At 59.1% G+C, this 41163-nt stretch carries 31 protein-coding genes; 14 read left to right on the forward strand and 17 right to left on the reverse strand.

The window, feature by feature from the left end; translation table 11 throughout:
* Positions 1-313 precede the first annotated feature (313 nt).
* The 7 genes from ACIOU6_RS11445 to ACIOU6_RS11475 all read left to right on the forward strand — a co-directional run bounded on the left by ACIOU6_RS11445 (position 314) and on the right by ACIOU6_RS11475 (position 5583).
* Positions 314-736 (forward strand): hypothetical protein, encoded by a 423-nt coding sequence (locus ACIOU6_RS11445; protein WP_401136272.1) that lies wholly within the window; start codon positions 314-316, stop codon positions 734-736.
* Positions 737-909: 173 nt separating this feature from the next.
* Positions 910-1542: a TetR family transcriptional regulator gene (locus tag ACIOU6_RS11450; RefSeq protein ID WP_221734401.1), complete on the forward strand. Its 633-nt coding sequence runs from the start codon at positions 910-912 to the stop codon at positions 1540-1542.
* 300 nt (positions 1543-1842) lie between these two features.
* The gene (gene ureE / locus ACIOU6_RS11455; protein ID WP_221734402.1) at positions 1843-2343 is read left to right on the forward strand and encodes an urease accessory protein UreE; all 501 of its coding nucleotides are present in this window, start codon (positions 1843-1845) and stop codon (positions 2341-2343) included.
* Complete coding sequence (locus ACIOU6_RS11460) at positions 2340-3014, forward strand: urease accessory protein UreF (protein WP_221734403.1); 675 nt, start codon at positions 2340-2342, stop codon at positions 3012-3014. Before ureE ends, ACIOU6_RS11460 begins: the two co-directional genes overlap by 4 nt.
* Before the next feature lie 39 nt (positions 3015-3053).
* Positions 3054-3668, forward strand: a complete 615-nt coding sequence (ureG, locus tag ACIOU6_RS11465) for an urease accessory protein UreG (protein ID WP_071174254.1) — start codon at positions 3054-3056, stop codon at positions 3666-3668.
* 27 nt (positions 3669-3695) lie between these two features.
* The gene (locus tag ACIOU6_RS11470) at positions 3696-4268 is read left to right on the forward strand and encodes a HupE/UreJ family protein (protein WP_401136277.1); all 573 of its coding nucleotides are present in this window, start codon (positions 3696-3698) and stop codon (positions 4266-4268) included.
* A 181-nt stretch (positions 4269-4449) separates the two neighbouring features.
* The gene (locus ACIOU6_RS11475) at positions 4450-5583 is read left to right on the forward strand and encodes an AGE family epimerase/isomerase (RefSeq protein ID WP_221733060.1); all 1134 of its coding nucleotides are present in this window, start codon (positions 4450-4452) and stop codon (positions 5581-5583) included.
* Positions 5584-5678: 95 nt separating this feature from the next.
* On the opposite strand, the gene ACIOU6_RS11480 is transcribed toward ACIOU6_RS11475, so the two are convergent.
* From ACIOU6_RS11480 to ACIOU6_RS11520, 9 genes are all read right to left on the reverse strand, one after another.
* Positions 5679-6584 carry a cation diffusion facilitator family transporter gene (locus tag ACIOU6_RS11480; protein WP_221733061.1) on the reverse strand — a complete coding sequence of 302 codons (906 nt, stop codon included), beginning with the start codon at positions 6582-6584 and terminating at the stop codon, positions 5679-5681.
* Between the two features lie 174 nt (positions 6585-6758).
* Entirely contained in the window at positions 6759-7523 is a 765-nt protein-coding gene (locus tag ACIOU6_RS11485) for an SDR family oxidoreductase (protein WP_401136282.1), read from the reverse strand.
* Positions 7524-8361: 838 nt separating this feature from the next.
* A complete protein-coding gene (locus tag ACIOU6_RS11490; RefSeq protein ID WP_401136285.1) occupies positions 8362-9078 on the reverse strand; it encodes an ABC transporter ATP-binding protein in 717 nt (238 codons plus the stop codon).
* Positions 9075-9947, reverse strand: a complete 873-nt coding sequence (locus tag ACIOU6_RS11495) for an ABC transporter ATP-binding protein (RefSeq protein ID WP_401136288.1) — start codon at positions 9945-9947, stop codon at positions 9075-9077. Before ACIOU6_RS11495 ends, ACIOU6_RS11490 begins: the two co-directional genes overlap by 4 nt.
* Complete coding sequence (livM, locus tag ACIOU6_RS11500) at positions 9944-11245, reverse strand: high-affinity branched-chain amino acid ABC transporter permease LivM (protein ID WP_221733064.1); 1302 nt, start codon at positions 11243-11245, stop codon at positions 9944-9946. The genes ACIOU6_RS11495 and livM overlap by 4 nt, the downstream gene beginning before the upstream one ends.
* 3 nt (positions 11246-11248) lie before the next feature.
* Positions 11249-12163, reverse strand: coding sequence for a branched-chain amino acid ABC transporter permease LivH (locus ACIOU6_RS11505; protein WP_401136291.1), 915 nt, complete (start codon positions 12161-12163; stop codon positions 11249-11251).
* Between the two features lie 179 nt (positions 12164-12342).
* Positions 12343-13476: an ABC transporter substrate-binding protein gene (locus ACIOU6_RS11510; RefSeq protein ID WP_221733066.1), complete on the reverse strand. Its 1134-nt coding sequence runs from the start codon at positions 13474-13476 to the stop codon at positions 12343-12345.
* A gap of 368 nt (positions 13477-13844) precedes the next feature.
* Complete coding sequence (locus ACIOU6_RS11515; RefSeq protein ID WP_401136294.1) at positions 13845-15128, reverse strand: NAD(P)/FAD-dependent oxidoreductase; 1284 nt, start codon at positions 15126-15128, stop codon at positions 13845-13847.
* Positions 15129-15287: 159 nt separating this feature from the next.
* On the reverse strand, positions 15288-16778 hold the full coding sequence (locus tag ACIOU6_RS11520) for an aldehyde dehydrogenase family protein (RefSeq protein WP_221733068.1): 1491 nt from the start codon (positions 16776-16778) through the stop codon (positions 15288-15290).
* Between the two features lie 165 nt (positions 16779-16943).
* Here ACIOU6_RS11520 and ACIOU6_RS11525 point away from each other — a divergent pair, with 165 nt between their 5' ends.
* From ACIOU6_RS11525 to nadE, 3 genes are all read left to right on the forward strand, one after another.
* Positions 16944-17843 carry a LysR family transcriptional regulator gene (locus ACIOU6_RS11525; protein WP_401136297.1) on the forward strand — a complete coding sequence of 300 codons (900 nt, stop codon included), beginning with the start codon at positions 16944-16946 and terminating at the stop codon, positions 17841-17843.
* A 121-nt stretch (positions 17844-17964) separates the two neighbouring features.
* Positions 17965-19188 (forward strand): nicotinate phosphoribosyltransferase, encoded by a 1224-nt coding sequence (gene pncB, locus ACIOU6_RS11530; RefSeq protein WP_221733073.1) that lies wholly within the window; start codon positions 17965-17967, stop codon positions 19186-19188.
* 4 nt (positions 19189-19192) lie between these two features.
* The gene (nadE, locus tag ACIOU6_RS11535) at positions 19193-20020 is read left to right on the forward strand and encodes an ammonia-dependent NAD(+) synthetase (RefSeq protein ID WP_221733074.1); all 828 of its coding nucleotides are present in this window, start codon (positions 19193-19195) and stop codon (positions 20018-20020) included.
* A 110-nt stretch (positions 20021-20130) separates the two neighbouring features.
* Here nadE and ACIOU6_RS11540 read toward each other — a convergent pair whose 3' ends face one another.
* On the reverse strand, positions 20131-20424 hold the full coding sequence (locus tag ACIOU6_RS11540) for a hypothetical protein (protein ID WP_401136302.1): 294 nt from the start codon (positions 20422-20424) through the stop codon (positions 20131-20133).
* A gap of 183 nt (positions 20425-20607) precedes the next feature.
* Positions 20608-21054: an azurin gene (gene azu, locus ACIOU6_RS11545; RefSeq protein WP_401136305.1), complete on the reverse strand. Its 447-nt coding sequence runs from the start codon at positions 21052-21054 to the stop codon at positions 20608-20610.
* Positions 21055-21397: 343 nt separating this feature from the next.
* Here azu and ACIOU6_RS11550 point away from each other — a divergent pair, with 343 nt between their 5' ends.
* Complete coding sequence (locus ACIOU6_RS11550; RefSeq protein ID WP_401136308.1) at positions 21398-21985, forward strand: TIGR00730 family Rossman fold protein; 588 nt, start codon at positions 21398-21400, stop codon at positions 21983-21985.
* A gap of 68 nt (positions 21986-22053) precedes the next feature.
* The gene (locus ACIOU6_RS11555) at positions 22054-22233 is read left to right on the forward strand and encodes a hypothetical protein (protein WP_221733077.1); all 180 of its coding nucleotides are present in this window, start codon (positions 22054-22056) and stop codon (positions 22231-22233) included.
* Between the two features lie 128 nt (positions 22234-22361).
* On the opposite strand, the gene ACIOU6_RS11560 is transcribed toward ACIOU6_RS11555, so the two are convergent.
* The 4 genes from ACIOU6_RS11560 to ACIOU6_RS11575 all read right to left on the reverse strand — a co-directional run bounded on the left by ACIOU6_RS11560 (position 22362) and on the right by ACIOU6_RS11575 (position 31784).
* Complete coding sequence (locus ACIOU6_RS11560) at positions 22362-23255, reverse strand: transglutaminase family protein (RefSeq protein ID WP_221733078.1); 894 nt, start codon at positions 23253-23255, stop codon at positions 22362-22364.
* Positions 23255-25741 carry a circularly permuted type 2 ATP-grasp protein gene (locus ACIOU6_RS11565; protein ID WP_401136312.1) on the reverse strand — a complete coding sequence of 829 codons (2487 nt, stop codon included), beginning with the start codon at positions 25739-25741 and terminating at the stop codon, positions 23255-23257. The genes ACIOU6_RS11560 and ACIOU6_RS11565 overlap by 1 nt, the downstream gene beginning before the upstream one ends.
* Positions 25742-25829: 88 nt before the next feature.
* On the reverse strand, positions 25830-29105 hold the full coding sequence (locus ACIOU6_RS11570; protein WP_401136315.1) for a DUF2126 domain-containing protein: 3276 nt from the start codon (positions 29103-29105) through the stop codon (positions 25830-25832).
* Positions 29106-29471: 366 nt separating this feature from the next.
* Positions 29472-31784 carry a YgiQ family radical SAM protein gene (locus ACIOU6_RS11575; protein ID WP_221733081.1) on the reverse strand — a complete coding sequence of 771 codons (2313 nt, stop codon included), beginning with the start codon at positions 31782-31784 and terminating at the stop codon, positions 29472-29474.
* 303 nt (positions 31785-32087) lie between these two features.
* Here ACIOU6_RS11575 and ACIOU6_RS11580 point away from each other — a divergent pair, with 303 nt between their 5' ends.
* Together ACIOU6_RS11580 and ACIOU6_RS11585 are read left to right on the forward strand one after the other, a co-directional pair.
* Positions 32088-34697 (forward strand): hypothetical protein, encoded by a 2610-nt coding sequence (locus ACIOU6_RS11580; protein WP_401136318.1) that lies wholly within the window; start codon positions 32088-32090, stop codon positions 34695-34697.
* Between the two features lie 52 nt (positions 34698-34749).
* Positions 34750-39471: an NEL-type E3 ubiquitin ligase domain-containing protein gene (locus ACIOU6_RS11585; RefSeq protein WP_401136321.1), complete on the forward strand. Its 4722-nt coding sequence runs from the start codon at positions 34750-34752 to the stop codon at positions 39469-39471.
* A 43-nt stretch (positions 39472-39514) separates the two neighbouring features.
* Here ACIOU6_RS11585 and dnaB read toward each other — a convergent pair whose 3' ends face one another.
* Together dnaB and ACIOU6_RS11595 are read right to left on the reverse strand one after the other, a co-directional pair.
* Entirely contained in the window at positions 39515-40912 is a 1398-nt protein-coding gene (gene dnaB / locus ACIOU6_RS11590) for a replicative DNA helicase (RefSeq protein ID WP_034149637.1), read from the reverse strand.
* Positions 40913-41033: 121 nt separating this feature from the next.
* The coding region (locus ACIOU6_RS11595) for a 50S ribosomal L9 C-terminal domain-containing protein (protein WP_401136324.1) at positions 41034-41163 on the reverse strand (130 nt) is incomplete at its 5' end.

The raw sequence follows: 41163 nt of genomic DNA on the forward strand, positions 1-41163 counted from the left end.
CTCATGAATTCTGTGACTGGCAAAAGGCCCGCAGGTTTAATCGAAAGCCGCATCTGGGCGGAAAAAGCCACGCAAATCTGACCGATTGGTCGAACAACGTTACCGCCCCCCGCACTTTTGTGAGGCGCGAGTGGGTCGAAAATACCCACTAAGGTGCAAAACCGTCACCCTGAAAGGCCCGGTTTAGAGCCTCCCGCCAGAACAATCAATTCTGTTGATTATTACCATTGCGTTTATGAACTTTTATATCGACTTATCGAGAGTAGCATTGCCCTCGTACCCACTTTATCGCCCTCCCAAGGAGCAACCCATCATGAAACGCCAATTACTGCTCAGCCTTACCCTGTCGATGCTAGCCAGCACTGCTTTCGCCCTGCCCGCTGCCGAACAGGCTACTCCGCAAGTAAAAACCAGCTACTCCGTGTTCAGTCAGACCGTTGCTGCTGATGGTTCCGACCGCACGCCACAAGGCCAGACCCTGGCTGAAGATGGCTACGACAAAACTCCACAAGGCCAGGCGCTCGCCGAAAACGGTCGCAACCGCCTCGAACAAAAAGGCCTGGTTGAAGACGGTTACGACAAAACCCCACAAGGCCAGGCGCTCGCCGAAAACGGTCGCAACCGCCTCGAACAAAAAGGCTTGGTTGAAGACGGTTACGACAAAACCCCACAAGGCCAGGCGCTCGCCGAAGGTGGTGGTGACCGTGTGATCGAACGCAACGCCGCTTTAAGCTAAGCCCGTGGTGGCCTGGAAAAAAAGCCCAATTCCCCGATTGGGCTTTTGACTTTTCAGCCACAGCGTTCAAGAAGTCGCGATTTTCCTTCGTTGCATCCCCCCCTGCCGTTCGACGCCGATAAAGCCGATTTGCTAGAGTGCGGCGCTTGTCCTGCCAAAGAACACGCCCTGCGATGCTGCCCCGCGCCGAACAGAAACAACAGACCCGCAACGCCCTGATGGACGCTGCCCGCCACTTGATGGAAAGCGGCCGAGGATTCGGCAGCCTGAGCCTGCGCGAAGTGACGAAAACCGCCGGAATCGTGCCCACCGGTTTCTATCGGCATTTTGCCGATATGGACGAATTGGGCTTGGTGCTGGTGAGTGAAGTCGGCCAGACCTTCCGCGAGACCATCCGCTTGGTGCGCCACAACGAATTCGTCATGGGCGGCATTATCGATGCGTCGGTGCGCATCTTTCTTGATGTGGTCAGCGCCAACCATTCGCAATTTCTGTTTCTGGCCCGTGAGCAGTACGGCGGCTCGCAACCGGTGCGACAGGCGATTGGCCGCTTGCGCGAAAACATCAGCGCCGACCTGGCGGCTGACCTTGGGCTGATGCCCAAGCTTCAGCATCTGGACGCAGCCGGCCTGAGCGTGATCGCCGACCTGATCGTCAAATCCGTTTTCGCCACCCTGCCGGACATCATCGACCCGCCGGCCGAGGCCTTGCCGGAACATCTGACGCCGCAGGCCAAGATCACCCAGCAACTGCGCTTCATCTTTATCGGGCTCAAGCACTGGCAAGGGCTGGGCAGTACCGAATAACCCTCCTCCCTCCAAATAGTCATACATCTCCTGTGGGAGGGGGCTTGCTCCCGAATGCAGTGTACCCGTCGAAACATGCCTGCCTGACACACCGCTTTCGGGAGCAAGCCCCCTCCCACAATTGGATCAGCGTCTCGGCCTCCATTTGGTGCATGTAAAAATCCTCACGCACCAAAATATCTCAATTCCCCGCAACATCTTGAAACATCCACTACGCTCCGACAGGGATTTCCTACATCTCGTCCGATTGGCAAGCCCCTTGCTCTAGCCTGAGTATTGTCCACTGCTGGAAGCTTTCCGATGCTGGTGATTCATCGCAGAATCGACCCTCAACCCCTCTGGGCCGCCGAGTTGCTCCTGACCTTCGAAGCACGGAGCAAAAGCCGTTTGCGCTGTTTCAGTGCCGAGGGTGAAGACGTCGGGTTGTTTTTGGAGCGCGGTCAGGCACCGCTGTATGACGGCGAATGCCTACAGGCTGAAGACGGACGCATCGTTCGAGTTTGCGCCCGCCCCGAACAACTGCTGCACGTCACCTGCGCCAATGCCTTTGAACTGACCCGCGCCGCTTATCACTTGGGCAATCGCCACGTTGCCCTGCAAGTCGGCGATGGCTGGCTGCGTTTGCTCGACGATTACGTGCTCAAAGCGATGCTCGAGCAACTCGGCGCGCAGGTCGAAGCCATTGAAGCGCCGTTCCAGCCGGAGCACGGTGCCTACGGCGGCGGCCATCACCATTCGCGCCACGGCGACGAAGACTTCAACTACGCGCCCAAACTCCACCAGTTCGGCGTGCGCCTGTGAATCCGGCCTGGGCGCTGTTGCGCCTGGCCAGCCCGCAATTGCCGATTGGCGGCTACAGCTATTCCCAAGGCCTGGAAATGGCGGTGGATAACGGCCGGGTCAACAATCCGGACAGCGCTCGCCGCTGGATCAGTGATCAGTTGCTGCTCAACCTCGCCCGATTCGAAGCGCCGCTGCTGCTCGCCCATTGTCAGGCCGCGGCGGATGAAAACTGGGGCGAACTGCTGCAGATCTGCGAAACCCACCGCGCCAGCCGTGAGACCCGCGAACTGCATCTGGAGAGCCGGCAGATGGGTTACTCGTTGCAGCAACTGCTCAACGGCTTGCCGGAACTGGACGCACCCGCGCGCGACTTTCTTGAGCAGTGCGCCGAACCGCACTTGGCCCTCGGCTGGGCGCTGGCCGCCCGCGCCTGGGGCATCAGCCCGCAGGACGCGCTCGCCGCGTGGCTGTGGAGCTGGCTGGAAAACCAGCTCGCCGTCCTGATGAAAACCCTGCCGCTGGGCCAGCAAGCCGCCCAGCGCCTGACCAGCGAACTGCTGCCGCTGCTGCAACAGGCACAGCAGGACGCCACCCGAATCAACCCCGAACACATCGGCAGCACCGCGTTCGGTCTGTCCCTGGCGTGCATGGCCCATGAGCGCCAGTACAGCCGCCTGTTCCGTTCCTAGGGCCTGTTTTTTTAGGCCTTTTATTTTTGGAGAAGCCGCATGAACACACAACCTCTGCGCGTCGGTATCGGCGGCCCGGTCGGTTCCGGCAAAACCGCGTTGACCCTGGCCCTGTGTCTGGCGCTGCGCGAGCGCTACAACCTCGCCGTGGTCACCAATGACATCTATACCCGCGAAGACGCGGATTTTCTGGTGCGCAATGAAGCCCTGGCACCGGAGCGGATCATCGGCGTGGAAACCGGTGGCTGCCCGCACACGGCGATCCGCGAGGACGCCTCGATCAACCTCGAAGCGGTCGATCAACTGAACCGACGCTTTCCGGGGCTGGATCTGATTCTGGTGGAGTCCGGCGGCGACAACCTTTCGGCGACGTTCAGCCCGGAACTGTCCGACCTGACTATCTACGTAATCGACGTTTCGGCCGGCGACAAGCTGCCGCGCAAGGGCGGGCCGGGTATCTGCAAATCCGACCTGCTGGTGATCAACAAGATCGACCTCGCCCCACTGGTCGGCGCCTCGCTGGAAATGATGGACAGCGACACAAAACGCATGCGCAACGGCAAGCCGTTTGTGTTCAGCAACCAGAAAACCGGTCAGGGCCTGGAAGAGATCATCGCGTTCATCGAACGCCAGGGCCTGCTGACCGCAGCCTGATTCACTTATCAACAAGGAAGCTTATCCATGACACTCAAACGCATTCTTGGCGCCCTGGCGCTGCTGCTGACCCCGGCGCTGGCCTTTGCTCACCCGGGGCATGGCGATAGTGGCTTGATCGCTGGTATCAGCCATCCGATGGGCGGCCTCGATCATTTGCTGGCGATGATTGCCGTCGGTTTGTGGGCGGCTCAGCAGCAAGGCGCGGCGCGTTGGGCGCTGCCGTGCACCTTCGTCGGCACCATGCTGATCGGCGGCATGCTCGGCTTTGAAGGGCTGGAATTGCCGGCACTGGAAAGCGGGATAGCGGCGTCGGTGCTGGCGCTGGGCCTGGCGGTTGCGCTGGCGGTGCGTCCGCCATTGGTGATGGCGGTGGCGGCGACGGCGTTGTTTGCGCTGTTCCATGGTGTCGCGCATGGCCTGGAGTTGCCGGACATGTCGAGTCCTTGGGCGTATGCGGCCGGTTTCGTGGCGGCAACCGCTGCGCTGCATGCCGCCGGTTATGCGGTGGTTCGTTTTCTGCCTCAGGCTGCTGCGCCGCTGGTGCGCCTGGCGGGTGCTGCTTCGGCGGTGACGGGTGCGTGGTTGCTAGCGGGCTGATCTCTAACGCCTGATCGGCCCCTTCGCGAGCAAGCCCGCTCCCACAATGGATTGATGGTGCACACAAAACCTGTGGGGAGCGGGCTTGCTCGCGATGACGGCCGATCAGACACCGCATCGCTCCCCCCATGCTGTCTGCTACCATGTCGCGCAATCGCCCCAGCCGTGACGACGTCCGCCCATGCCCCTCGCTTCCCGCTCCAAGTCCCTGCCTGAATTGACCGCCCTGTTCAGCGACGTGCAACAGCATTTCGTCAACGTGATCGTGCCCCTCTGGCAAGGCCCGGGCTGGAACGCCGACATGGCGCTGCCTTACGAGGCGCTGGACGCCGCACATCAGCCGCTGCCACCGCAACGCTATCGGGCGATGGCCTGCGCGCGGCAGTTGTATCTGTTTTCCAGCCTGATCGGGGTTGTGGATAACGCCGAAGATCGCGCGGCGGCGCTGTTTCGCTCGCTGCAACGACACTTCCACGATGCCGAACATGGCGGCTGGTTCTATAGCATTGATCCGCAGGGCAAACCGCTGGATCAGCGCAAGGATCTCTACACCCACGCTTTCATCCTGTTCGCCTGCGCACATTACTGGGACAAGTCCCGTGAGCCGCTGGTGGAGTCGACGCTCAATGCCGCGCTGGAAATCGTCGGCCGCCGTTTTGCGACCGGTGACGGCTTGTACGAAGCGTGCCTTGAGCGCGACTGGATCACCCTGCAAACCGGCCCGCTGCAGAACCCGCTGATGCACTTGGCTGAAGCCTTTCTCGCGACATTGTCAGTGCGTGAGGACGCGGCAACGCAACAAGCGCTCGTTGAGTTATGCACAGCCATGCACAAGCGGTTCATCGATCCACAACATGGCGTGTTGATGGAGAAACCGCTCGGGGCTGTGGATAACTGGTATGAGCCGGGGCACCAGTTCGAGTGGTACTTCCTGCTGCAATCCTCGGCGCTGTTGCGCGGCTCGAAACTGCATTCGGCGCTGGACAAGGCTTTCGCGTTTACCGAGCAATTCGGTGTGCAGCAGCCGTGCGGCGCCGTGCGGGCGATGCTTGATCTGGAACTGGACGGACGCCCGAAAGATTCGACTCAACGGATCTGGGCGCAGGCGGAATATCTGCGGGCGCTGACCTTACGCCCCGACAGCGACGCTGTGGTGCTGCATCAATTGCAGGCATTGCAACAGCGCTTCCTGCATGCCGGTGGCTGGCATGAGTGCCGCGATGAACAGGGTGACGTCAGCCGCAAGGACATGCCTTCGACCACGCCGTACCACCTTGCGACTTGCTATCACGGCTTGGCCGAATATCTTCGCTGATTGATTTACCGCTATCGCTAGCAGGCTAGCTCCCACATTTGGAATGCATTCCCCTGCGGGAGCCAGCCTGCTAGCGACTAACCGTTACACGGCCTCTAGGCAATCCACTTCTTGTCCCCGGTAAAGCTGATGGTCAACCACCGCGCCGCCTCCGGCTCACCCAATTTCGCCGAAATTTCCTCGCGCAAAACATCCAACTGACCGACGCTGCTCAGCGCATAGTCCGCCGGCAAGACCACATGAATCTCGATAAATCGGGCCCGCCCGTGCTTCTGCACGTAGGACACGTAATCGTCGAAACCATGCTCGACCTTCGCCGCGTCCATCACCTGTCGCACCTGATCGTCCAGCGTGTCCGGCGCTATACCGAGCACATCGCGCAGCGCCGGGCCAAGAATCTTGAACGCCGGTGGCAGCATGGTCAGGGCCAATACGATCAGGATCAGCGGGTCGACAAACTTCGCCCACTCGCCATAGCCCTGCGCCTTGAGCAGCAGCGCCGCGAGAAAACTGATCAACAGGCCGACCGAGAGCATCGCGTCCACCAGCCAACTGATGTTGTCGAACTGGATCAGCGTGGATTTGAGCTTGCGATTGCGCCGGCGCACATAGAAGAAGTAGGCGAACTCAACCACGGTGAACACCGCAGCGTAGATGATCACCAGACCCAGTTCGATCTCGCGGCCGCCGTTGATGATGCCGAACACACCGTTGAGAAATGCGTAGATGGCGATCAACAGCAGGAAACTGCCTTCGATCAGCAGCACCATCGGCTCCAGATGCCAGAAACCGAACTGGAAGCGGTGATTGCTTTGCTTGGCGATCAACTTCGCCGTGATCAGCATCAGGACTTTGATGAAGGTGGCGATCAGCGAGAAAAAGCCATCGAACAGGATGGATTGGGAGCCGGAAACAAAACCTGTGACGATCCCGGCGATCGCCACGGCGAACATCAGGATGGTCGATTGTTTGAGCAGCGACTGCTCACCTCGGTTACTCACGTAGCCTCCTCGAAAAACCTTGAACACCGCGGGGTGCGGTGGGGTTGTTGGGAGAGGAGTTTACATTACTGCCATATTTTGGCCGTTTTGGCCTCTCCGCCAGCAGGCTGGCTCCCACATAGATTGCATTCCGATGTGGGAGCCAGCCTGCTGGCGATTAGCTTCAGCGCGGTCTTAGGCCTTGTTACGCTCGATGGCAAAACCCGCCCAGATCTGGCTCACCGGCATCAGCTCAAGGCTGTTGATATTGATGTGCGCCGGCGCATTCATGACCCAGAAAATCGTCTCGGCGATGTCCTGCGGCTGGATCGGCTCGGCACCGGCGTAGGTCGCGTTGTAACGCTCCTGGTCTCCGGCAAAACGCACCAACGAAAACTCGCTTTCACACAGCCCCGGCTCAATGTTGCTGACCCGCACGCCCGTGCCCTGCAAGTCGCAACGCAGGTTCAGCGAGAACTGCTTAACGAACGCCTTTGTCGCGCCGTACACATGGCTGCCTGGGTACGGGTAGTTGCCGGCGATAGAACCAAGGTTAACGATGCCTGCGCCACGACCATGAGCGATCAGGCGCGGCAGCAACAAACGCGTGGCGTACATCAGGCCTTTGACGTTGGTGTCGACCATCGTGTCCCAATCATCCAGATCGCATTTCGGCGCAGGGTCGACGCCCAGTGCCAGACCGGCGTTGTTGATCAGGCCGCGCAACTTGGCGAACGATGGGGGCAGGTTGGCAATCGCCTCCTCCATCGCCTTGCGATCACGCACATCAAGCACCAGGCCATGCACTTCGGTTTGCTTGGACAGTTCAGCGCACAGGGCATTGAGGCGTTCTTCACGACGGCCGGTCAGCACCAGTTTCCAGCCAGCCTCGGCAAAACGGCGGGCACAGGCTTCACCAAAACCGGACGTCGCGCCAGTGATAAACAGGGTGTTGGACATCGTGTTCTCCTTGCTTCGGCCGCCAAGGCAGCCCTTGAAATAGAAAATCAGGTGGCAGCATGCCCGGCCTCGCAATCACGAGCAACACTCGCGAACTGTACAAAAAACAACCAGCAGCGCCAACGCTATAGCGAACGTGGCTTGTAGCCATGTGCACGCACGTTATCCACAGGCCCTTCCACAGTTTCCGGGGGCAAGTGGAAACGCGTAAAGCCGCGCCACACAAGGCTTTGCGGGAGAAATAGAAAGTTTTTTGCTTGACCCTGAAGCGGCAGATGTGCGGGACATGGCATTTTGCACGACTGCCCAGTCATCGCAGTGATCGCGCGAGGCCAGTCATTACGCCGCTTAGCGGAGTCTTTCCAGAGTTTAATCACAGACTTATCCACAGCCCGGCCAGCCTTTAAACGATTGCAAAACCGGCCCCATAAAAAGGTTGACAACGGCGCCTCTTACTCTCGCAAAAAAGCCTGATCAAAAAACAGCCACACGCCTGAAAGCCACGGTTTCAAAGGCTTGCAGCCAGCTACTCCCACGTTATTCACAGCCAGCTCCACAGCAAACGGGGACAAGTCAAAGCTGTGGAAAAACAGTCAATTGCAGCGTCTATATGTCGCGCTTTGGCAGGTTGGGGAATTTGTTTTCCACAATTCTCGAACTTGCACCTCTCAACTGTGGGAGCGAGCTTGCTCGCGAAGGTGGCGGTACATCCAGATCATGAGGTGGCTGATACACCGCATTCGCGAGCAAGCTCGCTCCCACAAGGGGCTGTGGTGGTTTGAGGAATGAAAAAGCCCCGGGACTTGCGTCGCCGGGGCTTTGTGTATCTGGGGATAACTCAGTGCCCGCCCAGATAGGCGTTACGCACCTCCTCGTTCACCAGCAACTCCTTACCGGTACCCGTGAGGCGGATCTCGCCGTTGACCATCACATACGCCCGATCCGACAGCTTCAGCGCATGGTTGGCGTTCTGCTCGACGAGGAAAATGGTCATACCGGTTTTCGCCAGCTCGCGCAGAGTGGCGAAAATCTGCTTCACCACAATCGGCGCCAGGCCCAGGCTCGGCTCATCGAGCAGCAACAACTTTGGCCGGCTCATCAAGGCGCGGGCGATGGCGAGCATCTGCTGTTCACCGCCAGACATGGTCATCGCCCGTTGGTTGCGCCGCTCTTCAAGCCGTGGAAACAGCGTGAACATGCGCTGCATATCCTCTTTGGCGTGTTTGTCGCCAATCGGGATGGTGCCCATCAGCAGGTTTTCCTCGACGGTCATGTCGGGGAATACCCGCCGCCCTTCTGGCGACTGCGCAATGCCGTTGGAGGCGATGTAGTGCGAGGTCTTGTGGGTAATGTCGACGCCTTGATAAAGGATCTGCCCGCTCGCCGCTCGCGGCTGGCCGAAGATCGACATCAGCAACGTCGACTTGCCCGCGCCGTTGGAGCCAATCAGGCTGACGGTTTCCCCTTCGTTGATCTGCAGCGAAACACCCTTGAGTGCCTGGATCGGGCCGTAGAACACGTCGAGGTCTTTGAGCTCGAGGATCGGTTGAGTCATACCAGCTCCTCTTCGTCAGCGCCCAGATAGGCGGCAATCACTTTTGGATCGTTACGGATGGCTTCAGGGCCGCCCTCGGCGATAACGATGCCGTGGTCCAGCACCACAATGTGGTCGGAAATGCTCATGACCATGCCCATGTCGTGTTCGATCAGCACCACGGTCAGATCGTGCTCGTCGCGCAGCAGCCGGATCATCGCGCTCAGCGCTTCGGTTTCCTGAGGGTTGAGGCCGGCGGCCGGTTCGTCGAGACAGATGATTTGCGGCCGCGTGCACATGGCCCGGGCGATCTCCAGTCGGCGTTGCTGGCCGTAGGAGAGTTCACCGGCCAGACGGTTGGCGCAGTCCACCAGATCGACCACTTCCAGCCAATAGAACGCACAATCGAGCGCGTCGCTTTCGGCTTTGCGATAGCCCTTGGTGTTGAGGATGCCGGCGAGCATGTTGCGGTTGACCCACATGTGCTGAGCCACCAAGAGGTTTTCCAGTACCGACATTTCCTTGAACAGGCGAATGTTCTGGAACGTGCGGGCCAGGCCTGCGCGGTTTACCAGATGGGTGCCGCCGAACATCTTGTAGTACATCCGGCTGAGGAAGCTTTTCGGCGAAACGAAATCGGTCGGTTTGAACGACTCGCCCAGCAATTGAATGACGTTGGTCTTCTGGCCGCGCACATTGAGTTCGATCTTGCCGCCGGAGGCTTTGTAGAACCCGGTCAGGCAGTTGAACACCGTGGTCTTGCCGGCGCCATTGGGGCCGATCAGCGCGAAGATCGAATTGCGTTTGACCTTCAGGCTGACATCGCTCAACGCCTTGATGCCACCAAAATGCATCATCAGTTTTTCAACAGAGAGTACGACTTCACTCATGGCGCAGTCCTCTCGTAGTGAATGGCACCTTTGCGTGGTTTGACCCCGGTACGGCTGATGCGGATCAGCCCTCGTGGTCGCCAGATCATCATCAACACCATCAGGATGCCGAACAGCAGCACGCGATATTCGGCGAAGCCGCGCAGCAGTTCCGGGGCAACCGTGAGCACGAACGCCGCAATCACCACACCGATGGTCGAGCCCATGCCGCCGAGCACAACAATGGCCAGGATCAGCGCCGACTCGAAGAAGGTAAACGAGGTCGGGTTGACGAAACCTTGGTAGGTCGCGAAAAACACACCGGCCAGACCGGCCGTCGACGCACCGATGGTGAACGCCGAAAGTTTGACCAGTACGTGGTTCAGGCCCATCGAACGGCAAGCGATTTCATCTTCACGCAACGCCTCCCAGGCTCGGCCGACCGGCATCTTCACCAGACGATGCTTGATGTACAGCACGGCCAGCACCACCAGGAACAACACCGCGTAGATAAAGTAATACTTCACGTCAGAGTTGTAGGCGATGCCGAAGAACTCGTGAAACGGCACCCCACCCTCCTTCGCCCGTTTGCCGAACTCCAGACCGAAAAAGGTCGGCAGCGGTGCCGACATGCCATTCGGGCCTCCTGTCAGGGACAACCAGTTGTTGAGGATCAGACGGATGATTTCACCGAAGCCCAGGGTCACGATTGCCAGATAATCGCCATGCAGACGCAACACCGGAAAACCGAGGATGCAGCCGGCCAGCCCAGCCGTGATCGCCGCCAGTGGCAGCACGGTCCAGAAGCCCAGACCGAGATACTGGTAACCAAGCGCCAGCCCGTAGGCACCGATGGCGTAGAACGCCACGTAACCCAGATCGAGCAAACCGGCCAGGCCCACCACGATGTTCAGGCCCAAGCCCAGCAACACGTAGATCAACCCGAGGATGACCACGCCAAGCAGGTAGGAGTTGGAGAAGAACGGCACGGCCACGGCCAGCAGAATCAGTAGCGGGATGATCCAGCGCAGGCTTGATTTGTGATCGGCTGGCAGCACATGCACGCCGGAACTCGTGCTCTCGAATCCGTCGAGAATCTTCAGGCCCTTGGGCGTTTGCAGGAACAGGCTGAGGGCAAATCGGCCAACCATGACGATGGCGATAATCCACGCCACCCGGGTCGGTTCGAGGTTGAAGCTGTAGCCGTCGAGTACGACGCCGACAATCGGGCCAAACACGACCAAGGCAATGAGGCCGGCAAGAATCGACTCAACCAGGCTTTTTTTGATATCGATGTTTTTTTGAGTGGTTGAAGACATCGCTTACACCTTCGACACAAGAGGACGGCCCAACAGGCCCTGCGGCCGGAAGACCAGAACAAGTACGAGCAGCGAGAAGCTGAACACGTCTTTGTAGTCGGAGTTGACCAGGCCGGAGAACAGCGACTCGGAGATCCCGAGGATGATCCCGCCGAGCATCGCACCGGGCAATGAACCGATCCCGCCAAGCACCGCTGCGGTAAACGCCTTGATGCCAATGATGAAACCGGCATAGAAGTCGAACGTGCCGTAATTCATGGTGATCAGCACGCCGGCCAGCGCCGCCATGGCCGCACCAATGATGAACACATAGGAAATCACCCGGTCGGTGTTGATCCCCAGGATCGAAGCCATCTTGCGGTCTTGTTGGGTCGCGCGGCACATACGACCGAGCTTGGTGTACTTGATCACGTAGGTCAGCAGGCCCATGCCCACGAACGCCGCGACCAGAATGAAGATCTTGGTGTAGGTCAGTTGCACGAAGCCGGTGCCGATGTCGACACGCAAGGCACCGGTCAGCAGGGTCGGCACGCCTTGTTGCTTCGCGCCTTGGGCGATCTGTGCATAGTTTTGCAGGATCAGGGAAATACCGATGGCGCTGATCAGCGGTGCCAGTCGGGTGGAGTTACGCAGGGGTTTGTAGGCAACACGCTCGATGACCCAGCCATAGACCGCCGTGACGACGATGGTGAAGATCAGCGTGCCGAGCATCAGCAGTGGGAAGGATTCAATACCGAAGTAAGCCAGCAGAGCCAGACTGATTGCCGCCAGGTAAGCGGAAATCATGTAAACCTCGCCGTGGGCGAAGTTGATCATGCCGATGATGCCGTAGACCATTGTGTAGCCGATGGCGATCAGGGCATAGACCGACCCGAGGGTCAGGCCGTTGACCAGTTGCTGCAGGAAAATACCATCCATAACGCAATCTCACGCAGTGAGAACCTGCACACCCTGAGGTGCGCGGCTCTTCTAGGAAAAATACAGATTTACGTCGGAGCAATGTCAGAGCGCGATTTACCTATCGCCACCGCCTCCTGTGGGAGCGGGTTTGCTCGCTCCCACAGGGGTTTATGGCGTTCAGTTAATCGCGTCAGCCCTTACTTCTGTTTTTCCAACTGGTGGTATTTGCCGTCCTTGTCCCACTCGTAAACCACGTAGTCGGAGACTTTCAAGTCGCCCTTGGCGTCCCAGGATTTCTCGCCCATGACGGTCTTGACCGGGTTTTTCTTCAGCCATACGGCCGCTTTTTCGCCGTCATTGGACTTGGCGCCGTTGAAGGCGGCAGCCAGGGCTTGTACAGAGGCGTAAGCGTAGAGGGTGTAGCCTTCAGGCTCGGTGCCGGCCTTGCGGAACGCATCGACGACCGCCTTGCTGTCTGGCAGCAGACGCGGGTCGGCGCCGAAGGTCATCAGGACGCCATCGACGAATTGCGGGCCACCGGCGGTGGTCACCAGTTCGTCGGTCACAATGCCGTCGTCGGACATGAACTTGACGTCTTTCAAGCCCTGTTCACGCAGTTGGCGAACCAGAGGACCGGCTTCCGGGTGCAGACCACCGAAGTAGACGACGTCGGCGCCAGCGCCACGGATTTTGGTCACGATGGTGCTGAAGTCTTTTTCGCCCCGGGTCAGGCCCTCGTAAAGAACCGGAGTCACACCGCGTTTGATCAACTGAGCCTTGGTGGCGTCAGCCAGACCTTGGCCGTAGGTGTCCTTGTCGTGCAGAACAACAACTTTTTTACCCTTGAGCACGTCGACAATGTAGTCGCCCGCGACGATGCCCTGCTGGTCGTCACGCCCGCACATACGGAACATGGCGCTCAGGCCGCGCTCGGTCACTTGCGGGTTGGTGGAGCCCGGGGTGATCGCAATAATGCCGGCTTCGTCGTAGATTTCCGACGCTGGAATGGTCGAAGAGGAGCAGAAGTGACCGACCACGCCGGCGACTTTCTGGTTGGTGAGGTCCTTGGCGACCGTCACAGCCTGCTTCGGTTCGCAGGCGTCATCGCCCTTGACCAGAACGATTTTCTCCCCGTTGACGCCACCTGCCGCGTTGACCGCATCGGCCGCCGCCTGGGCCCCCTTCATGTACTGCTCGCCAAATGCCGCGTTGGCGCCCGTCATTGGACCCGCTACGCCGATTTTGATGTCAGCCTGAGCAAACGCAGAAACACCCAACGCAGTAGCGACTGCGAGGGCCAGAAAGCCTTTCTTGTAAAACGTCTGGGACATGAGGTGGTGCTCCAAGGTTTTTTTTAGTTGGCACTGCGACTTCATTTCACTGAATGCTCAGAGCAAGGGCCGTGCCATCGGTTTTTTATTCTTCAAAAAGTCGCTGCTTTCTTGTTATTTCGACTGTTTCGTTCCCATTTTCATTGGGCGTGCAACCGTCTAAACCGCGGAAGGTAAAACCTTTTAAAATTTCAGGCGCAACCCGCATGCGCCATCATTGCAACCGCGGCACCAAACGACGTGCAACCAGCCTGTAACCGCTCGCGTCACCGAACTGCACACTGCTGGTGCGGGACTGCTACAACCCGCACCATTACAGGCTAGTCGCTACGCGCAAAAGCGCCGCGTTACGCAACATCTTTCAACATTCAAATGACAATGCGCAGGCACTGGCCCGCGTGATACAGCGAGAATCCGGCCTCGTACAGGCAACTGCGCAAACCCACGCCAGACAGGGGCTGCATCGGTGCAAAGGGAATCGGCAGGGCTTGAGGATTACCGTTACACAAATAGTCGGCGAAGGCTTTCCCGACCACCGTGCCCGTGGTCACACCCCGGCCGTTGTAACCGGTGACGGCCACCAGTCCCGGTGCCGGCTCGAACAGACGCATCAAGTGATCGGGCGTAAAAGCGATGCGCCCGGTCCAGGTGCACTCCCACTCGACCGGCTTCAGATTGGGGAAGTAATGCTGCTGCACCCGGTCGGCCCAGGCCTTGAGGAACCAGGTCGGTTTCTGATTGCCGTTGCCCAGGCTACCGAGCAATAACCGCCCGTCTTTGTCGCGGCGGATGCTGCTCAGCACCTGGCGGGTATCCCACGAACCTTGCCCACCGGGAAGGATTTCCTGCGCGGCGTCTTCGCTCAAAGGCACCGAGGCGACCTGATAGTAGTAACCGGGGAAGAAGTTGCGTTTGAGCTCGGTCCAGTCGCCTTCGGTGTAGGCGTTGGAGGCGATGACAACCTGCTCAGCCAGCACCGCCCCCTGTTCGGTCTGCACCGACCATTTGGGGCCCACACGCTCGAGACGAGTGACCGGGGAGTGATCGAACATCTGCCCGCCGAGCCCCATCACCGCATTCGCCAGCCCGGTGACATAGGCCATCGGGTTGAGGGTTCCTGCGCGCCGGTCGAGCAACGCAGCAGCAATCTTTTGTGTGCCGGTGGCTTGCTCGCAAGCCTTGCCGGTCAGCAATTCGACGGGGGCACCACGGCGTTTCCATTGTTGCTCACGACTGCGCAGATCCGCCTCGCCCTTGGCGTTGTGGGCCATGTGCAGGGTGCCTTCGCGGCGCAACTGGCAATCGATGTTGTACTTATCCACAAGGCTGAACACCAGCGCCGGCGCCGCACCGAGCATGCGGTTGAGCTGGCTGCCAACGGCTTCGCCGAACCCGGCTTCGATCTCGTCCGGCGGGATCCACATACCGGCGTTGACCAATCCGACGTTGCGCCCGGAACCGCCGTGACCGGCGCGATGGGCTTCCAGCACGCAAACGCTTTTGCCTTTCTCCAACAGATGCAGCGCCGCCGACAACCCGGTAAACCCGGCACCGATCACGCAGACATCGACGTTGACCTCGCCCTTGAGCACCGTGTTATCGGGCCTTTGCGGCGTGAGTTTTTCCCACAGACACTCTTCACGTAACGGCATTGCCAGACTCCAACAGAAACCTAACAAACACACTGTTCAACAATGTGGGAGCGGGCTTGCTCGCGAAAGCGGTATATCAGACAACGTCCAAGTCGACTGACCCGACACCTTCGCGAGCAAGCCCGCTCCCACAAGGGGTTATCCATCTGACTGAAGGTATCAGTCGAAGGTGATGCCCTGCGCCAACGGCAATTCCAGCGAGTAGTTCACGGTATTAGTCTGGCGACGCATGTACGCGCGCCATGCATCCGAGCCCGACTCACGACCACCGCCGGTCTCTTTCTCGCCACCAAACGCGCCGCCGATTTCCGCGCCGCTCGGGCCGATGTTGACGTTGGCGATGCCGCAGTCACTGCCGACTGCCGACATGAACTGCTCGGCCTCACGCACGTCAGTGGTGAAAATGCACGACGACAGACCTTGTGGCACCGCGTTGTTCAAACGCAGCGCTTCCTGGAAATCGCTGTAGCCAACCACGTACAAGATCGGCGCGAAGGTTTCGCTGCACACCACATCACTCTGCTCCGGCATTTCAACGATGGCCGGCGAGACGTAGTAGGCGTTGGGGAATTGATCCTCCAGTTGACGCTTGCCGCCAAACACGCGACCGCCCTCGCTCAATGCCTGCTCCAGCGCATCCTGCATGTTCTCGAAACTGTGCTTGTCGATCAGCGGGCCCACCAGATTGCCTTCCAGCGGATGACCGATGCGCACTTTGGCGTAAGCCGCTTTGAGGCGGGTGACGATTTCTTCTTTGACCGATTCGTGGGCGATCAAGCGACGCAACGTGGTGCAACGCTGACCGGCGGTGCCCACCGCGCTGAACAGAATCGCGCGCACCGCCATGTCCAGATCAGCGCTTGGGCCGAGGATCATCGCGTTGTTGCCGCCCAGTTCAAGGATGCTGCGGGCGAATCGAGCAGCGACTTTCGGCGCCACTTCGCGGCCCATGCGCGTGCTACCGGTGGCGCTGATCAGCGCCACACGCGGGTCGTCGACAAGGGCTTCACCGGCGTCACGGCCACCTATGATCACTTGGCAGAGATTGGCCGGAGCATCTGTGAAATTCTTCACGACGCGATCAAACAGTGCCTGGCAAGCCAGTGCCGTCAGCGGGGTTTTCTCCGACGGTTTCCACACCACCGGGTTACCGCAGACCAGCGCCAGCGTGGTGTTCCACGCCCACACTGCGACCGGGAAGTTGAACGCACTGATCACCCCGACCACGCCCAGCGGATGCCAGGTTTCACGCATGTGGTGGCCCGGGCGCTCGGAAGCAATGGTCAAACCGTATAACTGGCGCGACAGACCGACGGCGAAGTCGCAGATGTCGATCATCTCCTGCACTTCACCCAGGCCTTCCTGAGTAATCTTGCCGGCTTCCCACGACACCAGTTCGCCAAGATCGGTTTTGTATTCACGCAGCACTTCGCCGAATTGACGCACCAGTTCACCGCGACGCGGCGCCGGCACCTTACGCCACGCCTCGAACGCATGATCTGCGCGACTGATGTGCTGCTCGACTTCGGCCGCACCTTCCCAGTTCACGGCGGCAATCTGGCTGCCGTCGATCGGCGAATGCACCGGCACTTTGCCGTTCTGATAAAGGGCCGGGTTTACACCAAGACGATCAAGCAATGCGGCAACCATGGGTCACTCCTCAAGCAAAAAACTGAATGTGTGCGGCCGCTTTTTCACGACCGGGCAGGCCTTTAGTTGTAGCGTCCCAAAGGCAAGGCAACAAACGACCTTTACGCGAGATATCATTCCGTTTATTCATGCCAGGCATAGAAAGACAAGAAAAAGGGATCACCCATGCTGAACAAACGCCACTTGCCATCGATCACCGCGTTGCAGTGCTTCGAGGCCGTGACCCGGCACTTGAGTTTCACCCGCGCCGCCGAGGAGCTGAACCTGACGCAGAGCGCTGTCAGCAAACAGGTCGCGCAGCTTGAGGAACTGTTGCAGCACTTGTTGTTTCGTCGCGTGCGTCGCCGTTTGCAGATGACGCCCGCCGGGGATTTGTACTTGGTCGAAGTCAGAAAAATCCTCACACAGGTGGAAATGTCGACCCATTACCTGCGCTCCTACGGCGGTGAGACCGAAGTCCTGCGCGTCTCGACGCCATCGACCTTCGGCGCTCGCTGGCTGGTGCCGCGCCTGAAGGGCTGGCGTTTGCGCCATCCGTCGATTCATCTGGATCTGTGCAACGAGCAGGAAGCCGATGATTTGCTGCAAGGGCGCAGTGATCTGGCGTTCTATTTCGGTCAGGGTTCGCGGCCCGGCACTGAATGCCTGAAGCTGTTCGGCGAAGAGTTGGTACCGGTCTGCGCGCCCGGCAGCCTGCCGAAAACACCGTTTACTGACCCGACGCAACTCACCGATCTGGTGCTGCTGCAAAATGCGTCGCGCCCACAGGCCTGGCACGACTGGTTCGACAGTCAGGGCCATCAGACCGAACACAGCTACCACGGCCCGCGTTTCGAAACCTTTTATATGTGCATCCGCGCCGCACAAGTTGGCTGCGGTGTGGCGTTGTTGCCACGGTTTCTGGTGGAAGAGGAATTGGCCGACGGCAAACTGGTCATTCCCTGGCAGCATGCAATGCCCAGCACCGACGCCTATTACCTGGCCTACCCGGAACACTCGGCGGAAGTGCCCAAGGTCCGCGATTTTGTGAAGTGGATGCTGGAACAGATCGATAGCCCAGGCTGAAACCCTCGCCACACTTGATTTCACTCAGCGCAAAAATCGCTAGCAATACCTGCCTTTGATATGCGCCACTAGCGCCACTGATTGAGCCCGCGCAACGGCGCGGCGTACCTGGAGACCCGCTATGAGCGAGAGTGTGTTTGCCGATCGCATCGTGCAGAACCTGCTCGACACCGACTTCTACAAACTGACCATGATGCAGGCGGTGCTGCACAACTATCCCAACGTCGAAGTCGAATGGGAGTTCCGTTGCCGTAACAGTGAGGATCTGCGCCCGTATCTGGCGGAAATTCGCTATCAGATCGAGCGTTTGGCCGAGCTGAGCCTGAGCGCCGATCAACTGAGTTTCCTTGAGCGCATCTCCTTCCTTAAACCGGATTTCCTGCGTTTTCTCGGGCTGTTCCGCTTCAACCTGCGTTATGTGCACACCGGCATCGAGAACGGCGAGCTGTTCATCCGCCTGCGTGGGCCCTGGCTGCATGTGATCCTTTACGAAGTGCCCCTGCTGGCCATCGTCAGCGAAGTGCGCAACCGCTATCGCTACCGCGAAACCGTGCTCGAACAAGCGCGTGAGCAGCTCTACCGCAAGTTCGACTGGCTGACCGCCAACGCCTCGGCAGACGAACTGGCGCAATTGCAGGTGGCGGATTTCGGCACCCGTCGCCGCTTCTCGTACCGCGTGCAGGAAGAAGTGGTGAACGTGCTCAAGCACGATTTCCCCGGGCGTTTCGTCGGCACCAGCAACGTGCACCTGTCCCGCGAACTGGACATGAAGCCGCTAGGCACCATGGCCCACGAATGGATCATGGCGCACCAGCAACTCGGCCCGCGGCTGATCGACAGCCAGATTGCCGCCCTCGACTGCTGGGTGCGCGAGTACCGTGGCCTGCTGGGGATCGCCCTCACCGACTGCATCACCACCGATGCCTTCCTCGGTGACTTCGACCTGTTCTTTGCCAAGCTTTTCGACGGTTTGCGCCACGATTCCGGAGATCCCGTGGTGTGGGGCGAAAAGTGCATCGCCCATTACCACAAGCTCGGTATCGACCCGATGAGCAAGACGCTGGTGTTCTCCGACAGCCTGACACTGCCCAAGTCGCTGGAGATATTCCGCGCGCTGCACGGTCGGATCAACGTGAGCTTCGGCATCGGTACCAACCTGACCTGTGACATTCCGGGTGTTGAACCGATGAGCATCGTGCTTAAAATGACCGCCTGCAACGGCCAACCGGTGGCGAAGATCTCCGACGAGCCAGGCAAGTCGCAATGCAAAGACCCGAATTTCGTCGCCTATTTGCGACATGTTTTCCAGGTTCCTGCCGATTCCAGTCCATCTAGCAAGGAGTGAATTCATGCAAGCCGTACAGCGTGAGATTGCTGAACAGCTCAAGGTCCAGCCGCCGTTCGCCAACCACCAAGCCCTTGAGGCCGAAGTTGCCCGGCGCATCACCTTTATCCAGGATTGCCTGACCCATTCCGGACTCAAGACCCTGGTGCTGGGCATCAGCGGCGGTGTCGACTCGTTGACCGCCGGTTTGTTGGCCCAGCGCGCCATGCGTGAACTGCGTGAGCGCAGTGGCGACAACCGCTACAAGTTCATCGCCGTGCGCCTGCCGTACGAAACCCAGTTCGACGAACACGATGCCCAAGCCTCGGTGGATTTCATCGCCCCGGACGAGCGCCACACGGTCAATATCGGGCCGGCGGTAAAGTCGCTGGCCAGTGAAGTCGCGGCGTTTGAAGGCAAACACGCGGTGTCGGTGGATTTCGTCCTCGGCAACACCAAAGCGCGGATGAGGATGGTGGCTCAGTACACCATCGCTGGCGCGGCGCAGGGGCTGGTGATCGGCACTGACCATGCGGCGGAAGCAGTGATGGGTTTCTTCACCAAGTTCGGCGACGGTGCCTGCGACCTGGCACCGCTCAGCGGTTTGGTAAAAAACCAGGTGCGCGCGATTGCCCGCCACTTTGGTGCACCGGAGTCGCTGGTTGAGAAGGTTCCGACTGCGGATCTGGAGGACCTGTCGCCGGGCAAGCCGGACGAAGCGTCCCACGGCGTGACGTATGCCGAGATCGATGCCTTCCTGCATGGCGAGGCGGTGCGTCAGGAAGCGTTCGACATCATTGTCGCGACCTACAACAAGACCCATCACAAACGGGTCATGCCGTTTGCGCCTTGATGTCTTGATGTCTTGATGTCTTGAGTATCAGTGAGGCGCTTGTTAAGAGCGCCTCACCTAGTACAGGATAGAAAGCTCGCTTCGATGACAAAAGCCATCACTGAACGCTGTCACACGATATATAAAATCCAGCTCTGCGAACGCTTTCCGTCAACCACCGCTTCAAGGTAACGCTCGCCCACCGGCAGGTTTTTAAGCGTAGCCCCCCATCCCCCTGTAGGATCCGTGGTCACTTTCTCACGGAAGAGAAAATCATCTTCAATGGTTACCTCCGCTTGACGATAGGCTTTCCCATAGACAATCAGTGTCCGATCAGAGGTTTTACCCCCCCGCTCAATCAGATTGCCCTTCGAATCCGTGACTTTGGTAATTTCCAGCTGATTGACTTCAACGTTATCGGTCATGGCCTTCTCCTTCTTTCTCATGTCGCACGACAAGCGCGACGCCTGGAGATTTGAACCTCGAAGTAAAACTGCGTCTACTGTCAGAACTAACAGGTTCAGTGCAGAACCCGACAAACGGTTCAGACATAAAAAAGCCGCTGTAGCGAACTACAGCGGCTCTTTGCTGACAGGTATCTCTGCAATTTACTTCAGGGTCAGGGTGCCTTTCATCATCGAGATGTGGCCCGGGAACGAGCAGAAGAAGCCGTAATCGGTGCCGGCAGCCAGTTTCGATACATCGAAGGTCAGCGAGTCTTTCTCGCCAGCGCCAATGATCTTGGTGTGCGCGATCACGCGATCATCACCGTCTTTCAGGTAGTTTTTGTCGATGCCAGCCGCCAAGCCGTCGGTAGCGATCGGCTGCATGTCGGCCGCTTTGCTGATGACCAGGTTATGGCCCATCACGTTCTTCGGCAGGCTACCGGAGTGAGTCAGCTCGACGGTGAACGTCTTGCAGCTCTTGTCGATCACGATTTCCTTGGTGTTGAAGGACATCTGATCGGTGGAGTCAACGGTGGTTTTGCACTCGGCAGCCATCAATTGGCTGCTGGCCAGCGCCAGCAGGGATACCGCAACAACTTTGGAAAACATGGTGAATCTCCAAGGCAGGGTTAACAAAAACACTAATGGTTGGAAGACTGCCTGAAATCTTCGCAAGTTCCTATGACTTGAGTCAAAAATTGTATACAACTTTCAGGCTATGACACTCATCAAGACAATCTAACGGCCAGATCAGCCGACAAAACCTATGATCGGCCCATCTCATTGATACGGAGCGCCAGTCATGATCTTTAACAGCCTGTTGTGCAGCTTGCTTGCCGCGTATGCCTGTGGTGCCAGTGGCACCTGCGAAACGCCCCAGCGCGAAGTTTAGACCTTGGAGCGAGGCGTGCCAGCCATTACCCTGTGCGACTGATCGCCCCAGGAGAAAGGCATGTCCCTGAAATCCGTTTGTGTGTTTTGCGTTGCCAATGCTGGCACTGATCCGGCTTACACCGAAGCCGCCGTCGCCCTTGGTCGGGCGCTGGCCGAACGCAAGTTGACCTTGGTCTACGGCGGTGGCGCCGTCGGTTTGATGGGCATCGTCGCCGATGCAGCGCTGGCCGCCGGCGGCGAAGTCATTGGGATCATTCCGCAAAGCCTGATGGACAAGGAGATCGGCCACAAAAGCCTGACTCGCCTTGAAGTCGTCGATGGCATGCACGCCCGCAAGGCACGCATGGCTGAGCTGAGCGACGCGTTTATCGCCCTGCCCGGCGGCCTCGGCACGCTGGAAGAGCTGTTTGAAGTCTGGACCTGGGGCCAACTCGGCTACCACGGCAAACCGCTGGGCCTGCTGGAAGTGAACGGCTTTTACAGCAAACTCACTGCATTTCTCGACCACATCGTCGGCGAAGGCTTCGTTCGCGGGCCACACCGTGACATGCTGCAAGTGAGCGAATCGCCGCAAACACTGCTCGATTCCCTGGATAACTGGAGGCCGACCGTCACGCCAAAGTGGGTCGACCAAAAACCCGGCTAACTGCCAGGCACCGATACAGGGCAGAATACGCGCCGCTCAACCTCACCTTCGACCCCAGAGGATCGCCCATGGCCAAACCCAATTACTCCTTCGCCAAACGTCAACGAGACCTGGAAAAGGAAAAGAAGAAAGAGGAAAAGCTTCAGCGCAAGAAACAATCAGCTGAAGACGCGGCACTGAACCCTGACGGTGAAGTGGCGACAGATGATGCTGTTGATGCACCGAAAGATCAGGCGCCTGACGCCTGAGCCGTTTGCGCAATCCTTGAACAGAGTCCCTGTGGGAGCAGGCTTGCTCGCGAAAGCGTCGTGACATTCACCCCTGAATGTCACTGAGAAATTGCCTTCGCGAGCAAGCCCGCTCGCACATTTGATTGTTATGACTCCAGTGGCATAACCGTGACCCGCACATCCGGATCATGGCTCCCCCCGCCCAGAATCACCCCCCGCAATGGCGACACATCGGAAAAATCCCGCCCCCACGCCAACGTAATGTGCTCCAGCGCAGGCTGCACGTTGTTGGTCGGATCGAAATCCACCCACCCCAGTACCGGACAGAACACCGAAACCCAGGCATGCGACGCATCGGCGCCGATCAACCGTGGCTGCCCTGGAGGCGGCTGGGTCAACAGGTACCCGCTGACGTAACGCGCCGCCAATCCGCGTGAACGCACGCACGCCAGCATCAGATGAGCGAAGTCCTGACAAACCCCACGTCGCCGCTCCAGCACTTGCACCAGCGGCGTCGCCACCTGCGTCGCCTCGGCATCGAAGGTGAATTCGCTGAAAATCTTCTGCATCAGATCCTGCACGCCCAGCAGCAAAGACCGGCCTGGCGGGAAACAGCTTTGGGAGAACTCGACGAAGCTGCGCTTGAGATGCACATACGGTGACTGGAATCGATAACGACACGCCTCAAGCAGGTCGGCGGGCAGCGGCTGGCTGCTGTAGGTCAGCGCATTGCGCGTCAGCTCCCACGCCGGGGATTGATTGAAATCCAGTACTGGTCGCGCCAGCACTTCAACCGTGAGCCGGGCATTGACCTGCAATTCATCGTGGGGCCGCTCGAACGCCAGTCGGGTCAATGGATTGCCGAACACATCCTGTTCATCACGACGCGCGGTCGGCTCTGGACTGATCAACAATTGCTGTTCGGTGCAGCGCTGCCAGGCGCACTCACGCGGCCACAGGTGCGCCAGTTGTTGCGCAAGGGACACCGGGCTGTCGTAGTGATAACAGGTGTCGTGGAAGATCTGGTAATGCGCGTTCATCAGACGGACACCGTGCGCTGGCTGACATCATCGACATGGGCGAAATGGCGCAGGGCCAGACGATCCGATACTTGCCCGCTGGCGTCGGCGATCGCTTGCAACAGATCCGCCAGACCATCAAGCGCCGACCGCACGCTGGACTCACCAAACAACGGATTCTCCAGACAGCCCAGATCAAAACGCCCCAGGCGCTCGACCAGTTGTGCCAGCCCGGCCTCCCTTGGCACACCGAAATCATCGTTCAGGCGTTTCAACGTGCGGGTCACCAGTTTCAACTGGAACAACACCGCGTGCGGGTTCTGCTCATCAAGCAGTAACAGGTCGAGCACAGGAATCAACTGCGCCACCGCCAGGTAGCGAGAGCGATAAGTGATGCTGCTGTTACCCAGCTCCAGCAACCATTCAAGTCCCGCCTGATCGAACGCCCCTGCGCCACGCAGAAACGCCGCCAGGCTGCTGCTCAGAAATTGCAGACGCTCGATGCGCCGGCCGATCATCAGAAAGCGCCAGCCTTCATCACGGGTCATGTCGTCCAGCGCAAACCCGGACAGCGCCGCGAGCGACATCACCAGACGATTGAGGAAATCCAGCAACTCGCCGAAGTCCGGCTCGTCGGTATCCAGTTCCGTGGCTTCACGCTGCAATTCCACCAGCGCTTGCCAGTTTTCCCGCGAGAGCTTGCCGCGCACCTGCGAAGCGGCCCACTGTAGGCGTTGCAAGTTGGAACGCAGGCTGAACGACCAGTCCTCGCCGAGCAACGCAGCCAGCAAGCGCTCTGGCAGCTCACCTTCGTCCGGCAACAGCGCCAGTCGCTCGCCGAGGTCGACCGCTGCCAGCAAGGCTTGCGGGTCATCGCCGTCGACGTAACGCGCCAGCATGATCCGCAGCAGTCGCGCACTGTCGTCGCAACGCTCGCAGTAGCGGCCAAACCAGAACAGGTTTTCCACCACCCGCGACGGCAGGTAAGGGTCGCGTCGCACCAGATCGTGTACACCGACGTTGCGTTGAGTCTTCCATTGCTCGCCGCTTGGCGCTCGATCACCCAGCACCCAGGTGTCCTTGCTCGCCCCGCCGCGCTGCATCGATACCACTTCGGCATCGGCGTCGGCCGCCACTCGGGTCAGACCACCCGGCAGCACCCGATACCCGTCACTACCGGCCACGGCGTACATGCGCATCCCGATGGCGCGGGGCTGCAACTGGCCGTCTTCGGCTTGCCAGATCGGTGCCTGGGACAACTGGGCCAATTCTTGCGCTACATAGGCGTAAGGCCGTGCCTGCATGCGCTCGGACAAGCTCTTGCGCTGCTTTTCACTCAGATCACGGCCAAATACCGGTGCAAAACTTTGCGAGGGAAAGGCCGGTTTGATCAACAATTCCGGCAGTTTTTCCAAAGCCTGGGCCAACACCGGCGCTTCACCGCACCACCAGGTCGCGATGGATGGCAGGATCAGTTCTTCGCCAAACAGGTATTGGTTGATCTTCGGCAAAAACCCCAGCAACCCCGGGGACTCCAGCACGCCGCTGCCGAGCGCATTGGCGACCAGCACCCGGCCCTGACGCACCGCCTCAAGCAGCCCCGGAACACCGAGTGCAGAATCCGTGCGCAGCTCCAGTGGATCGCAGAAGTCATCATCGAGCCGACGCATGATCGCGTGCACCCGGCGCAAACCGCTGAGGGTTTTCAGGTACACCGTGGCATCGCGCACCGTCAGGTCGCCGCCCTCGACCAAGGGATAGCCAAGCTGGCGGGCCAGATACAAATGTTCGAAATAGCTTTCGTTGAAGCGCCCCGGCGTGAGCAAAACCACCAGCGGTGCGTCGTCATCGCAAGGCGCCTGACGAGCCAGGGTTTCTTGCAGGGTGCGGAAGAAACCGGCCAGATGCCGCACCTTGAGATCGCGGTACAACTCGGGAAACGCCCGCGACACGATGGTGCGGTTTTCCAACGCATAACCGGCGCCGGACGGCGCCTGAGTGCGATCCGCCGTGACCCACCAGCGACCGTCCGGGGTGCGCGCCAGATCCACGGCGTACAGATGCATAAAGGCTTGCTCCGGCAGCGTGATGCCCTGACACGGCCAGAGAAAATTGTTGTGCCCGAACACCAGTTCCGCCGGCAGCAGGCCTTCACTGATCAACCGTTGCGGGCCGTACAGATCCGCCAGCACTGCATTGAGCAGTCGCGCACGCTGAGCGATCCCCGCCGACAATTGCTGCCACTCATCAGCAGCGATCACGTTCGGCAGCAGGTCCAGCTCCCACGGGCGATCAGCCCCTTTGGGGTCGGCATAGACGTTGTAAGTCACGCCGTTTTCCTGAATCTGCCGGGCCAGCAAAGCCTGACGCTGCAGCAATAGCGCCGGACTGCTGCGCTGCAATTGGTCGAACAGGCGTTGCCAGTGCGGGCGCACCGCACCACTGCCATCAAGCAGTTCGTGATAGGTGCCCGCCGTCAGCGGGTAGCGGTCTAGCAGGTCAGGCATGGAAAGCTCGGCAGACAGCAAGGAACGGTCAGACTAACGCAGGCACATGACGCCCGGATATACGAAAAATCCGGGCGTCGCGCACGATCTAGAAACGTCGTAAATCGAGCGTCATCGGTAGCTCGTCGGAGATTGTCAGATCAGGTATGGGAAGTTTCCCCGGCGTGTGTCCGATGCGGAAGAAACGCGCCATGCGCCGACTCTCCGCTTCATTGGCGTTGACCGGCAGCGTCTCGTAATTACGCCCGCCGGGGTGGGCGACGTGGTACTGGCAGCCACCCAACGAGCGTTGCATCCAGGTGTCGAGCAGGTCGAACACCAGCGGGGCGTGTACCGGGATGGTCGGTTGCAGGCAGTTGGCCGGTTGCCAGGCCCGATAGCGCACACCAGCGACGAATTCGCCCACACGTCCGGTCGGGTGCAACGGCACGGCAATGCCGTTGCAGGTCAGCAGATACCGCTGCGGCGGTAAGCCCTTGAGCTTGACCTGTAAACGCTCCAGCGATGAATCGACGTAACGCACCGTGCCACCCGCCGTGCCCTCCTCGCCCAACACATGCCACGGCTCAAGCGCTTGACGCAGTTCCAGCTCGATGCCGTTGACGGCGTAGTCACCGACCTTGGGAAAACGAAACTCCAGATGCGCCGCGAACCACTCGGCGCGCAACGGATAACCGGCGCTGTTGAGTTCGACGATGACGTCGGCGAAATCCTGTTCGATAAAGTGCGGCAACAGAAAGCGATCGTGCAGTTCAGTGCCCCACCGTGCCAGTTTCGGCGGCGCGTAAGGCTCGCGCCAAAAGCGTGCGACCAGCGCCCGCAGCAACAATTGCTGCGCCAGGCTCATGCGTGCGTGCGGCGGCATTTCAAAGGCGCGCAACTCCAGCAACCCGAGGCGACCGGTGGCGCCGTCCGGTGAATAGAGTTTGTCGATGCAGAATTCGGCGCGATGGGTGTTGCCGGTGACGTCGATCAGCAGATTGCGCAACAGCCGATCCACCAACCATGGCGCGCACTCCTCACCCGGTTCAGGCATCTGCGCAAAGGCAATTTCCAGCTCATACAACGCGTCGTTACGCGCCTCGTCGACCCGTGGCGCTTGGGACGTCGGGCCGATGAACAACCCGGAAAACAAATACGACAACGACGGGTGGTTGTGCCAGTAACTGATCAGGCTGCGCAGCAAATCCGGACGGCGCAGGAACGGCGAATCCGCCGGTGTCGCGCCGCCGAGGACGAAATGGTTACCGCCACCGGTGCCCGTGTGGCGGCCATCAATCATGAACTTCTCGGTGGTCAGGCGGGTTTGCCGCGCTTCTTCATAGAGAAACTCGGTGCGCTCGACCAACTCGTCCCAGGTCGCTGAAGGCTGCACGTTCACTTCGATCACGCCCGGATCCGGAGTAATGCGCAAGTTGCTCAAACGCTGATCGCTCGGCGGCTCGTAGCCTTCCAGCAGCACCGGACAATGCAGTTCTTCGGCGGTGGCCTCGATGGCCGCGACCAGTTCCAGATAGTCCTCGACCCGTTCCAGCGGCGGCATGAACAGGTACAACCGCCCTTCGCGGGCTTCGGCGCAGAACGCGGTGCGGGTCAGCCAATCGGCGGATTCATCGATTTTCGGTGCGCGCTCGTCAGCCATGGCGGGCTCACCGTGACTGTTCAGTTGCGCGGCGTCCGGCAGTTCGGGAAAGTCCTGATTCGGGTCCTGGGGATGGATGAACGGATACTCCGCCGCCTTCACCCAGGGCTGCGAGCCGAGCGGCAAGCGGTAGCCCAGCGGCGAGTCTCCCGGCACCAAGCGGCAATGATCGTCGCGCAGATACCAGCGCCCGCTCTGCCATTGATCACCTTTGGCCGTGCGTGCGAGCGGCAGCACTTGGCCGATCACTTTATCCAGGCCCTGACTGAAGACTTTGCGCAGGCGTGCGCGTTCTAAAGGCTCCTCCAGACGCGAATCTTCGGCACTGACGTTGCTCGGCAACGAACCCTCGCGCCAGAGGTAATAGAAATTGTCCTCATAGGCAGGGAATACAAAATGTGTGGGCAGTTTCAGGCGTTCGGCGACACTCGCCAGAAAGCGTCCGGCCAACTCGCCATCGGCGCCGTAATCCTGTTGCTCGTCGGCAATCAACGCGTCGTTGTGCCAGATCGGCGCACCATCGCGGCGCCAATAGCAGTTCAGCGACCAGCGCGGGAGTTGCTCGCCGGGGTACCACTTGCCCTGACCGAAGTGCACCAGCCCCTTCGGCGCGTAATGCTTGCGCATGCGCTGAAACAGTTCGGCGGAGAGCCGACGTTTGTCCGCCCCCAACGCGGCGGTGTTCCATTCGGCGCCATCCGGGTCATCGATGGACACGAAGGTCGGTTCGCCGCCCATGGTCAGGCGCACATCGCCTTCCAGCAGGTCGGCATCGATCTGCCGGCCCAGTGCCTGAATCGCCAGCCACTGCTCATCGGTATAGGGCTTGGTAACGCGTGGCGCCTCCCAGATTCGCTCCACGGACATTTCGTGGCTGAATTGCGTTTCGCAAGGTTCGACCATGCCGCTGATCGGTGCCGCTGAGGAGGGATCGGGGCTACAGGCCAGCGGGATATGCCCTTCACCGGCGAACAACCCGGACGTGGCGTCCAGGCCGATCCAGCCGGCGCCCGGCAAATACACCTCGCACCAGGCGTGAAGGTCTGTGAAGTCGACGTCGGTGCCGCTGGGGCCGTCGAGGCTTTTTACGTCGGCAGTGAGCTGAATCAGGTAACCGGAGACGAAACGCGCCGCCAGTCCGAGGTTGCGCAGCAGTTGCACCAGCAACCACGCCGAGTCGCGGCAGGAGCCGGAGGCGTGTTCAAGGGTGTGTTCCGGGGTTTGCACGCCCGGCTCCATGCGAATCAAGTAGCCGATGTCTTCACTCAGACGCTGATTGAGTGCCACCAGAAAGTCGACGGCGGGCAGCGGCGTGCGGTCGATCGCGTCCAGATAGGCTTTGAACCTCGGCGTCAGCGGCAGGGTTTCAAGGTACGGCGCCAACTCCTTGCGCTCATCGACGGCGTAAGCGAAGGGGATTTTCTCGGCGTAAGGTTCGAGGAAGAAGTCGAACGGGTTGAACACGGCCATTTCGGCCAGCAGATCGACTTCGATGCGCAACTCATCGGTTTTCTCTGGGAACACCAATCGCGCCAGGTAATTACCCTGCGGGTCCTGTTGCCAGTTGATGAAATGCTGCTCGGGCGAGACTTTCAACGCATACGAGAGAATTCGCGTGCGGCTGTGGGCGGCCGGGCGCAGGCGAACGATCTGCGGGCCGAGTTCGACAGCGCGGTCGTAGCGATAATGCGTGACGTGATGCAATGCGACATGAATCGACACGGCGTGCCTCCTGCGAGCCTAAGCGTATTCGAAAGCGCGCAAGACTTATGCCATACAGAGGCTTGGGCGCTTTCCCGGAATGCTTTGGGCAGTACAGCACCAAAATCGGGCGATGCGGGGAAATGGTTGAGCGAAGTTGCGCCTAAATGTGGCGGGCAGGTGTTGATTGGGTGTCTGACCTGACGCCATCGCTGGCAAGCCAGCTCCCACAGGTTTTATCTGTCGTTCATAAAACGGTGGCCACTGAAGATCCCTGTGGGAGCTGGCTTGCCAGCGATGGCACCAGTGGTTACAACACATTTCCTAAACCCTGAAATGTAAAACGCCAACCCGAAGGTTGGCGTTCTGTTCAGCATCAAGCCTTGCTTAGCGCGGCACTACTGGCTTGCGCGCCGGCTTCGGCCCTTTGCCCTTGGCCGCGTCCTTGCGCTCCTTGGCGGCCTGCTGGTTGCGGGCGAACGCCGCCGCCTTGGCTTGTTCACGCTTGTCCCACGGATTACCACCATCACTGGCACGCGGTGGCAGACCGGTGTGCTGGGTGAGAATCTTGGTGGTTTTCTCTTTGCCCTCTTTTGCCACTTTATGGCTGCCAGCCGGCGTCGAGTTCTTGCGACGGGCGCTCTGATAGCTGTCAGTGGACGGCTGATGCAGCGGGATCAGTTGATCCTTGCCCGGCCCGATCAGATCGCCACGGCCCATGCGGGTCAGCGCTTCACGCAACATCGGCCAGCCTTTCGGGTCGTGATAACGCAAGAACGCCTTGTGCAGACGACGCTGCTCTTCGCTCTTGACGATGGTCACGCCGTCACTCTTGTAAGTGACCTTGCGCAGCGGGTTCTTGCCCGAGTGGTACATCGCGGTGGCGGTGGCCATCGGCGACGGGTAGAACGCCTGCACCTGGTCGGCACGGAAGCCGTTGCCCTTGAGCCAGAGGGCCAGGTTCATCATGTCTTCGTCGGTGGTGCCCGGGTGCGCGGCGATGAAGTACGGAATCAGGTACTGCTCTTTGCCTGCTTCCTTGGTGTACTTCTCGAACATGCGCTTGAACTTGTCATAGCTGCCGATGCCCGGTTTCATCATCTGATTGAGCGGACCTTCCTCGGTGTGTTCCGGGGCGATCTTCAGGTAACCACCGACGTGGTGAGTCACCAGCTCTTTGACGTATTCCGGCGACTCGACCGCGAGGTCATAACGCAGGCCGGAAGCAATCAGAATCTTCTTCACACCCGGCAACGCACGCGCACTGCGGTACAGCTGAATCAACGACGAGTGGTCGGTGTTCAGGTTCGGGCAGATACCCGGGAACACACAGGACGGCTTGCGGCACGCGGATTCGATTTCCGGCGTTTTGCAGGCGATGCGGTACATGTTCGCGGTCGGGCCGCCGAGGTCGGAAATGACACCGGTGAAACCCGGTACCTTGTCGCGGATCTCTTCGATTTCGCGAATGATCGACTCTTCGGAGCGGTTCTGGATGATCCGGCCTTCGTGCTCGGTGATCGAACAGAAGGTGCAGCCGCCGAAGCAGCCACGCATGATGTTCACCGAGAAACGGATCATGTCGTAGGCCGGAATTTTCTCCTTGCCGTACGCCGGATGCGGAACGCGCGCGTAAGGCATGCCGAACACGTAGTCCATTTCTTCAGTGGTCATCGGAATCGGCGGCGGGTTGAACCAGACGTCGACTTCGCCATGCTTCTGCACCAGCGCACGGGCGTTGCCCGGGTTGGTTTCCAAGTGCAGCACGCGGTTGGCGTGGGCATAAAGAACGGCATCGCCACGAACCTTTTCTACCGACGGCAGACGGATCACAGTCTTGTCGCGGGTCATGCGCGGGCTGGCCAGGATCTGCACGACCTTGGCTTCTTCCGGATCATCCACTGGGCCCTTTTCCTGCTCGATGGCGCAGGCCTGGGTGTCCTGGGTATTCACGTACGGGTTGATGATCTTGTCGACCTTGCCCGGACGGTCGATACGGGTGGAATCGACTTCGTACCAGCCCGCCGGCGTGTCACGGCGAATGAACGCGGTGCCGCGCACGTCGGTGATGTCTTCGATCTTGTGACCGTAGGACAGACGCTGGGCGACTTCGACGATGGCCCGCTCGGCGTTGCCGTACAGGAGAATGTCGGCGCTGGCGTCGATCAGGATCGAGTTGCGCACGCGATCCTGCCAGTAGTCGTAGTGAGCGATGCGGCGCAGGGAGGCTTCAATGCCGCCGAGCACGATCGGCACATGTTTGTACGCCTCTTTGCAGCGCTGGCTGTAAACCAGGCTGGCGCGATCCGGACGTTTGCCGGCCATGCCGCCCGGGGTGTAGGCGTCGTCGGAACGGATCTTTTTGTCCGCGGTGTAGCGGTTGATCATCGAGTCCATGTTGCCGGCCGCGACCCCGAAGAACAGGTTTGGCTCGCCGAGCTTCATGAAGTCGTCTTTGGACTGCCAGTTCGGCTGCGCAATGATCCCGACGCGAAAGCCCTGAGACTCCAGCAGCCGGCCGATGATTGCCATGCCAAACGACGGGTGATCGACGTAGGCATCTCCCGTAACAATGATGATGTCGCACGAATCCCAGCCGAGCTGATCCATCTCCTCCCTGCTCATCGGCAGGAATGGCGCTGGTCCGAAACATTCGGCCCAATATTTTGGATAGTCAAATAACGGCTTGGCTGCTTGCATGTCGACGACCGGTGTTGAGATGAAAAATCGCGGGCGCGGAATATAGCACAAAATTTGACCAATTCCGACGGCAATGGTCGGTTGTTAATCTCAGCTCCCTCTTCTGTGCTTCAAGCAGAAAATGCTACGGCGGCTTTCGACCCGCCAGACACTGGCAATGATGCCAAACGCCAGTCAGGCGCCCATGGATGGGTTCTGCCGGCAGCTCCAGCGCCACCTGCGCAATCATGCAAACCGGCACGATGCCAAATAAAACAAGCCCTTGCGCGAAAGCCGGGGGTCATTTTTCAAGGATGAAAAAACATGGCAGGAAAACCACCTCGCAATGCCCCCCACTTGAATGTGGATGCCCACATCAGGACGAATCGACGAACGGACATCGACGTACCGCATCCTGACGCTACGGGCCGCAAATTCTTCGATCCGTGGATCTCTGTCGACCCTGCGAAGCCGCCGGCCAGACTACCGGGCGATACAGACCTTGACGCAATACTACCGGCCCCTCCCGTCACGATTCACCTGACGCCGGCTCCCATTGCGGCGCCTTCCGTCATCCCTCAGCCGCTGAAGAACTACTGGCTCAAAGCCGCGACAGAGTTACCGGCGGCCAACAGCGAAGGTTTCAGGGTTTACAACAAACGCCGGTATGTCGACGTGCCCGATGGCGGTACCGTTCTTGTCGCAGTGGATCCGGACACCGGACTGTATCGGGCGCGACTTTCGAGCGAATTGCTTCCCTCCGGCCCGGTATTGCTGCGCGACACCGACAGCGGCCTCTGGCATCCGCTCAATGACGTTGACTCAAGCACGCTCCCACTGACGGAGGCAAGGCTGAACACTTTTCGCTCGGACCTGGATTTCAGCGGTGTCGAGCCTGGCAGTGACGGCCTGTTTCGCCACGAGGGCAAGCTCTATGTAGTCATCGACAGCCACGCGTATCAGGTCATGCAGGACCTTGACGCGTCCACGCCGGCTCAAAAGGTGTGGCGCATTGTGAACCCCAAGGATCCCGTTGCCTCCGATAGCGCGAACATCTACCGCGCCAGTCGCAGTGGCGAAACCCGGGCGATCACTCGGAACGAGGAGAACACCTGGGTTTCCATCCTCACGGGTTTGAGGGGCGGCATGCACCGCAATGAGGGCCGGCAAGCCAACCTGGCGTTCCTGATGCAACGTTACCAACCTTTCGCGGATGCTCACCGGGCTCTGACCGAATCATCTGAACATTACGACACTCTTTGGGGCCGAGCCCGCAATCTGCCTGATGGCGCGGCCAAGACGGCAGGCCTGATTGCGCTTGAGGTACACCAGCTCAAGCACATCAAAAAGCAGACGGACTTTGTTCAGTCGCTCGTTGATAACAAGGATTGGCTACCTCTCATCAAAGCAAGCGGGGTTTTCAAGGAAGAACTGCATACCTTCCGGATAGAACGAGTGGAATATCTCAACAGACTGATGGCCGTCATGGATCTCAGGGTCCGGCCTGCGGTGACAGATCTGAGTGCCGAGAACTGCAAGAAAACCATCAAGCATCTGAACAAGAAACTGAAGTTTCTCGAAGAGCGCCAGGCAGTGATGGAGCAGATCAGAAAAGCCTCGCCCGGAGCAGCCCCGCGACTCGCCGAGCTACGCCTCCAGGTGCCCGATACCGAGCGCATCAACTTCAACAAACTGACCCTTTACGTTCACCTGTTTGCGGACGCTCCCGACTATGCGCCAAACACGACCATGCCCTCGCTCTCGGCTATCGACCTGATCACCGGAGATTTGCAAAACGCTCCGCAACGAGAGCATCCAATGGCGCTACTGTTGGCCCTTGATCAAATCAAGGGAGATAAAACCCGCTTTGAAACGCTGCTGGCCTCGGAGCATCCCAACGCCGAATACATCAGGGAGATCGTTACCCTGATCGATCCCATCGAGAAAAAAATCGAAAACAAGTTGACCGAAATTCTTGACGCGTCCGAGCGAACGAACGATCTGCCGAGCCTCGACCAAGACATTGATTACGACTTTATCCCGCCGCAACCCATCAACGAAGCGCTAGCCCCACCCGCGCGTGCCAGGAAAATATTCCGCACCCGCCAGCACGGCACTTACAGAGTGATGGTCGGGGAAACGGAAACCGCATCGGACGGCACCATCACGATCAATGTTCCCGACCTGCTGCGACCCGATTCACCTCCCAGGCGCTACAAAAAAATAGAAGACGAATGGCTGCCAGTGCTTCCTCCGCTTATCCGAACGCCGCGGCCACAACTCATTGGCGAGGCAAACCGGTTACTGGCCAGGGTCGAAGATCACGCTGCCAACGCGAGAACACAAGAAGCTCAAAACACTAACCCGACAAAGATCGTCGAAGACCTGGGCAAGGAAACCGATTTGCTCAACCAACAGGCAAGACAACTGGAAAACCACGAAACAGATGTTGAAGATCGAGTGATCATCAACCTGGCCGGACAGTTGCGCGCCGCAGCCGATTCGTTGACCGACCAAGGCCAGAAAACGCTGGTGCGGATGTACAAGAACAAAGACGTGCTGGACATCATGCGCCTGAATTATCTGCTGGATCGTAACGAGCTCAAGGTCAGCAAGATCGTTGATCGCAAGCTATCGGGCAAAGGCCAGAAAAGGTCATTTCTGGACGTTTATTCGATCAGCGACAGCGCCGATAACACGCCGTTGTGGCACGCGCATTTTCACTACGATGCCGAGAAGAGTCTGCCCCTGAGCTTCAAAATCGATGGCGCTCATCTCAAGACGCTTGAACAAAGCAGACGGGGTATCGAGTCTCAACGCCGAGATGATCGGGCCGGTTTGCCGCACGTCGGCATCTGGCGGCAACGGTTTGATGGCAGAACAGCGAGCAAAATATTTGCCTTGGCAGACAGTCACGCAGCCGCCCCCGAGTAAATGCGCAAAGCCCGAGCAGCGGGCTTTGATGTAACCCCAGGACAAACAGGCAATGACGCCGAACGCTTATCAGCGCGCCCTCGCGGGGACTGATAAGCGCCCCATCAAGGAAGAAACAATGTCGCCAAAACCACCTGTCAGAGGCAACGCCTCTGTCGATGTACACCAGCGCCCAGGCCCATCGCCGCAAGCAAATCCGCCGCGCATCAACACTGGCGCGCCCCCCCTGCACCTGGGTGAAAATCCGTTGGTATCGAACAGAAACACCGGCGGTGTCGATCTCGATGCAATCAGGCCGGCACCGCCGGTCACGGTTCACGAAACAACTGAAACAATGACTCTCGGCGCCACCCCCACACCAACCGTTCAGTCGCTGGAGCATTACCGTATCAGCGCGCCGCCCACGTTGGCGGTCGCCGATGCCGAGGGTTTCAGGACATACAAGGGACGCCGATACGTCGACGAACCAGGGGGCGCAATCGTGCCGGTCAAGCAAGATCCGGACACGGGACTGTACAGGGCCGCACTGCCGAAAGAGACGAAACCGACAGGTCCGGTGATGCTGCGTGACACCGCCAGCGGCTTGTGGCACCCGCTGGAAGACTTCGAGCCCATGACCTTCGCGTTATCCTCCGCACGCTTGGAGGCTTTGCGCACCGGACTGGACTTGAGCGACGCAACCCCCGATAGCAATGGCCTGCATCAGTTCGACGGCAAACTCTACGTGGTGATCGAGAATCACACGTACCAGGTGCTGCACGACCCAGAAGCATCAACCCCGCTGGCCACCGTAATGCGCATCGTGCGAAGCGAAGATCCTGTGTCCAGAGACAACGGCAATCTGTATGTCGCGACACGTCCGGGTAGGTCGGAACCCATCGTTTTCGATGCCGTACAAGGCTGGGTCGGGATAACGGTAGCCGGTGCCGGTGGGATGGTGCGCAGTGACGGCAACCCCACAGCATCCTTGAGCCTGCCGGACAGACTCTCGCTGATGCTCAACCGACTGCGCAGCCCAGAGTCCCGCGCCCAAAAACTGTTCCCGGACCACACCGAGGATCAGATCAGCGACTTTATTCGTTCGCTGGGCAGTGATGTACGCGACGGTTTGACCCGTCGCGAAACCGACTACAAGACACTCAAGGCCGAACTGAAGGTCTGGATCAGAAACACCTCCAACGCTTCGCCTCAGGCAACAGCAAAAGGCTGGGCACAACAGGTCGCCAATGACATCAAGCGCTGCTGGCGCCAGCAGACCGGGGATTCATTCAGGCTTGAGCCGGGTGGTGGAACGCTGCCAGCATTAACAGCGGATTTCAGCCATATCCGGCGCCTGGATCTGGACGCCGTCACCTGGTCAGACACCGCCGAAACATTCCTCAGTGGGTTCTCCGGACTGGAACGCCTGACAGTGACCCACTCCTCGCTCGATACACTGCCCGCCGCCGTAGCGCACATGCCCCACCTGAGCACATTGGATCTGAGTTCGAACCGTATTGTGCTCAATGCACAAACCTCGGCAAAGCTGAGCGCACTCGACCAACTTCAAAACCTTGATCTATCGGGCAATCCGCTGGGCAAGCCACCTGATTTCACCGGCATGAGCGAACTCAAAACGCTGAACCTGAGCAATACACAATTGGATCAGTGGCCTATCGGCTTGCAGCACCAGACCGGACTCAAACAGGTTGACCTGCGCAACAACCGGCTGACCGAAGTGCCATCGGCCATCCTTTCCCCCTCACCCGATCAATTCGAAGCGATCGCCCGGATCAACGGCGTCACGCAGTTTGAAGGCAATCCATTTCCTGCCGGCTACTGGAAAACGCTTGAAGTGTATTGGCAACGCGTCACTGCCGATCATCCTGAACTGGGCAACAACAGCCTGCCCGGCGCGTTCAGGCTTGACGGTGATATCCCGGAGGTCGCCAACGTGCAGCGGCTGCATCCGGAGAAGAATGCACAAGAGGCCAGAGAGTTTTTTATCGGATTGGGTCCTGAGGCAGAAGCAACACTGGGTCGACGCCTTCAAGAACTGGATTTACTGGAAAGCCAGCTCGATGCCTATGTCGCCGACAGTCAACTCGAGCCGTCCGCCGTCGACACACCCGCGAAAAGACAAGCGCAACGTGTCGCCCAAACCCTCAAGGACTGCTGGCTTCAGGACTCGGGGGAAATGCTCAGGCTGTCTTCCATCAACGCGCCACTCCCGGCGCTGAGCGTGGACTTCAGTCATGTAAAGCACCTCAGTCTCAGCTCTGTTATCTGGTCGGGCGATGCCGATACATTTCTGTCCAGCTTTCCCAATCTGGAGCGCTTGTCCATCACCCAATCCAGGATTGAAACGTTACCGGGGCAAATTGGCGCGATGGACAAATTGAACAACCTGGACCTGAGCAACAACTACCTTGCACTGGACGAGCAAAGCGCTGCAACGCTCAGCGCCATGAGTCATCTGGAGATCATCAATCTTTCTGACAATCCAACGCTCACGCTAACCCCTGACTTCAGCAAGATGTCCAAGCTGAAATACCTGGTGCTGAATAACACGGGAATCAATCAATGGCCGACTGGATTGCAGGACAAGACCGGTCTGCTCATTTTTGATCTGCGCGATAACCGCTTGAGTGAAGTGCCGCAGGCATTTCTCAATCCTGCGCCCGAACAGTTGCTGACGATCGCCCAGATCAATAGAACCGCGTCACTCGGTGGCAACAATTTCCCTGCCGATTACTGGAGAAAATTCGACGACTACTGGCGTCGAGTGAACGAGGAACATCCCGATCTTCTGACCTCTTACCATGGAGTGATATTTGATACCGATAACTCCCCCGCGCAGCGGTATCGGCGACTATTTCCAGGCAAGGACATCAAGGAGTGCAGGGAATACCTCTGGAGTTTTGAGAGTGATACCGCGGCAGCAACGAAACTCAACAGCCTTGAACGGGAACACGGCGTATTGAAAAGTCAGCTCGACGATTGGGTTTTTTCTGGAGGAGGCAACCGCGCAGGCTACATTCGGGCGAATCAGTTAGCGGTCAATGCGCAAACCCGTCCTGACCGTGTCACCGCAAGTGAGAGGATTCTCAGTTGCTGGAGGCGGGAAACACCGCAGAAACATGCCAATGACGGTACCCCCATCGGCCTGGAACTGGATCTCGGCGGCTTGCGCCTGCCGAGCCTGCCAGACATCGACGCGGACTTCAGTCACGTCGGTTCGCTCAAACTGAACAACATGAATCTGAGCACCTCACCAGAAGGTTTTCTGACCCATTTCCGCCATGTGCGCTGGCTGAATCTGTCGCACAACCAACTGCGTGAATTGCCTCCAGCGCTTGGAGAAATGAACGGGCTGACTCGTCTGTTTCTGCAAAAAAACCGGATTATCCTGACCGCCGACACTGCCCGCGTTCTGTCACAGCGCACAACATTGCGAGCCTTGTGGCTGCATGAAAATCCGCAACTCGGTATCACCCCGGATTTCACCCGGATAACCGACATGCGCGAGCTTGATCTGGCAAACACAGGCATCAACACCTTCCCTGCCGGCCTTGCCGATCAGCCACTGCTGGGCATCGTGAATCTGAACAACAATCGGATCGAGGAAATCCCCGATGCGGTCATAACCCCACCGGCCGAACGACTCGCAAACAGTGCGCGGGTCAATAACGTGACCAGCATCACTAACAATCCATTGTCAGCGGCCACCCGCACGCGGCTGGAACAATACAACAACCGTCTTATCGAAGCCGAAATACCGATGACTAGCCAGCGCGATCTGGTCGCTACGGCGCGCGGCCATGTCCGGGCAGTCATCCGGGCTCCAGCAAATGATCCAATGACGCGCTGGACAATCGGGCTATCGGCAGATCAGGTATCAGCCAGAAGAATCCAATGGCAAACACTGCGTGATGAACAACGCTCGGATGGTCTGTTCAATACGCTTGAACGCTTGATCGAGGTTCCCGCCGGCCACAACGAGCTTCAGCGCCGAGTCTGGAAGCTGGTCGACAGCATTACCGAAAACAGTCCGGCGTCCGAACGCCTGCGCAAGGAGGTGTTTGATCGGGCAGGCGAAGCGGCCTGCTGTGATCGGGCGGCCTTCACGTTCGCTAATCTGGAAACCCGGGCAATGGCGCACGATGCTCGTGCCCAGGCTCAGGACGAAGCACAGGGCCCGCAACTGTCTGCGCTGTCCAAAGCATTGTTCCGCTTGCATGAGGTCGACAAAATCGCATCGGCGGACATTGCGCAGCGGGAGGCAAGAATCATCGAAGCGATGGAGCCTCAGAGAGACGCGGCCCTTCCCGCGCCACACGTACCAGAGGAAGTCGAAATCAGACTCGCCTATCGATACTTCCTGAAAGACCGGCTGCAACTGCCGGGACAACCCGAGCAAATGGGATTTGCCCGGCTGGCCAATGTGTCAAAAGCGCAATTGAATGCTGCGTACAAAAAAGTCATCGCTATGGATAACTCCCCTGAAGAATTCGAGGCACTGGTGTCGAGGGAGTTCTGGCAGGAATTCGTCACTCACAAGTACCGGTCGCAGTTCGAAGCGCACCGCCAGACGTTCCAGGATCGACAAGCGACCCTCGACGACGCGCACGCAGCCAACACGCTTGGGTTTAACGATTACGACGCGCAATCCAAGGCGCTGCAAAAATCACTGGCGACCGAGGAAGAGGCGCTGATCGAGTCGTTGTCTCGACAGGAACTGAGTGAGCATCCAGCCGCCAACACTGACGAGGAGGCAGGCGGCACAACGGAATAACGCACGAAAGGAGGAGCGCTGGCCGAATGATTTCGGCCAGCCATTATTCGTCGTCGTCGAAGTTGTAACTGCCCGGCGCGAGGTTTTCGAAACGCGTGTATTTGCCGATGAACGCCAGGCGGATAAAGCCGATAGGCCCGTTCCGCTGTTTGCCGATGATGATTTCGGCGATGCCTTTGTGCTCGGTTTCCGGGTGATACACCTCGTCCCGGTACACGAACATGATGACGTCGGCGTCCTGCTCGATCGCTCCGGATTCACGGAGGTCGGAGTTGATGGGTCGCTTGTTCGGTCGTTGCTCCAGGGAGCGGTTGAGCTGCGACAGCGCAACCACCGGGCAGTTGAACTCCTTGGCCAGGGCTTTCAAGGAACGCGAGATCTCGGAAATCTCGTTGGTTCGGTTGTCACCGCCCGATCCTGGAATCTGCATCAGTTGCAGGTAGTCGATCATGATCAGGCCGATGTCACCGTGTTCCCGCGCCAGACGTCGGGTACGCGCACGCATTTCAGACGGGCTGATGCCGGCGGTATCGTCGATGAACAGCTTGCGATCGTTAAGCAGGTTTACCGCCGAGGTCAGGCGCGGCCAGTCATCATCTTCCAATTGGCCAGAACGCACCTTGGTCTGATCAATCCGCCCCAACGAGGAGAGCATACGCATGACCAGCGATTCACCTGGCATCTCGAGGGAATACACCAGCACCGCTTTGTCGCTGCGAAGTACGGCGTTTTCCACCAGATTCATGGCGAAGGTGGTTTTACCCATCGATGGACGGCCCGCGACGATGATCAGGTCGGCCGGTTGCAGCCCGCTGGTTTTCTCGTCGAGGTCGGTGTAACCGGTGGACAGGCCGGTGATGGCGTTGTCGGTGTTGAACAAGGTGTCGATGCGATCAATGGCCTTGGTCAACAAGTCATTCACGCCCACCGGGCCACCGGTTTTCGGGCGAGCCTCGGCAATCGCGAAGATCTGGCGCTCGGCTTCGTCGAGGATTTCCTCGGCGGTGCGGCCCTCCGGGTTGAAAGCGCTGTCGGCGATCTCGGTACTGATGCCGATCAGTTGGCGCAAGGTCGCTCGCTGGCGAACGATCTGCGCATAGGCCTTGATGTTGGCGACGGACGGCGTGTTTTTCGCCAGTTCGCCGAGATAACCGAGGCCACCGACTTGCGAAGTCTGACCTTCCTTGTCCAATTGCTCGGCAAGGGTCACGACGTCAATCGGGGAGTTCTGATCGGCCAGTTTGGCGATCGCACGGAAGATCAGACGGTGGTCATGTCGATAAAAATCGCCATCGGAGACTTGATCGAGCACGCGTTCCCAGGCGTTGTTGTCCAGCATCAGGCCACCGAGTACAGCCTGTTCGGCTTCGATGGAATGCGGCGGCACCTTCAGGGCAGCGGTTTGCAGATCGTATTGCTCAGGAGCGGAGATTTCGTTCATGGCCACTTGGAGTCAGGGTTGAAAACGGGAGTACCAGAAAGACAAAGGGCACGACCTGTAAACAGGATCGTGCCCGATGTTAACCGTCTGACGGGCAAGCCGCCAGCCGATCAGGTGTTGCTTAAGCTGCTACCACGACAACGCGTACGGTGGCTTCAACTTCGGCGTGCAGGTGCACGGCTACGTCGAATTCGCCTACGTTGCGGATGGTGCCGTTCGGCAGACGAACTTCGCTTTTCGCAACTTCAACG

The sequence above is a fragment of the Pseudomonas sp. NPDC087615 genome, assembly GCF_044743445.1.
In the GTDB taxonomy this organism is placed as follows: domain Bacteria; phylum Pseudomonadota; class Gammaproteobacteria; order Pseudomonadales; family Pseudomonadaceae; genus Aquipseudomonas; species Aquipseudomonas baetica_A.

Bases quoted from the DNA above. Each gene is read 5' to 3' on its own strand.
- livM (WP_221733064.1), bottom strand. From the start codon at position 11,245: ATGTCTTCAACCACTCAAAAAAACATCGATATCAAAAAAAGCCTGGTT.
- nadE (WP_221733074.1), top strand. From the start codon at position 19,193: ATGCAAGCCGTACAGCGTGAGATTGCTGAACAGCTCAAGGTCCAGCCG.
- ACIOU6_RS11490 (WP_401136285.1), bottom strand. From the start codon at position 9,078: ATGACTCAACCGATCCTCGAGCTCAAAGACCTCGACGTGTTCTACGGC.
- ACIOU6_RS11475 (WP_221733060.1), top strand. From the start codon at position 4,450: ATGCCCCTCGCTTCCCGCTCCAAGTCCCTGCCTGAATTGACCGCCCTG.
- azu (WP_401136305.1), bottom strand. From the start codon at position 21,054: ATGTTTTCCAAAGTTGTTGCGGTATCCCTGCTGGCGCTGGCCAGCAGC.
- ACIOU6_RS11580 (WP_401136318.1), top strand. From the start codon at position 32,088: ATGGCAGGAAAACCACCTCGCAATGCCCCCCACTTGAATGTGGATGCC.
- ureG (WP_071174254.1), top strand. From the start codon at position 3,054: ATGAACACACAACCTCTGCGCGTCGGTATCGGCGGCCCGGTCGGTTCC.
- ACIOU6_RS11505 (WP_401136291.1), bottom strand. From the start codon at position 12,163: ATGGATGGTATTTTCCTGCAGCAACTGGTCAACGGCCTGACCCTCGGG.
- ACIOU6_RS11560 (WP_221733078.1), bottom strand. From the start codon at position 23,255: ATGAACGCGCATTACCAGATCTTCCACGACACCTGTTATCACTACGAC.
- ACIOU6_RS11540 (WP_401136302.1), bottom strand. From the start codon at position 20,424: ATGACCGATAACGTTGAAGTCAATCAGCTGGAAATTACCAAAGTCACG.
- ACIOU6_RS11550 (WP_401136308.1), top strand. From the start codon at position 21,398: ATGTCCCTGAAATCCGTTTGTGTGTTTTGCGTTGCCAATGCTGGCACT.
- dnaB (WP_034149637.1), bottom strand. From the start codon at position 40,912: ATGAACGAAATCTCCGCTCCTGAGCAATACGATCTGCAAACCGCTGCC.
- ACIOU6_RS11555 (WP_221733077.1), top strand. From the start codon at position 22,054: ATGGCCAAACCCAATTACTCCTTCGCCAAACGTCAACGAGACCTGGAA.
- ACIOU6_RS11470 (WP_401136277.1), top strand. From the start codon at position 3,696: ATGACACTCAAACGCATTCTTGGCGCCCTGGCGCTGCTGCTGACCCCG.
- ACIOU6_RS11450 (WP_221734401.1), top strand. From the start codon at position 910: ATGCTGCCCCGCGCCGAACAGAAACAACAGACCCGCAACGCCCTGATG.
- ACIOU6_RS11575 (WP_221733081.1), bottom strand. From the start codon at position 31,784: ATGCAAGCAGCCAAGCCGTTATTTGACTATCCAAAATATTGGGCCGAA.
- ACIOU6_RS11565 (WP_401136312.1), bottom strand. From the start codon at position 25,741: ATGCCTGACCTGCTAGACCGCTACCCGCTGACGGCGGGCACCTATCAC.
- ACIOU6_RS11525 (WP_401136297.1), top strand. From the start codon at position 16,944: ATGCTGAACAAACGCCACTTGCCATCGATCACCGCGTTGCAGTGCTTC.
- ACIOU6_RS11510 (WP_221733066.1), bottom strand. From the start codon at position 13,476: ATGTCCCAGACGTTTTACAAGAAAGGCTTTCTGGCCCTCGCAGTCGCT.
- ACIOU6_RS11485 (WP_401136282.1), bottom strand. From the start codon at position 7,523: ATGTCCAACACCCTGTTTATCACTGGCGCGACGTCCGGTTTTGGTGAA.
- ACIOU6_RS11520 (WP_221733068.1), bottom strand. From the start codon at position 16,778: ATGGTTGCCGCATTGCTTGATCGTCTTGGTGTAAACCCGGCCCTTTAT.
- ureE (WP_221734402.1), top strand. From the start codon at position 1,843: ATGCTGGTGATTCATCGCAGAATCGACCCTCAACCCCTCTGGGCCGCC.
- ACIOU6_RS11445 (WP_401136272.1), top strand. From the start codon at position 314: ATGAAACGCCAATTACTGCTCAGCCTTACCCTGTCGATGCTAGCCAGC.
- ACIOU6_RS11495 (WP_401136288.1), bottom strand. From the start codon at position 9,947: ATGAGTGAAGTCGTACTCTCTGTTGAAAAACTGATGATGCATTTTGGT.
- ACIOU6_RS11585 (WP_401136321.1), top strand. From the start codon at position 34,750: ATGACGCCGAACGCTTATCAGCGCGCCCTCGCGGGGACTGATAAGCGC.
- pncB (WP_221733073.1), top strand. From the start codon at position 17,965: ATGAGCGAGAGTGTGTTTGCCGATCGCATCGTGCAGAACCTGCTCGAC.
- ACIOU6_RS11515 (WP_401136294.1), bottom strand. From the start codon at position 15,128: ATGCCGTTACGTGAAGAGTGTCTGTGGGAAAAACTCACGCCGCAAAGG.